The 54113-nt window shown below is 69.2% G+C and carries 55 protein-coding genes and 4 pseudogenes; 31 read left to right on the top strand and 28 right to left on the bottom strand.

Features of this window, described 5'->3' with window-relative positions:
* The 4 genes from QMK28_RS18615 to QMK28_RS18600 form a co-directional block, all read right to left on the bottom strand.
* Positions 1 to 1075: hypothetical protein (locus tag QMK28_RS18615; RefSeq protein ID WP_326439318.1), on the bottom strand; the 1075-nt coding region annotated here is incomplete at its 3' end.
* Positions 1076 to 1083: 8 nt separating this feature from the next.
* Entirely contained in the window at positions 1084 to 1716 is a 633-nt protein-coding gene (locus QMK28_RS18610) for a hypothetical protein (protein ID WP_326439316.1), read from the bottom strand.
* Positions 1717 to 1943: 227 nt separating this feature from the next.
* A complete protein-coding gene (locus QMK28_RS18605) occupies positions 1944 to 2312 on the bottom strand; it encodes a DUF4913 domain-containing protein (protein ID WP_326439314.1) in 369 nt (122 codons plus the stop codon).
* A 46-nt stretch (positions 2313 to 2358) separates the two neighbouring features.
* Positions 2359 to 2895 carry a hypothetical protein gene (locus QMK28_RS18600; RefSeq protein WP_326439312.1) on the bottom strand — a complete coding sequence of 179 codons (537 nt, stop codon included), beginning with the start codon at positions 2893 to 2895 and terminating at the stop codon, positions 2359 to 2361.
* Between the two features lie 280 nt (positions 2896 to 3175).
* On the opposite strand from QMK28_RS18600, the gene QMK28_RS18595 reads away from it, so the two are divergent.
* From QMK28_RS18595 to QMK28_RS18535, 13 genes are all read left to right on the top strand, one after another.
* Positions 3176 to 4963 carry a conjugal transfer protein gene (locus tag QMK28_RS18595; RefSeq protein ID WP_326439310.1) on the top strand — a complete coding sequence of 596 codons (1788 nt, stop codon included), beginning with the start codon at positions 3176 to 3178 and terminating at the stop codon, positions 4961 to 4963.
* A gap of 74 nt (positions 4964 to 5037) precedes the next feature.
* Positions 5038 to 5304 (top strand): TrbC/VirB2 family protein, encoded by a 267-nt coding sequence (locus QMK28_RS18590; protein ID WP_326439308.1) that lies wholly within the window; start codon positions 5038 to 5040, stop codon positions 5302 to 5304.
* A gap of 62 nt (positions 5305 to 5366) precedes the next feature.
* Positions 5367 to 5894, top strand: a complete 528-nt coding sequence (locus QMK28_RS18585) for a hypothetical protein (RefSeq protein ID WP_326439306.1) — start codon at positions 5367 to 5369, stop codon at positions 5892 to 5894.
* 7 nt (positions 5895 to 5901) lie between these two features.
* Positions 5902 to 8931 (top strand): ATP-binding protein, encoded by a 3030-nt coding sequence (locus QMK28_RS18580; RefSeq protein ID WP_326439305.1) that lies wholly within the window; start codon positions 5902 to 5904, stop codon positions 8929 to 8931.
* Between the two features lie 61 nt (positions 8932 to 8992).
* Entirely contained in the window at positions 8993 to 9514 is a 522-nt protein-coding gene (locus QMK28_RS18575; protein WP_326439303.1) for a hypothetical protein, read from the top strand.
* A gap of 139 nt (positions 9515 to 9653) precedes the next feature.
* Positions 9654 to 11804: a hypothetical protein gene (locus QMK28_RS18570; RefSeq protein WP_326439301.1), complete on the top strand. Its 2151-nt coding sequence runs from the start codon at positions 9654 to 9656 to the stop codon at positions 11802 to 11804.
* A gap of 56 nt (positions 11805 to 11860) precedes the next feature.
* Entirely contained in the window at positions 11861 to 12490 is a 630-nt protein-coding gene (locus QMK28_RS18565) for a hypothetical protein (protein ID WP_326439299.1), read from the top strand.
* A gap of 33 nt (positions 12491 to 12523) precedes the next feature.
* Positions 12524 to 13135: a hypothetical protein gene (locus QMK28_RS18560; protein ID WP_326439297.1), complete on the top strand. Its 612-nt coding sequence runs from the start codon at positions 12524 to 12526 to the stop codon at positions 13133 to 13135.
* Entirely contained in the window at positions 13132 to 14208 is a 1077-nt protein-coding gene (locus QMK28_RS18555; protein WP_326439295.1) for a hypothetical protein, read from the top strand. The genes QMK28_RS18560 and QMK28_RS18555 overlap by 4 nt, the downstream gene beginning before the upstream one ends.
* Entirely contained in the window at positions 14208 to 15017 is an 810-nt protein-coding gene (locus tag QMK28_RS18550) for a hypothetical protein (protein ID WP_326439293.1), read from the top strand. The genes QMK28_RS18555 and QMK28_RS18550 overlap by 1 nt, the downstream gene beginning before the upstream one ends.
* Positions 15018 to 15249: 232 nt before the next feature.
* Positions 15250 to 16692 carry a WhiB family transcriptional regulator gene (locus QMK28_RS18545; protein ID WP_326439291.1) on the top strand — a complete coding sequence of 481 codons (1443 nt, stop codon included), beginning with the start codon at positions 15250 to 15252 and terminating at the stop codon, positions 16690 to 16692.
* A gap of 101 nt (positions 16693 to 16793) precedes the next feature.
* Positions 16794 to 17060, top strand: coding sequence for a hypothetical protein (locus tag QMK28_RS18540; RefSeq protein ID WP_283520154.1), 267 nt, complete (start codon positions 16794 to 16796; stop codon positions 17058 to 17060).
* A 238-nt stretch (positions 17061 to 17298) separates the two neighbouring features.
* Entirely contained in the window at positions 17299 to 17949 is a 651-nt protein-coding gene (locus QMK28_RS18535; RefSeq protein ID WP_326439287.1) for a helix-turn-helix domain-containing protein, read from the top strand.
* 86 nt (positions 17950 to 18035) lie between these two features.
* On the opposite strand, the gene QMK28_RS18530 is transcribed toward QMK28_RS18535, so the two are convergent.
* The 5 genes from QMK28_RS18530 to QMK28_RS18510 form a co-directional block, all read right to left on the bottom strand.
* Positions 18036 to 18839, bottom strand: coding sequence for a hypothetical protein (locus QMK28_RS18530; RefSeq protein WP_326439285.1), 804 nt, complete (start codon positions 18837 to 18839; stop codon positions 18036 to 18038).
* A 10-nt stretch (positions 18840 to 18849) separates the two neighbouring features.
* A complete protein-coding gene (locus QMK28_RS18525) occupies positions 18850 to 19410 on the bottom strand; it encodes a hypothetical protein (RefSeq protein WP_326439283.1) in 561 nt (186 codons plus the stop codon).
* A gap of 346 nt (positions 19411 to 19756) precedes the next feature.
* Positions 19757 to 19957: a DUF397 domain-containing protein gene (locus tag QMK28_RS18520; RefSeq protein WP_326439281.1), complete on the bottom strand. Its 201-nt coding sequence runs from the start codon at positions 19955 to 19957 to the stop codon at positions 19757 to 19759.
* A 94-nt stretch (positions 19958 to 20051) separates the two neighbouring features.
* On the bottom strand, positions 20052 to 20246 hold the full coding sequence (locus tag QMK28_RS18515; protein WP_326439279.1) for a DUF397 domain-containing protein: 195 nt from the start codon (positions 20244 to 20246) through the stop codon (positions 20052 to 20054).
* A gap of 15 nt (positions 20247 to 20261) precedes the next feature.
* Positions 20262 to 21149 (bottom strand): helix-turn-helix domain-containing protein, encoded by an 888-nt coding sequence (locus tag QMK28_RS18510; RefSeq protein WP_326439277.1) that lies wholly within the window; start codon positions 21147 to 21149, stop codon positions 20262 to 20264.
* A 190-nt stretch (positions 21150 to 21339) separates the two neighbouring features.
* Between QMK28_RS18510 and QMK28_RS18505 the strand changes: the two genes are divergently transcribed.
* Both QMK28_RS18505 and QMK28_RS18500 read left to right on the top strand, forming a co-directional pair.
* The gene (locus tag QMK28_RS18505) at positions 21340 to 21789 is read left to right on the top strand and encodes an ATP-binding protein (protein ID WP_326439275.1); all 450 of its coding nucleotides are present in this window, start codon (positions 21340 to 21342) and stop codon (positions 21787 to 21789) included.
* A gap of 219 nt (positions 21790 to 22008) precedes the next feature.
* A complete protein-coding gene (locus QMK28_RS18500) occupies positions 22009 to 23262 on the top strand; it encodes a cytochrome P450 (protein ID WP_326439273.1) in 1254 nt (417 codons plus the stop codon).
* Positions 23263 to 23501: 239 nt separating this feature from the next.
* Here QMK28_RS18500 and QMK28_RS18495 read toward each other — a convergent pair whose 3' ends face one another.
* The 5 genes from QMK28_RS18495 to QMK28_RS18475 form a co-directional block, all read right to left on the bottom strand.
* Positions 23502 to 24782: a cytochrome P450 gene (locus QMK28_RS18495; protein WP_443050767.1), complete on the bottom strand. Its 1281-nt coding sequence runs from the start codon at positions 24780 to 24782 to the stop codon at positions 23502 to 23504.
* 47 nt (positions 24783 to 24829) lie between these two features.
* Positions 24830 to 25486: a GTP-binding protein gene (locus tag QMK28_RS18490; RefSeq protein ID WP_443050764.1), complete on the bottom strand. Its 657-nt coding sequence runs from the start codon at positions 25484 to 25486 to the stop codon at positions 24830 to 24832.
* Entirely contained in the window at positions 25467 to 25826 is a 360-nt protein-coding gene (locus tag QMK28_RS18485) for a DUF742 domain-containing protein (RefSeq protein WP_326439271.1), read from the bottom strand. Before QMK28_RS18485 ends, QMK28_RS18490 begins: the two co-directional genes overlap by 20 nt.
* The gene (locus tag QMK28_RS18480; RefSeq protein WP_326439269.1) at positions 25823 to 26245 is read right to left on the bottom strand and encodes a roadblock/LC7 domain-containing protein; all 423 of its coding nucleotides are present in this window, start codon (positions 26243 to 26245) and stop codon (positions 25823 to 25825) included. The genes QMK28_RS18485 and QMK28_RS18480 overlap by 4 nt, the downstream gene beginning before the upstream one ends.
* Before the next feature lie 142 nt (positions 26246 to 26387).
* Positions 26388 to 28202, bottom strand: coding sequence for an ATP-binding protein (locus tag QMK28_RS18475; protein WP_326439267.1), 1815 nt, complete (start codon positions 28200 to 28202; stop codon positions 26388 to 26390).
* A 552-nt stretch (positions 28203 to 28754) separates the two neighbouring features.
* Here QMK28_RS18475 and QMK28_RS18470 point away from each other — a divergent pair.
* Complete coding sequence (locus tag QMK28_RS18470; RefSeq protein WP_326439265.1) at positions 28755 to 29741, top strand: DUF1254 domain-containing protein; 987 nt, start codon at positions 28755 to 28757, stop codon at positions 29739 to 29741.
* A 155-nt stretch (positions 29742 to 29896) separates the two neighbouring features.
* Here the strand turns inward: QMK28_RS18470 and QMK28_RS18465 are convergent, their stop codons facing one another.
* On the bottom strand, positions 29897 to 31531 hold the full coding sequence (locus QMK28_RS18465; RefSeq protein ID WP_443050766.1) for a bifunctional 3'-5' exonuclease/DNA polymerase: 1635 nt from the start codon (positions 31529 to 31531) through the stop codon (positions 29897 to 29899).
* A gap of 450 nt (positions 31532 to 31981) precedes the next feature.
* On the opposite strand from QMK28_RS18465, the gene QMK28_RS18460 reads away from it, so the two are divergent.
* The gene (locus QMK28_RS18460) at positions 31982 to 34135 is read left to right on the top strand and encodes an FUSC family protein (RefSeq protein ID WP_326439263.1); all 2154 of its coding nucleotides are present in this window, start codon (positions 31982 to 31984) and stop codon (positions 34133 to 34135) included.
* Between the two features lie 83 nt (positions 34136 to 34218).
* On the opposite strand, the gene rpsN is transcribed toward QMK28_RS18460, so the two are convergent.
* Positions 34219 to 34524, bottom strand: coding sequence for a 30S ribosomal protein S14 (gene rpsN, locus QMK28_RS18455; protein WP_326439261.1), 306 nt, complete (start codon positions 34522 to 34524; stop codon positions 34219 to 34221).
* Positions 34524 to 34760 (bottom strand): 50S ribosomal protein L28, encoded by a 237-nt coding sequence (gene rpmB, locus QMK28_RS18450; RefSeq protein WP_326439259.1) that lies wholly within the window; start codon positions 34758 to 34760, stop codon positions 34524 to 34526. Before rpmB ends, rpsN begins: the two co-directional genes overlap by 1 nt.
* A gap of 51 nt (positions 34761 to 34811) precedes the next feature.
* Here rpmB and rpmG point away from each other — a divergent pair, with 51 nt between their 5' ends.
* The 5 genes from rpmG to QMK28_RS18425 all read left to right on the top strand — a co-directional run bounded on the left by rpmG (position 34812) and on the right by QMK28_RS18425 (position 37364).
* Positions 34812 to 34976, top strand: a complete 165-nt coding sequence (rpmG, locus tag QMK28_RS18445; protein WP_326439257.1) for a 50S ribosomal protein L33 — start codon at positions 34812 to 34814, stop codon at positions 34974 to 34976.
* A 133-nt stretch (positions 34977 to 35109) separates the two neighbouring features.
* Positions 35110 to 35364 carry a type B 50S ribosomal protein L31 gene (locus QMK28_RS18440; RefSeq protein ID WP_326439255.1) on the top strand — a complete coding sequence of 85 codons (255 nt, stop codon included), beginning with the start codon at positions 35110 to 35112 and terminating at the stop codon, positions 35362 to 35364.
* Position 35365: 1 nt separating this feature from the next.
* Positions 35366 to 36601, top strand: coding sequence for a CobW family GTP-binding protein (locus tag QMK28_RS18435; protein WP_326439253.1), 1236 nt, complete (start codon positions 35366 to 35368; stop codon positions 36599 to 36601).
* Between the two features lie 185 nt (positions 36602 to 36786).
* Positions 36787 to 37023 carry a 30S ribosomal protein S18 gene (gene rpsR / locus QMK28_RS18430; protein WP_326439251.1) on the top strand — a complete coding sequence of 79 codons (237 nt, stop codon included), beginning with the start codon at positions 36787 to 36789 and terminating at the stop codon, positions 37021 to 37023.
* Between the two features lie 101 nt (positions 37024 to 37124).
* Positions 37125 to 37364, top strand: a complete 240-nt coding sequence (locus QMK28_RS18425; protein WP_326439249.1) for a DUF397 domain-containing protein — start codon at positions 37125 to 37127, stop codon at positions 37362 to 37364.
* Between the two features lie 62 nt (positions 37365 to 37426).
* On the opposite strand, the gene QMK28_RS18420 is transcribed toward QMK28_RS18425, so the two are convergent.
* Positions 37427 to 38062 (bottom strand): ATP-binding protein, encoded by a 636-nt coding sequence (locus QMK28_RS18420; protein WP_443050763.1) that lies wholly within the window; start codon positions 38060 to 38062, stop codon positions 37427 to 37429.
* Positions 38063 to 38447: 385 nt separating this feature from the next.
* Here QMK28_RS18420 and QMK28_RS18415 point away from each other — a divergent pair, with 385 nt between their 5' ends.
* From QMK28_RS18415 to QMK28_RS18390, 6 genes are all read left to right on the top strand, one after another.
* The gene (locus tag QMK28_RS18415; RefSeq protein WP_326439245.1) at positions 38448 to 39311 is read left to right on the top strand and encodes a helix-turn-helix domain-containing protein; all 864 of its coding nucleotides are present in this window, start codon (positions 38448 to 38450) and stop codon (positions 39309 to 39311) included.
* Between the two features lie 83 nt (positions 39312 to 39394).
* Positions 39395 to 40852 carry an aldehyde dehydrogenase family protein gene (locus QMK28_RS18410; protein WP_326439243.1) on the top strand — a complete coding sequence of 486 codons (1458 nt, stop codon included), beginning with the start codon at positions 39395 to 39397 and terminating at the stop codon, positions 40850 to 40852.
* A 152-nt stretch (positions 40853 to 41004) separates the two neighbouring features.
* Positions 41005 to 41559 (top strand): DinB family protein, encoded by a 555-nt coding sequence (locus QMK28_RS18405; RefSeq protein ID WP_326439241.1) that lies wholly within the window; start codon positions 41005 to 41007, stop codon positions 41557 to 41559.
* Positions 41560 to 41669: 110 nt separating this feature from the next.
* Complete coding sequence (locus tag QMK28_RS18400; RefSeq protein WP_326439239.1) at positions 41670 to 42299, top strand: PadR family transcriptional regulator; 630 nt, start codon at positions 41670 to 41672, stop codon at positions 42297 to 42299.
* Positions 42300 to 42403: 104 nt separating this feature from the next.
* Positions 42404 to 43486, top strand: coding sequence for an ATP-binding cassette domain-containing protein (locus QMK28_RS18395; protein ID WP_326439237.1), 1083 nt, complete (start codon positions 42404 to 42406; stop codon positions 43484 to 43486).
* A 5-nt stretch (positions 43487 to 43491) separates the two neighbouring features.
* Positions 43492 to 44346, top strand: a complete 855-nt coding sequence (locus tag QMK28_RS18390; protein ID WP_443050765.1) for an ABC transporter permease — start codon at positions 43492 to 43494, stop codon at positions 44344 to 44346.
* 18 nt (positions 44347 to 44364) lie between these two features.
* On the opposite strand, the pseudogene QMK28_RS18385 reads toward QMK28_RS18390, so the two are convergent.
* The 7 genes and pseudogenes from QMK28_RS18385 to QMK28_RS18360 form a co-directional block, all read right to left on the bottom strand.
* Positions 44365 to 44475, bottom strand: a pseudogene (locus QMK28_RS18385) (DUF397 domain-containing protein); the annotation flags it as partial.
* A 396-nt stretch (positions 44476 to 44871) separates the two neighbouring features.
* Positions 44872 to 46509, bottom strand: coding sequence for a hypothetical protein (locus QMK28_RS18380; protein ID WP_326439235.1), 1638 nt, complete (start codon positions 46507 to 46509; stop codon positions 44872 to 44874).
* Positions 46510 to 46842: 333 nt separating this feature from the next.
* Positions 46843 to 47067, bottom strand: a complete 225-nt coding sequence (locus QMK28_RS18375) for a hypothetical protein (RefSeq protein ID WP_326439233.1) — start codon at positions 47065 to 47067, stop codon at positions 46843 to 46845.
* Positions 47068 to 47317: 250 nt separating this feature from the next.
* Positions 47318 to 47841, bottom strand: a pseudogene (locus tag QMK28_RS34330) (transposase); the annotation flags it as partial.
* A 37-nt stretch (positions 47842 to 47878) separates the two neighbouring features.
* Positions 47879 to 48031 (bottom strand): annotated as a pseudogene (locus QMK28_RS34325) (hypothetical protein); the annotation flags it as partial.
* Between the two features lie 795 nt (positions 48032 to 48826).
* Positions 48827 to 49099, bottom strand: a complete 273-nt coding sequence (locus QMK28_RS18365) for a hypothetical protein (protein ID WP_326439229.1) — start codon at positions 49097 to 49099, stop codon at positions 48827 to 48829.
* A gap of 332 nt (positions 49100 to 49431) precedes the next feature.
* The gene (locus QMK28_RS18360; protein WP_326439227.1) at positions 49432 to 50067 is read right to left on the bottom strand and encodes a hypothetical protein; all 636 of its coding nucleotides are present in this window, start codon (positions 50065 to 50067) and stop codon (positions 49432 to 49434) included.
* Between the two features lie 39 nt (positions 50068 to 50106).
* On the opposite strand from QMK28_RS18360, the gene QMK28_RS18355 reads away from it, so the two are divergent.
* Positions 50107 to 50346 (top strand): hypothetical protein, encoded by a 240-nt coding sequence (locus QMK28_RS18355; protein WP_326439225.1) that lies wholly within the window; start codon positions 50107 to 50109, stop codon positions 50344 to 50346.
* 191 nt (positions 50347 to 50537) lie between these two features.
* Here QMK28_RS18355 and QMK28_RS18350 read toward each other — a convergent pair whose 3' ends face one another.
* The 3 genes from QMK28_RS18350 to QMK28_RS18340 form a co-directional block, all read right to left on the bottom strand.
* Positions 50538 to 50885, bottom strand: a complete 348-nt coding sequence (locus tag QMK28_RS18350) for a DUF4277 domain-containing protein (RefSeq protein ID WP_326439223.1) — start codon at positions 50883 to 50885, stop codon at positions 50538 to 50540.
* Positions 50886 to 51441: 556 nt separating this feature from the next.
* Positions 51442 to 51651 carry a DUF397 domain-containing protein gene (locus QMK28_RS18345; protein WP_326439221.1) on the bottom strand — a complete coding sequence of 70 codons (210 nt, stop codon included), beginning with the start codon at positions 51649 to 51651 and terminating at the stop codon, positions 51442 to 51444.
* Positions 51633 to 52475, bottom strand: a complete 843-nt coding sequence (locus QMK28_RS18340) for a helix-turn-helix domain-containing protein (protein ID WP_326439219.1) — start codon at positions 52473 to 52475, stop codon at positions 51633 to 51635. The genes QMK28_RS18345 and QMK28_RS18340 overlap by 19 nt, the downstream gene beginning before the upstream one ends.
* Positions 52476 to 52691: 216 nt before the next feature.
* Between QMK28_RS18340 and QMK28_RS18335 the strand changes: the two genes are divergently transcribed.
* Together QMK28_RS18335 and QMK28_RS18330 are read left to right on the top strand one after the other, a co-directional pair.
* On the top strand, positions 52692 to 52976 hold the full coding sequence (locus QMK28_RS18335; RefSeq protein ID WP_326439217.1) for a DUF7848 domain-containing protein: 285 nt from the start codon (positions 52692 to 52694) through the stop codon (positions 52974 to 52976).
* A gap of 839 nt (positions 52977 to 53815) precedes the next feature.
* Positions 53816 to 54113 (top strand): annotated as a pseudogene (locus tag QMK28_RS18330) (hypothetical protein); the annotation flags it as partial.

Genomic DNA, 54113 nt, shown 5'->3' with positions numbered 1-54113 from the left:
GGGGGGGGGGGGTGGGGCCGGCGGGTGTGGTCACCTCGGCGGTGGGGCCGGTGGGGCCGGTGGGCGTGGTTGCCTCAGCGGTGGGGCCAGTGGGCATGCTCGCCTCGGCGGCGTTGCTCTTCGCCGCTGTGGCCTCCGCGACGCGCAGGGCTGCGACTTCTTCGGTGAGCTGCTTGACATCGGCGTCACGACCGTCCAGTGCGGCGACGCGTGCGCAGACTTCGAGGACGGCTGCGCGCTGGCCTTCCACAGAGGAGTTGGCCTTGAGTTTTTCGAGATCCAGATAGCCGGCTCTCCACTCGGGGCCGATCTTGGGGTCCGTCTCGTCGTACGGGAAATAGTGAGCCTGGGCGCGGACCCGGTCATCGGAGAGCAGGGCCTGGGTTTCCGGGGGAAGCCCTTCAAGCCGTTCCTGGGACGGATCGACCATGAAATGGATGTTGTCCAGTCCCACGTTGGGGTCATTGCGTAGACGGGACATTTCGGTCTTGTAGAGAATCGTCCACGGGGCGAGGTCCGAGGCGAAGACGGCCACCTTGGATGAGGCCGCCGCAGCGTACTGGGCGGAGGCTCCGTCCCAGACCGCACCCGATACCCGGGTACCTTCCCGGTCCGCGCTGCGGCCCCAGAGCGCAGTTCGCACGGGCTGCTCGAACAGATGGTACGAATCCAGCTCCGACCCGCCGGGAGTGCTCTCCAGAACCTGGGCGGAGCCCTCGTCGAGCTTGTTCTGCTCATTCGCCCACGCCTGGGCTACGTACCTGAAGGAGAGCAGGTCCGGTGCGGACGCGTGGTCGATTTCCGGGGGCAGATCGTCCCGCTGGACCCCATGAGACCAGAACGCGATCGTCGTATCCGGTCGCGGCGGAGAGAAGTCGGCCTCCGAGGCTCGCGCGATCAGGTAGTCCGAAGTGCTCAGCGGAGGTTCATTGTCCTTGTTCCGGGCGTCGTTGACGTTGGATACCGCGGCCTGAATCCGGTCCTTCACAGCTGCGGCTTGGTCGGTGTCGCGCGGGATGGAGTCGAGATGCGCATCGCGGAGCGCGATCGCGTCCTGGAGTAGCTTCGGTGTCACATGTCCGGTCATGAACCGTCGTTATTCTCGTGGCCCGCTGACGGGGAGAAGACGCTGAGCGTGAGCCCGGCGCCACCGGGTTCCTGGGGGCGGGAAGCGGTGAAGGCGACGTTCACGGTGAGGACGAGCGTGGGCAGCGTCGGGTCCGCCGGACGCCAGTAGGCCATCCGGTGCGGATCCTGCTCCCTCATGCGGAAGTCGGGAGTGGGCCAGTAGGCGTGGGCTGTATCGGGGAACCCGGGGAAGCCCGGCGAGTTCCAGGCACCGCTCCACGCGGGCTCGCCGAGCACACCCCGAGCGGCATTGAGGAAGTCGGGCCACACCTGCGCCGCGTGGGCGAGTACGGCGTTGTTCTCCGCAGGGGCGTCGGCCTCGATCTCCCAGGCGACGTGACTGATGAGCGTGACGGGTGCCCACGTGCCGCCGGGCGTCGCGTAGAAGGAGAAGCGAGCGCCGTCCGCGGCGGCGACGGCGAGTTCGCGATCCGACGGCTGTGGCGTCCAGCCGTACCGCGCGCACCAGGAAGTGAGCTGCTCACCCGGCCTCGGGGGGGACCACATGGTGGGCCAGTCGACAGCGATGAGTGTGCTCAGCACGGCTGCGAGGTCCTGCGGGGCACGGTTCGTGAGTGCGGTCGGCACGGGGGACCTTTCCGGTCGGGAGTCGTCGATCACCGGATCATGGTGTCGAGCTGACGGTACAGAACGGTCAGGTGACGTAGTCGCTCAGGATGCAACCGTCGACGAACGCTTTCTCGTTTTTCTGTCGCAGGCGCTGGTCGCGGTGAGAGCGAGGAGGGTGATAGTGGCGGCGGCCATGTGCTTGATGCGCACGGAAAGCTCCCTAAGGGAGTCGGGGCAGGGTCTCGTCAAGGCGTATGCGGATCCACCGGCAAGGGGTCGAAGGGGTAAGCCGTGTGGCCGTCCTTCGGGGAGCAGGCGGCGAAGGGGCCGAGGTCGGTGTCCATCAGGACGCGCAGGTGCGGGTCGGCGTGGTGGAGCCACCAGGTGGACATGCCGAGTGCCGGGTCATGGCGGAGGTGCTCGAAGGCGAGCCACAGGGCGGACAGCCGGGCGCCGGCTTCCGGGTGTTCCCACCAGCGCGGGCACCACGTGGCGATGGAGCCGTTGGTGCGCCTTCGTATGACCTGGGAGAGATAGTCCGAGACGAAGACGTAGACATCGGCGAAGAGGAACTCCGCCTCTTCTTCCTGGGCAGCGGGCTCTGCGGTGGTCATCGGGAGCGTCCGTTCTTCGGCGCGTGCGGGAGGTGAGTGCTGGGCGTCAGGCCAGGAAGACGCCCAGCAGCAGGAGACCGATCACCACGGCGCCCATGATGAGCCGAGCGGTGGGGTCCTCCCGCTCCCAGAGCTCGTGGACCACGGCCCAACCCGTCACGCGGGCCGCGCGACCGCTGTGCACGGGCGTTCCGGCGTCCTGTTGCCTGTCGGCCCCGTCCGCCCGGTCGGTCTCGGGCGCGGCGTCGCTTTCCTCGAATCCGACCGGTATCCCCTGCTGCTCCTGGGCCACGACGACCAGGCTTTCGAGCAGTTCGGGCATGGTGTTGGGGGTCAGCGGATAGACGACCGTGCCGTAAGGGGACTGCACACAGAGCCTGGCCTGCCAAGGATTGCCCGGCTCGTAGCCGTCGACCCACACGTGCTGCGCGGTGAGCACCGGGGGCGCGGGGGCAGGCGGGGCGGGGTGCGGCTCCATCGCCGCCGGCGGCGTGGTGGCGGCAGCGGGTGCTGGAGCGGGAGGCTGGGTTGAGCCCCAGGCACCCGAATCGGTCGGTTGCGGGTGCGCGTACTGGTCGCTCAACTCTTGTCCTTCGGAGGGGCCGTCAGATCGGTGGGGCGTGTCACGGGGGCGGGTGGCCGCGTGCAGTCTGGCCGAGGACTGTGTCAGCGGTGCCGTTTCGGGGCGGCTCGGTTCACCTCCCACATTCCTCGGACTTTCCTCGCGGCTGTCCTGCGAGGAAAGGGGAGACGGTCCTGCGACAGGTGTTTGCCAAACTGCCGACGCACCTGGCTGGACCGGGGCCCGCCCGCCACGAACCGTGAGGCGGCCGGCGACTGAATGCGTTGGAGAGACCGACTCGATGACAGACCACAACAGCCCTGCTGGCGCGGTCGGCGGAGGCCAGCCCGCTGGGCCCCCCGCATCCTTCGGTCATCCTCCGGAGCAGCCCGGACCCCAGCAGGCAGGTCCGCAGCAGCCCGGCCCGCAGGCCGCGCCTCCGGGACAGCAGTACGCCCAGCAGTCCCCCGCGTATCAACAGCAGCAGGCACAGCACCCGCAGCAGCAACAGCATCCGCAGCAACCACCGCAACAGATGCCCTCGGACGCCGCTCGCGCGCAAGTAGCCGCGGCCTGGGTCCGCAGTGCGCCGCAGGTCGGAATGCCTACAGGCCAAGCGGCCGTTCCGACGCTGCCGCCGCGCAACTCCCGCTCCGCGGGGGACTCCAAGAGGGAGAAGCGTGACCAGGCGAAGGCGGAGCGCAAGGCGGAGTACGAGCGCAAGAAGGCGGCTCGGGAGGCACGTAAGCAGGGCGGCGGCACCGCCGCAGGGGCATCCGGCAGCACCACGCCTCGTACGGCTCCCATCGGCCAGACGCCTCTCGCAGCCCCCGCGTCACAGCACCCCGCCACGCCCCCGCAGCAGCACCAGCAACACTCCGCAGCGAGCCCGACCACCCCGACCACCCCGGCCAACTCCGCCACCACCGCGCCGCCGTCGCGACCGACCAGCCGCGGCGCAGCCTTCGACGTGCCCCAGCCGGGCCGTCGTATCCCCGCCGGCGGTCGCCGTACCCACGTCGCCCTGCGCGCCACCCTGCTGATCACCACGTGCGTCTTCGCGCTCGGCTCCTGTGGCGTGATGGGACTGCTGGCCGGCAAGTCGTCCAGCCCGCAAGCAGCCGACCTGGACGCGAAGGAAGCCGCCAAGTACCGGCTGACCGACTTCCCCATGCAGGCGGCGGCCACCTTCGCGGAGCACTACGCCCTGCTCTGCATGACGTACGCGCCGAACACCATCGATGACCGGCAGAAGGACCTGGCACGATTCGCTTCCGCCGGCGTGGACGCCGACTGCGGCTGGGACGGCCAGGGCACACAGAAGGCGGTCTCCGCCAACTGGGACGGGACCGTCGAGAAGCTTCCGGAGTACGGGGCGCATGGCCGCTATCTCGGAATCCAGGTGCGGCTGGACAACGGCGCCCTGACCACGCTGACCGTGCCGGTGTACGTGCAGGGCCTGGCCGACGGTGAGGGGCTGCGGGTGGCCGGCGACGTCGGCGAGATGCCGCTGCCCTCACACGGAACCGTGCCCGGGCTCGACGAGGACGACCAGGTGACCGACGATGCGCTGTCCGCGCAGCTCCAGAAGAAGGTGCTGCCCGGCTACTTCGAGGCATGGGGACAGTCCGATGCCACGGCGATGACCCGGTTCACCACCCCGGACGCGACGCAGGCGGCGACCGCCGGTCTGCGGGCCTCGCTGTCGGACCCGACGATCAATGAGGTCGTGGCGCTGGCGCCGAAGGGGTTCGAGGACTCCGAGTCGTACACCTACAAGGCCGATCAGCCGGTACAGGCACTGGTGGCGTTGAGCTGGACCGGCCCCAACGGTACGGCCGTACGGCGCTCGTACCGGGTGACCGTGGTGAACACCGAACAGGGCTGGTTCATCAGGGACATCCACGGTGGCGTCCTGGACGCCGAGGGCGGCAGCGCCGACGAGGGCGAGGCCGCGCCGCCCACCGAAGAGGCCACCACCGGCTCCGACAGCGGGGCTGGTACCGGGGACGACGGCGGGGGCACCGGCGGCAAGAAGACCAAGCCGTCCGCCAAGCAGTCCCCCTCCGGCAAGCACCGAAAGTCTTGACCGTTGTCCGGCTCCCGCTGGCCGGCTGCGGCGCGCACCACTTTTCCGCACTCAATCCTTCGAAAGGAACAGTCATGTATTTGGCAGCGCAAGACCTCGATGGAATGTTCGACAACATCCAAAAGATCCTGACCAACGCGGGCACGATGGTCGCGGTCATCGCCCTGCTCATCCTCGGCATCCGGATGCTGATGTCGATGAAGCGCGGTGACGGCATGCGCGAGGCGTTCCAGGGATTCGGCATGATCGCGCTTGCCGCGCTGATCATCGGGGGCGCCACCGGCCTCGCGGCCGTGCTGATCGGCCTCGGTGAGCAGATCGGTGGAGGCAAGAAGGGCTGAGCCGGCGGACCACGTCTACCGTTTCCCGATTCCGAACCACCAGAAACTGAGGGGAGCGGCTGATGGCGCAGGAAGCACCCGAGCCGATGGTCGCCTACGACCACACGGATCTGCTCAACCGCCCGAAGCGCATCTGGAACTGGGGCAACATCCCGCTTCCCGGTCTGCTGCTGCCCGCGCTGGGCGCGGCCTTCGGATTCGGCCTGTTGTGGCTGGTCGCCCTGCTGTCACTGTCGGCCTTCCTCCCCTTCCTCGGGATGTCGATGTGGACGTCGATCTTCTACATCGGCCCGCCGTTCGCGGTCTACTTCGTCTGGGGAAGGCCGCTGCCCTCGGCGCTCACGCTGAGCCAACAGCTCGTCGTCTGGGCCGACTACTGGTTCCAGCCCAAACGCTTGCAGGGGCTCGCCGCCGACCGGGAGCCGGAGGAGCTGCACTGGCAGGTCATCCTCTGGCAGCCGGGCTCACCCCGGTGGCATTCGCGTTACGACGCGGCTCGCCGGGCCGCCGCCGAGCGCGGCACCTCGTTCTCCGCAGGGACCGCCCGCAGCACGCCGGGCGGAAGCCTGTCCGACACCACCGCGGGATGACTCCTCCATGTTCATGATGATCCTTCTGGGCGGGGCGGCCGCCTTCTTCGTGGTCGCCCTGGTCATGGCCGCAGGTTCCGGCTCCAAGGGCAAGGGCCAGGGCCAGGCCACACGGCAGAAATCCAACCGCCAGGGTGCGGCCGCCAAGGCCCCCCGCGAGGACCTGCGGCTCCCGTACCGGTACGCCGACGACACGATCTTCGTGCACGGCGATTCCGTATGGACCGGCCTGGTGCTGCCGACCGCCATCGACGAGTACCTCAACGCGTCCGAACTCCAGGCGATGGCGGAGGGCCCGGCGCGCGGGCTGCTGAACCTCGCGCGGGGCGACCGTAATGTCGAGTGCCACTACCGCAAGGTCTACCAGCCGATCACGGCCCTCAACTGGGCCGAGGAGCTCAACGCGGTGGCCTGGGATCCGACCGAGAACTACAAGGCGTACAACCTGCGCAAGGCCGAGTACCAGGAGCGCATCGGGGCGCTGCGCGAGCGCAACGTCCTGCTGGTCAAGATCGGTTCGCTCAAGCGGGGCGGCAACGGCGTCCTTCCCGAGGACGACGAGCCGCACGACGAGCCCGGCCTGCTGCGCGGGGTGCGGGGCGCCTCGGACAAGGCGACCTCGGCCGCGACGGGTGTCTCGGACGAGTACCTGTCCCCGAGCGTGCTCGCCGAGTGGACCCAGGTCGCCACGGAGGTGCACGAGAGCCTGGAGGGGCTGCACGGCGCGCCGCTGACCCGCGAGGAGCTGGTCTGGCTCATCCGCAAGCCGCTGCACGGCGACCTGCCGGTGCCGCCCGAGCCGGTGCTCGGCAGCCGTTCCTGGGGCCCCGACCAGTTCGATCTGGTCGTGGACTTCTCCGGGGAGAACCGCAAGACCCACATCGTGCTGCACCAGTTCGACGAGGTGACGGGCGAGCGGCAGACGAGCTACACCACCACGCTGGTCGCGGCCAGCTGGCCCGCCGAGACGCGTTTCCGGCAGAGCACCGCGTGGGCCCGTTACGCCGCTCAGCACGTGGACTTCCCGGTCGAGATCGACATGCGCTTCACCCTGATCCCGTATCTCAAGTTCAAGGGCCGGGCCGACAAGATCCGCGGGAACCTCGTGGACGAGATGAACGACATGGCCAACTCCGGCCGCCAGCCGGACACCAAGCTGGCGAGCCAGGTCACCCGCTCCCAGCACCTGTGCGAGGACATCGACGAGCACAAGATGCCGGGCATGGAGGCGCAGATCCGCTTCACCATCTCCGCGTCCGACCCCAAGGAGCTGGAACGGCGTCGGCGCGTCCTGGAGATGCAGTTCAAGCAGGACCTGAAGGTGACGCTGCTGCGGCCCACCCGCCAGCAGTGGCGGCTGCTCCAGTCGCAGCTCCCGGGCGACGCGCCGAAGCTGCCGATCGCGCCGTACCTGCGGCTTCAGGAGGTCGAGCAGCTGGGCGCCGGTCTGCCCACCGCCGGAACAGAGATCGGCGACAACCCGGAGCACCGCTCGGGCAAGAAGCTCGGCTGGGTCGGGAACCTCGTCGGCTGGGCCGGCAAGATGCCGGTGCACTACTCGCTGCACGTCGGCCCCGCCCGCAACGACGGCGGCGGACTGGCCATCGTCGGCGCGTCCGGCGGCGGCAAGTCCTCGCTCGCCCTGCAGAAGTTCTACGAGGAGTCAGAGTCGGGCGTCCGGTGCCTGGTCATTGACCCCAAGACCGACTTCGCGCAGCTGTGTTACTACCTGGGCTACGGCGCGCAGGTCAACGACCCGGACTTCGCCTCGGACGCCGAATCCGGCCTCCTCGACACCCCGGAGAGCCGCTTCCGGCCGATCAACCGGGAGTTCTGGGACGAGACCGAGGTCGTCGACCTGCTCAAGGGCCAGGCGGGCGTGCTCGACCCCTGGGTGATCGCGCGCGACGTCGCCTCCGGCCGGCTGCTCGCGGAGAGCATGCTGCGGGGCTTCCTCGGCGACGACGACTACCAGCGGGTGCGGCTGCCGATCATCGAGGGCATGGCCACCACCGTCGGCTGGTACAACTCCGCGGTCCGGCGGGCCGTGGAGCAGGGGCTGACGGCCCGCGAGGCCGAGCAGCAAGTGCCGCGGCCGACGCTGTGGCAGGTCGTCGACGAGGTCGTACGCGCCTACGACCAGGCCGTCGAGGCCGGAGACCGCGACGCGGTCAAGGAGCTCAAGCTCGCCCAGATGCTGCTGACCGAGCTGCGCACGCTGCCGTACGCCCGGCTGGCCTTCGCGGAACACCCGAAGACGCTGTCGAGCATGCGCAAGCGGCGCACGGTCATCACCCTGCGCGGCTTCCAGGCCCCGGCTGCCTCCGACCCGAAGAACTGGAATCCGGCGGAACGGCTCGCGGCCACCGCGCTGATGGCGGTCGTCGAGCTGGGCAGCCAGATGCTGGACGTCGGTTACGAGAAGAACCCCGTCACCGGTGAGATCGGCCTGCGCCCCAAGGCGCTGTTCGTCGACGAGGCGTACGTCGTCACCGCGACCGAGAGTGGTCGCGACCTGATGCGCCGGGCGCTCAAGCAGGGCCGTTCGTATCTCGCGGTGACGGTCCTGATCACCCAACAGGCGATCGACCTGGTCCAGATCGAGGACTCCGAGGCGCGCAGCGGCGGCGCCAACCAGATCCACACGGTCTTCGCCTTCAAGCAGAAGTCCGCACAGGAAGCATCCCTGGTCGCGCCGCTGCTCGGCCGCCCCGAGGACGACCCGAAGGTCATCGCGGCGATGCAGGAACTCCGTACGGGCGTCTGCCTGCAGCGTGACGTCGACAAGCGGGTGGGCACGGTCGCGGTGGACCTGGTCTTCAAGGAGATCCTCGCCGCGACGGACACCAACGGCACGACCCGCGCGGCCCGTCAGGCCGTCGACCCGCCGGTGGACGTGTGGGACTGGACGTTCATGCAGGAGGCCGCGGAGGACCCGGCGGTGCTGGCGAGCCGGGCGGCGGCGCAGGCGCAGGCGGGTGCTGCCGCAGGGGGCGCGGCGGGGGCCGGCGTCGCGGCGGGCACTGCCGTTCAGTAGCAATCAGCGGTGACCCATGACGTGGTCCCGCTGCCGAGCAGGAAACTTAAGGAAATCGCCCATGCGGGTCAGGAAGTTTTTCGTGTTCGCCGGAGCGCTCGCCGTTGTGGCCGGGGTCAGCGGTTGCGGCAGTGACGGGTCGGAGGACAACGGTTTGCCGATCGCGGGCGATATGGCAGGGATTGAGAAGTTCGCAAACAAATACACCACATGCAGTGGACTGGAGATGGATTCCGAGAGCGGATACATGAGCTCGGAGGCCGAGGATCCTTCCTGGGCGATCAAGGAGCGAGCGGTCTGTGACGACGGTCGTAGCGACAGCATCACGCTGCTCTCCATCGACAATATGAAGAAGTTCCAGAGCGCGAACAAGAGGGACGCGGCCAAAGGGGAAGGTGGCAAATTCTTGATCGGTCAGGACTTCGCGCTCATTCCGTCGAATGAGCAGACGGCCATGGAGCTGAAAGAATCCGGCACTCTTCTCTTCACCTGCGACTCTGATTTCAAGGTGCCGAGCGGTTACGTGAAGAAGAACGCGCTGGTCGACGGCTGTTTGCTGACCGACTACATGCCGACTGACTGAAGCTCCACAGGCTCAGGCATATTCTCTCCGCCCATTCTCATCCAGAGGAATCTCTATGCTCCCGCGTCGTGCGGCGCGCCACAGACTCATCAAGGCTGGCGTCGCAGCCCGAGCCGGCCTGTTCCTGATACTGGCTCTGATGGCCCTTTCGCTGGCCACTCCGGCACCGGCCTACGCGGGGTTCTCGTGCGACATCACCGGCGACGACAGCTACCAGATGGATACGCCGGGCACCAACGGCGAATCGATTATGCCCGCAGTCATGCAATGGGACAGGAACGCCAAGTCCGGGAAGTCTTTGCTGAAGAATCACAAGACTACGCTGACGGAGCAGGTGCGGGACGGTACCGTCAGTGGCGCGGTGAAGATGCCCGACCCGGCCGATCAGTACACGTTGTACGAGCTCAACGGCATGCGTGGTCTCAATTGGTCGATGACCTTCAAAGGAAGGGGCGACGCGAAAGAGGACAACGGCGAGTGGGGCAGTGGCGCGGATGAGTGCAGCGTCATGGACTACGTCAACAACGGCATCGCCGACAGTATCTTCAACGGGACCAAGATCCTGACCCGTTCGGCAATCTCCATCAAGGAGTCGGCGTCGAACCCGAGCCCGCTCAGCGGCCTGTACGAGGGCCGGGACAATGTCGTCAAGACGCTGAGGGAGAACGTCCTGCGCCCCGCTATCCCGGTCATGATCGCGCTGACCGGCCTCTGGGTGTTCACGAAGTGGCGCAAGGGTGACATGCGCGAGGTCTGGGCGGGTGTGGCATGGGCCAGTCTGACCATCGTCGCCGTGATGGCGTTTACCGTCGGTGGTAATTACGACAAGGTTGTGAGAACCGCCGACTCGGGTATCGCGGAGGCGAATTCACTGCTCGCCGAGGCCGTCCTCAGCGGCGTGTCAGGCAAAATGCAGCCACCGTGCGACCTTCCGGATAACGTCCTGGAGAGCGAGGATACGGACGCCAAGGACTCGAAAAAAAAGAAAGCGAAAAAAAAGGAAGCAGAAAGAAAGGAAACGTACAATCGGGGCCTGCGAGTGTCGAGTTGCGCCATGTACGACACGCTGGCTTTCCGGCCGTGGGCCCTCGGTCAATTCGGTGATGCGGGCAAGGACTGCATCATCGACGACACGACGGTTTGCGCAGCGCAGAACCCCGGTGAGGTATGCAAGTGGGGCAAGGGCGCCCGATGCGAAGACCTCCGGGTGCGGCAGGCCGTCGCGCAGTCGAAGACGAACAAGGACGCGTTCAGCGACGATGACCTGAACAACAAATTCAACGACTGGACGAAAATCCGCAAGGAAGTGGCGAACGACGACCACGGCGACTTCCTCAAGGAATGGTCGGGGCAGAGTGCTGGAAACCGGGTCGGCATCGCCTTCTACTCGATCGTCGCGGCCCTGATCGTGGGCCTGATGGTCATCGTGCTCAGCATAATGACCCTGCTCTGGCATGCCGTCACCCTGATCCTGGTCATTCTGTTGCCGCTTGTCGCCACTCTGGGAATTCACCCATCGCAGCAGAAGCTGTTGAAGGGCTGGCTGGAGACGTTCATCCACAGCTTTGTGCTGCGGGCGGGATTCGGTGTCATTCTCACCGTGCTGCTCGTGCTGTACCAAATGATTCTTCCCGCGCAAATAGCCCTCGGCATGCAGCTATTGCTGCTGCTGTTGGTGACCGTCGCGGTGGTGATGATGCTGAAGAAGCTGCTCTCCGGGAACTTCAGCGCGAAGATCGCGGGCGCGGAGGACTCGCTCGGCATCCGCGAGATGGGCGAGATGGGCAGTAACAAACTCATCGACAAGGCGCAGCGTGCGCCTGCCAGCGCGGCGCAGGCGGGGGGTCGTGTCGTAGGGACGGCCGCCTCCGTGACCGGCTCCGTGACCAAGCGAGTCGGCACCGGCACCACGCGCTTCGCGGACAGGAAGCTGCTCGGCGGCAAGCTGGCCAGGGGCGGCTGGATAGACCAGACCAATCGTCAGAAGCGCAAGGGTGCTTATGGGCTGACGCACCCGGAACAGCAGCCGCCGCCGGGACAAGGAGGACCGCCCGGTCAGCCGGACCCGCAGCAGCCGCAGCCCGAACCCGTGCCCGCATCGCGGCGCAGGGTGAGCGGTTCGAGCGGCCAGCAGCCGCCGCAGCCAGTGGTACCGACCCAGCCCCAGGGCCGGCCGCCGACCCCGCAGCCGGTGCCGGGGCAGCAGCCCGCGCTTGCGCCCCAGCCGCCGCCGCAGCAGCAACCGCCGCCGCCGGCTCCGCCCAGGCCGAACGGCCGGGTGTCCGAGTAAGGGGCTTGTTGCCGTCCGCTCCCCGACCAGCCCGTACGACCTGAGGAGCCGACCCCGTGGCAGCCCTGATCACAGACCGCAGCCCGCAGGAGCTCGGCGCGGAGCTGTGGACGCTCACCGGATTGCACTGGGACACCGTGTGGCGCGGTCTGCCGGTGAACGAGGAGGAGCGTGGGCCGTGGTGCGCCGCGTTCGGGTGGCAGCCGTTGTGGTTCGAGGCGGGGCAGCACGTACGCACGGAGCGGGGCGGTCGGCAGTACCTGGCTTCGGTCGCTCCGGGGCGGCCGGTGACACGGGTCGAGTACACGGCCTGGGGTGTGCGGGCCGAAGCGGTGGAGGAGAACGCCCGCGTGACGGAACGGGCCGCAGTGCGCTGGTCCGCGTATCTGGCAGCCGCGCGCGAGGTGCTGAGTGAGCCCACGTGGTGCGGCGACTGGGACGCGCCGGACTTCCCCGAGCTGCCGGGGCGCGGACCCTGGTACGGCCCGGACTGGCGTCTGGAGAACCAGGACCCGCACCGCGTCGCGACGTGGTCCTTCACCACGCCGGGAGCGCCGCTGTTCGAGCTGAAGATGCTGCTCGGCACCGGGAGCGCAGGGCGACCGGCGCGCGCCGATGCGAGTATTTCTCTCGCCTGCCACGGTCCGGCGGATCCTGAGGACCACGGACCGGTCTGGCTGCTGTGACGTACGCACGTACGAGGAGAAGGCGGGAACACGATGCCCACATTGAGGATTGAGCGGTCACCGCAGGAGCTGGCCGAGGAAGTGAAGGGGCTTGAGCACGTTGACTGGCCGGCCATCTGGGCCGGCCCGCCCAACCCGGGGCAGGCCCTCGACGACTGGTGCGCGATCTTCGGCTGGGTGCCCATCGACGGCGATCGGGTCCTGAGCGTGCGGTCGGCGACAGGCGGAAAGATGAGCCTGGATCCTGTCATCGGCGGCGGCTGGAGTCCGGTCAAGAGCCTGGGCTGGACGACGTGGAGCATGGGAGCCGACGCATCAGACGAGAACGATCTAGTCCTCGAAAGAGCCTGCGAGGCCTGGCCCGCATACGTGGCAGCAGTCCGGAGTGTCCTTGGCGAACCGGAGTTCTCGGGGGCGTGGGACGATCCCGCGTTTCCCGAACCGCCGAACGGTGCGCACTGGCTCCCGTCCCGTGACACACGACTGCGGAGCCGTAACCCTTGCCGGCTGGCCGTGTGGGGGGATGCGAGCGCCGAAGGCCGGGTGACCGCGCTGGAGCTTCGGAGCGGCGGCGTCACACGCGGTGGGGTGGGCAAGCGAGGCGTAGTGATCGACTTGGACTGCCATCCCCAGGACGCCGTATGAGCTCGGACCTGATACCCATGTTGATCGGGGAACGGGCTAAACAGCTGCGAGAGGCGGCTGGCGCCCCCTTGGCCGACGGGCAGGGGGAGCGAACGGCGGAGCGTCTCATCAAGACTGCCGACCGAGTGGGGATGGGCGTCGAAGAGTACGTCGTCGAGCGGGCTCGCCGAATGAAGGTCACCACAGCGAACCCTGATGTGAAATCGGCCTTCTGGTCCTTCAAAGTGCTACACCCGGACCTTCCGCCCGGACAGATGTTGTCCAACGAATACCTCGCCGCCGCCTGGGCCGAGTCCGAGAACGCGAAAGTCGAGGGCTCGGCACGTTATTTGGAAGGCACGCAAGGTGGCCAGGCGCTGAGCAACCTGCACTTGTGGGACAAGGACGTCCATACGGGCCTCGGCCTCGACAGGGAACAGGGCGAAGCTTTGGCCACCACCGCGTGGTCGGTCCTCTCTGAGAAGTACGCCGACACCGCGAAGGGCGAGGTCGCCGTGTTCGCCGAGAACGCCCACCCGTTCAGCGTGCTGTACAACACCGAACTGCCCGCCTTGCGGGCCAACCCGGACGTCGGCGTCGACAAGATTAAATATGTGTATCCGGCCCCGGCTCACTGGTCGGCCGTCGCGCGGGACGAACTCGGCCCCGATGCGGTCCGCGCCCAAGCGCAGTTCGCCATGGACAGTAAGCCTCTGCATGTCGACCCCACTGAGTACGCGGCCAAGCCGCCTGCCGAGCGGGCCGCTGTTCTGGACAAGCTGTCCGCGGACGTCGCCGAGGCGGACAAGAACCATGTGCGCGTCACGCCGATGAACGCGCCACCCGCCAAGGGCACCGGCACAGGCGCTGCCGCAACCGGCCCAGCCGCCACGGGACCCACCGCCTCTGTCCCCTCGGGGCCAGCCGTAACAGCCCCCACCGGCCCCACCGCCCCGACCCCCATCTGGCAGGCGGGATTCGATCCCAAGCCCACGCCCACGCCCGCCACGAAGGGACCCGTGACCCCCGCATCCAGCCCGCCGCTGCCTCCTGGGCCGGCCGTCGGCGCGTCCGTGACCGGGAAGGGCCTCTGATGAGTCAGCCGCCGAAGGCGCGCGCCGGGAGCAGCCGGCTGCGGGACACGAAGACCAAGGACAAGCCCGTGAAGCAGGCCGAACAAGAGAAGCAACAGCCCACGCCCGCGCCGGAGCGGCAGGGACCGGAGCGGCAAGGGCAGGGGCAGCAGCAGAGGAAAAGGCTGCAGTCAGTGAAGGGCAAAGTCCAGGCGGCCTCAAGCCTCTCCGCCCTCCCCTCGCTGCTGCGCCGCCTCGTCCGGCAGGACAGTTCCGATCAGCTCGCGGTCAAGCTGCTGCCCCGGATCGTCTTCGGGCTGGCCGCCGCGTACACCCTGTTCCACGTCGCGTCGTCGAGCGGCTCCGCCTTCGTCGGTCTGTGCCTGGTGTTCGGGCTGGCTCTGCTCGGCTGGCTGCTGCGCAAGCGGGGGCAGTTGCTGATTGCGCTCGTTTCGACGTTGGTCACCGCGGCCGTCACCGGCAACATGGCGGCGGTCGCTGATACCGCGCGCGGCGTTTCGGGCAGTGCGGTGAGCGGTCAGGCCGTATTCGGCTACTGGGCGCTCGCCGGAATGGCGTTGCTCGGGGCTTGGATGGTCAAGGATCACCCCGGCCGACGGGGTGTCACCGTGGTGATCGCCGGTGTGGTGTTGGTCATTGCGTCATTCGTCGGAGCTCTCGTACCGGCAGCTGCTGTGCCGATTGGTTTCCTGGGAATTGTGGCTGTTCTGATGATTCGCGGCCGTGGATTCGCCGCGGTGCGACGACGTATGGAGGCGACTCGGGCTCTTCTGGGCCGCGGCACAGCCCGTATGGGGAAAGGAAGTTGACCAACTCGTGAAGATAATGAGTCGGCTCTGTGTGTGCCATCGTGTGCGTTTACTTCCGCTTTGCAGGGTCGAACGTTCATACCATAGAGTCCCCCCGAGCGTAAGATCATCTCGGGGGATTTCATTCATGCGTACGGCCAGCCGTACGACGCTGTCTGCGTCGAGTTCTGCATCAGTTTCGCCAACGTCACTTCCATGCCAGCGCCGCGCGGACGTGTTCCAGCATCCGCTGTTGGAGAACCCACCGGTCCAGGGGGAGAGTTCACCCTCCCGGATGCGGGCGTTCGACACCCTCGCCGGCGCCGCGCGAGAGATGTGCGCGTCCTGCCCGCTGTGGGCGGAGTGCCTCAGGGACGCCGTGCTGCACACCGATCCGTACGGCTACGCGGCGGCCACCACGGCCGACGACCGCCGGTGGATCCGCCGTGAGCTCCGGATGGGCGACCAGTACGGCGACTTGGGCTCCGCCGACGGCGAAGAGGTCACCCTCGGCGATCTGATGGCCGAGCAGCGGCGGCACCCCGACGCGAGTCAGCAGGAGATGGCCGTCCGCCTCGGGTGCAGCCGCAGTACCGTCTCGCGTCGGCTGGCGCTGATGCGCTCCCGGATGGACGACGACGCGGAGCGTTCGCGCCACGCCGGGTCGACTCAGCCCGAACTGGGCGCGATTCTCGACGCGTTCGACGCGTTGCAGGAGTATCTGGCCGCGGACCACGGGGTATCGGTACGCATCGGGAGCGCGCCGGTGAAATCTGGTTCGCTCGGAATCGGCCCGCTGAGTCGCTCCGGCAAGTCGCCCTATAAGTCGTCCCATTCGCAATTGCAGAACCCGAACCGGGAATCCGCGGCAGTCGGGGCGGACGGGAAGATTTCGTTCTCCTTGGACGATCCCGCGATGGCCGTCAGGGAGGCCGTGCTGTGGCCGCTGCTGCGAGCCGCCGCCCCGGCCGCGCTCGGCGCCGAGCAGCTCGCCGCCATGCTCACCACTGTGCCGGGCAGCGGAATGACGGCCGAAGTGCTCGACGGCATCCGGCAGGCGCGCCGAGTGGTCGAGTCGCTGCTCCCTGACACCGGCGAACTGCCGCCCCGCGCCGACAACGGCCTGATGGGCTCGGTCTCCGTCGCGTTGGCCACGAGCGATCCGGTGACCGCCCTCCAACAGGCGTTCCTGGAGCCGCTGCTGCGCAGCCTCGTCGGTTCGCTCGCCAATACGGAGACGGTTGTGACCATGCTGGCGGCGGTGCCGGGCAGCGGGATATCCGGCGCGCAGCTGGAGGCGATACGCGGGGCACGACGGTCGCTGGCGGCGCAACTGGTGGACGGGCGCGGGAACGTGGCCGAGGGCGAGGAGCGGCATGACGGGGCGAGCGCGTCGGCCGGTGTCGCCCCCGCGACCGGAACGCCCGCCGGCAGCGCGCGCCCCCGCGTCCTCCTGAGCGGGATTCCCGCGCAGCAGCCTTCCCCGAGCATCCGCGCGGCCGTCGAGCGGACCGTCGCCACCATCGCCGAGCCGTTCACCGGCAAGGATGTGACGCACGAGGTCGGTGCGCGCCAGGAGTCCGCTCCGGGGCCGTACCGGGACCCGTCGAAGGCGGTCAGTAATGTGTTGTCCGCGATGGTCAAGGCGGGGCGGCTCAAGCGCCTCTCCCGAGGTACGTACGTACGCGTCGCCTGAGACGCGGGCCCTGATTCAGTCCGCTGCTTCAGCCCGCTGATTCAGTCCGCGACCCCTGATTCGGTCCGCAACCTGGCCCGCTCCGGAAGGACAACCGCACCATGAGCGAGACGACCCGGCCCGCAGCGGCCCCCGCCCCCCACGGTGGGGCCTCGGTGCGAGTGTTCTCCCCGAACGCCGCGCTGATCGACGGGGTGCCCGTCACCGCGCCGCCCTTCGGGGACATCCAGGACGTCGTCCTCTCGATCCTCCAGCAGCGCGCGCAGCAGCTGGGCGCGCCGACGCCGGCGCTGATCACGGACGACCGGTTCGGGAGCGAGATCCGGATTCTGGTTCATCTCGACGGGGCGACGGAGTCGCTGGGGTAACTGGGGTAGCTGGGGTAACTGGGCTAGCAGAGGGCTGACCGACTTCTCCCGCGCACGGAGCCCGGGAGCCCGCGCCGCCTCGTCCGCTGTGGCAACATCTCTTGCCAATACCGGAACCGGCTCCCACCGGGCAGGCTCGCACCGGAACAGGCTCGCACCGGAACAGCCCCGCTCCGAATCGAGGAGCCGCGAGGAGCCACGAGGAGGCGCGAGGAGCCACGAGGAGGCGCGAGCGGACATGGACCGCACACCCGAGATCGACGACGTCCTGAACGAGGTCGGCCCCCGACTCACGCGGCTCAGGACGGAGCGCGGGATCACCCTGGCCGTGCTGTCCGAGTCCACCGGCATCTCGAAGAGCACGCTGTCCCGGCTGGAGTCCGGCGGTCGCCGGCCGAACCTGGAACTGCTGCTGCCGATCGCCCGCGCGTACCAAGTGCCCCTCGACGAGTTGGTCGGTGCGCCCGAGGTCGGCGATCCCCGGGTGCGCCTCACCCCGCGCGAGCTGAGCAACGGCGCGACCGCACTGCCGCTCACCCGGCAGCCGGGCGCGTTGCAGGCGTTCAAGATGATCCTTCCGGGCGGGCCCGTGGGACCGGCCGGAAGGAGCCAGGCCCCCGAGCCGAAGACCCACGAGGGCTACGAGTGGCTCTACGTTCTGTCCGGCCGGCTGCGGCTGGTGCTGGCCGATCACGATCTGGTGCTCGTCGCGGGCGAGGCCGCCGAGTTCGACACCCGGCTGCCGCACGCGTTCAGCAGCGCGGACGACCATCCCGTGGAGATGCTGAGCCTCTTCGGCCGGCAGGGCGAACGGGTGCACCTGCGGGCCAAGCCCAGCGCGCGCGGGCGGCGCGATGACGACGACGGGTCGCGGCAAGCGGTGAGTTGAGGCAGCCGGGGGAGACCTACCGGTCGGCGGTGGCCCTGGGCGGGGCCGGTCAGTGCTCTACCTGTCACCAGTGGGTGAAGAGGGTGTCATCCTCCCTGAGGCTCCCCAGCGGGAACGGTGACGGTGATGAGGACGCGTTCGGCGGTCCTGGCGGCGCGCAAGGCGTCGACGAGGAGGTCGGTCGCCCACGCTGCGACGTTGAGGGACCACTCGGGGGCGCGGCAGCGGAGGGCGAGCGCGGGCCGCATCCCGCCGTACCGGATCTCCCCCTCCGCCGGCTCGGCGAGCCCATCCCGGGGACGTCCAGCAGGGGCCGTCTCGATCCCCGTACCCGCCCAGTTCCGTTCCCGGACCAGGTCCAGGATCTCGGGGGCACGGGCGGCGAGCCTGTCCGGGGCCCGCGCGGACACTTCGACAGTGAGGTCGACGCCATGGTGCGGGTCGGCCAGCCGGAACCAGGCCGCTGCACCCCGTAGTTCGGCCGAGCCGTCAGCAGCCAGGTGCACCGGGGCCAAGGTGTGCATCCCGGTGAGCCGGAATGTGCCGACTCGACGCAGTCCGTCCCCGAGGACGGTCGCCATCGGCAGCACCGGAAGCCGCTGCCCCCGCAGATCCTCGACCTCGACCTGGAGCCAGGCGAGCTCCCGCACGCTGCCGTCCTCGGTCCAGTCGCCGTCCGCGTCGTTGTGTCCCCACCGCTGTCCCCGCACCTCCTCCCGGTCCGAGCTGAGGGGGAAGCTCCACCCGTAGGCGGCGGCCCGGTTGATCGCGAGAGAGAATACGTCCTCGTCCAGGTCGCACCCGGCCGAGACCTGGTCGATCCAGGGATGCCGCACAAAGACCCCGTGCAGCCCGAGGATCATCGGGTCGTCCAGACCGATCGCTCTCACGTTTTCCTCGCTACAGTCCCGCACCGCACTTGAGCTTCCTGCCCGAGGTGGTGAGCCGCCTCGGCGAGTCGGCGCCCCCGAGAAAGTCCACATCGATGATGCTGCGCCAAGAGGTCTCACGCGGGCCCTGGCACGCTTTGCGGGCAGTCGCCCGGTGGCTCCTCCTGGTGCCGCCCCCGGACAGCACAGTCTTGGACCTCTTCGCCACTTCCTTCCACTTCCCGTGCGTGTCCTGCGCCTGTAGCCAGACAGTCACCTTTGCCTTCGCACCGGGCTTGAGAGCCGGGCCTGACTTGGCTTGCCACCACCCATGGGCGGAGGCGTCCTGCCCGTCGGTTGCCCTCGAGATATGCACGTAGTCACCTACGGTTGCGAACGTGCCGACGTCGGACGTCTGCTGTGTGGCTCCGGGGGCGGTGGGATCGGCAGCAGCCGTGGGTGAGGGGAAAACCATCATGAGCCCGGCGGCCACCGCAGACACGACAGTGAATCGGCGCACGCGAATCCTTTTGTGCGTTCGGAAAAACTGACAGTGCCGCATATCCAGCACGCCGCCAATGGACACCACCACGCGCCGCGTATAGCTCACTTATTCGAAGCATCACTCCCCTTCGCTCAGCTGCGCCTCAGGATCTTCAATGGGCGACGCTGGCCCAGGTCAACCCCAGTCGTGCCCCCCGCGACCAGCAGGAAGAAAGGGAAGACCTCGGGAAAATTCCGCCGCGACTTGGTGCAGAGGCGGGGTGAATCACACCGCAGTTGGATGCGGTCCTGTTGTGAATCGACCCGGAGCGGCGACGTACAGCGACGGTCGCGCTACACAGGGATTGGGCGCAACGGTGGGCGTCCCAAAATTGCACCGGCGTATGCCAAGTGCCCCCTACCTGCGGGGTTAGGGGGCGCTCGCTCGGCGATGGTCAGACCAAGTCGTCGAATTCGCCTGCCTTGACGCCCAGGATGAACGCCCGGAGCTTCTCGCGGCTCGTCGTGACGACCTGGGCTGGGTCGTCGCTCTCGCGCATCTTGATCTCGCCGTTGACGCCAGCGAGCTCGACACAGTTCTGGTTATTGTCGGCCCCAGAAAAAGAGGACTTGTGCCAATTGATTGGGTTGGTCATACCGATTGACTCGCATTTCCTTTGCGACGCATTGGGCCTCGGTCAAGAATTTCGGGCCTCGCCCCTCGCCGTGCGGACGAGGGGCGTCTTTGCGTCATTGGACCAAATGGTCGTACTCTCCAGCCTTGACTCCCACGATGAACGCGCGCATCCTCTCGGGGGTCGTGGTGATCGCCTCCTCTGGGTACTCACTTTCTCGCATGTGGAGCGCTCCGCCATCGCGGCGGACACCGACGCACGAGTTTCCCGATTGGCAGAACGACGACTCCTGCCAAGGATTGTCCGACATGTATTTCCTGGCCTCTCACAATTGTTGTGCGATGTTGTGGATGAAGTCTTTTGAGTCCGCTGCCGGGAGAGCTTTTGATTTCATGCGGTCCAGAAGGTTGCGATAGTTCCGCAGCTGGGTGGGTGAGTCGAGGAACGCGACTCCGTGTGTGGCATCGAGCTGGATGGTGTCAAGCTCGGCGACGTCGCCCTGTGCGTAAAAGATGGACTGCCCTGATCCGGCGAACCCTCCCGCACTGAATGGGATCACCTGTATTGTGATGTGCTCACGCTCGCTCACTCCGAGGAGGTGTTCAAGCTGCGCGCGGGCAACCTTCTTTCCGCCGAACTGCATGCGTAGCGCTGACTCGTGAATGACTGCCTCGTAATTCGGCGGCCACTCTCTCTCCAGAATTTCCTGTCGCCGAACTCGGTGATTTATGCGCCTTTCCAGATCGACGCCCAGCAGTGGAGGGTCGGTCTCGGAAAAGATGGCGTTAATATGTTCCTCGGTCTGAAGAAGGCCGGGGATGTGGGAAATTTGGTATGTGCGCAGACCTCGGCAATGGTGTTCGAGCTCGGCAATGTCGAGAAAATCGGCCGGCAGGGTTTCTCGATACTCGATCCACCAACCTTTCGTGCGGTCCTCGGCGATTTTTATCAGCGACTCTATGTATTCCTGATCATCGCAGCCGTACACGCAAGCCAAGGCGCGGATGCGTTCCCCGCTGACGCCGAAGCGCGCCGTTTCCATGTGGCTGATCTTGGTGTGATCAATGCCGAGCAGTACCGCTGCTTCGCGGGAGTTGTGGCCGGCCCCTTCCCTGAGTCTTCGCAGTTCTGCGCCAAGTCGCCGCTGCCGAGCTGTCGTGACTGTCCTGGGTGGCATGTCGCAAGTGTGCCCCTGCGGGTGGGTCGGGTCCACCCAGATCAACATAGCTACGGCTTGAGGTAGCTATGTTGATCCCGGATGCCCTATGGTCCTGGCAGCACCGCAACGCACGCCAGTAAGTCCGAAGTGCAGCCGCAAGCACGCCTGTTGGCGTGTCTTCAGGGGCGGCCATTGCCACGCATGGCGTGCGCCATGGACTCAGACCTCGTTGGGAGACGACGACATGACCACCGCTGTAGAACCCGCCACACCTGGCGCACCCCTGCCGAGCGCGAGCTACCGGTTCATCGCGCCGAACCTGCCGAACACGCCCCGTGTGGCGCGCGATTGGCTTGTCACTCTGGTCCGGGGGACCGGGCACCCGCAGTTCGCCGAGGCCGCGCGGTTGTGCATGTCCGAGGTGGCTACGAACGCGCACCTGCACACCCGTACCCCCGTGATCACGATCGAGGTCACGGTGAACGCTCGGCACGTCATGGTCTACGTGCGCGACGGCAGCCCGAATCCGTTGCCCGATCCGAGTGAGTGCTGTTCGAGCGGCGAGCACGGTCGTGGCCTGTTCCTCGTAGACCAGTACGCCGATGCGTGGGGCGAAACGTTCTACGGCGGTTGCGAACCCACGGAGAAGGCCGTGTGGTTCAAGCTGATCGAGCACGAACGGCAGGATGCGTGACGGCAGGCCCAGCCAGGCCCGGCGGCCGGTCGAGCCGCTCCCGGCGCCCGGCCGACGCCCGGCCGAGACCCGCCCCCGACCCGCCCCCGCCCTCCTTCACCGAAAGTTAATGATCAAGAGGTCTGGACCTCAGTGTCGGACGCTCCATAGCCTGCGCATAGGCCCCGCTCTTGCCCAATGCCTGCCAAGGGGTTGCCCAACGCCTGCCAAGGGAGCGTCATGACCACGACCCGTGAAGCACCGGACATCCTGTCCGCGGAGTTCGCGAGCGATCCGTATGCCGCCTACCGCGTCCTGCGCGAGGACTACCCGCTGCTGCGGCACGAGGCGACCCAGAGCTACATCATCTCGCGCTACGAGGACGTGCAACGCGCATTCCGCGACCCGGCGTTCAGCAATGACAACTACGACTGGCAGTTGGAGCCGGTGCACGGGCGGACGATTCTGCAGATGAGCGGGCGCGAGCACTCCGTGCACCGCGCGCTGGTGGCCCCCGCGTTCCGGGGGAATGAGTTGCGGGAGAAGTTCCTGCCGGTCATCGAGCGCAACGCGCGGGAGCTCATCGACGGCTTCCGGAGTTCCGGCAGCGCGGACCTGGTGGGGGACTTCGCTACGCGCTTCCCGGTCAACGTCATCGCCGACATGCTCGGCCTCGACAAGAGCGACCACAGCCGTTTCCACGGCTGGTACACGGCGATCATCGCCTTCCTCGGCAACCTGAGCCAGGACGAGGACGTCGCGGCGGCCGGGCTGCGGACCCGCGAGGAGTTCGCCGCGTACATGATCCCGATCATCCAGGACCGCCGCGCCAACCCCGGCGACGACCTGCTGTCCACGCTGTGCAGCGCGGAGATCGACGGCACCTGGATGACCGACGAGGACATCAAGGCGTTCTGCAGCCTTCTGCTCGCGGCGGGCGGCGAGACCACCGACAAGGCGATAGCCAGCCTGTTCCGGAATCTGCTGGAGCACCCCGAGCAACTGGCCGCCGTGCGGGACGACCGCAGCCTCATACCCCAGGCGTTCGCCGAGACGCTGCGGTTCTCGCCGCCGGTTCACATGATCATGCGTACCCCCACCGAGGACGTCACGCTCAGCGGCGGCGTGGTCCCGGCCGGCAGTGTGGTCACCGGTCTGATCGGCGCGGCGAACCGGGACGCCCGGCGCTATGCCGAGCCCGACTCGTTCGACATCTTCCGCGAGGACCTGGCGACGAAGACCGCCTTCTCGGCCGCCGCCGACCACCTCGCGTTCGCCCTCGGCCGGCACTTCTGCGTCGGCGCGTTACTGGCCAAGGCCGAAGTCGAGGTCGGCGCCAACCTGCTGCTGGACGCGCTGCCCGGACTCGAACTGCGGGGCGACGCGGCCCCGCCCGAGCTGGGAGTCTTCACCCGCGGCCCGGAGGCGCTGCCGGTGCGGTTCACGCCGTCGGCGTCATGGTCGGCGTCATCGTCGCCGTCGCCCGTGGCGTAACAGCGACAGCGACGACCGCGGCCGCAGCCGCAGCCGCAGCCGGCACCGGGCCGGGGCACCGGGCCGGGGCGACGGGGCGGGCGGAGCCGCGCTGGTCCGCGTCGCAGCCCCAGCCCCAGCCTCACGCCCTCGCCGCTGCCCTCACCGTCGCCCGTGGCGTCACCGCACGCCGCAGCCCGTCCCGCACGGCCCCCCCGCACGGGACGGGCCGTAGCAGGACGGCCGCAGCAGGACCCGCCTCAGCCGACCACATACGTCGGCGTGAACTCGACCGGCAGCGCGAACAGCCCGCGCATCCACACCGAAGGGCGCCAGGCGAGTTCGTCGGGCGCCACCGTGAGCACCACGTCGGGGAGCCGGTCGAGGAGCACCTCGACGGCGGCCTGCGCGATCACTTCCGCTATTTCCGGCGCGGGGTAGGGGCACGCGTGCTCGCCGTGGCTGAAGGACATGTGCGCCTGGTTGCCGGCCGAGCCGGCGTACGAGTCGGGGCGGACCTGGGGGTCGGTGTTCGCGGCGGCCAGGCCGAGGACGAGCAGGTCGCCGGTCCGGATGCGCTGGCCGGCCAGCTGGGTGTCCTGGGTGGCCCAGCGCCCGATGAAGTTCTGCGTCGGGGTGTCCTCCCACAGCACCTCGTTGAGCGCCTGGCCGACACTGCGGCGGCCACCGGCCAGCGTGACGGCGAACCGGTCGTCGGTCAGCATCAGCCGCAGCGTGTTGCCGATCCAGTTGCCGGTGGGCTGCTGCGCCGCGGCCATCACGATCAGCAGGTCGATGACGATCTCGGCCTCGGCCAGGGCGGCGGGGTGCGCCAGCAGCCGCGAGGGCACATCCGCGCCGGGCCGTTCGCGCTTGTCCTCCACCAGCTGCTGCATCCGGGCGGCGACCCGCTGGTGGGCCTCGATGGCCCCTTCGCCCTCGTCGAGCGAGGCGGCGATGTCCCGTACGAGGTCGGGGATGTCGGAGTCGGGCAGCCCGAACAGCTTCGCCACCACCAGCAACGGCATCTGGTGCGAGAAGTCCGCGATCAGGTCGGCCTCGCCGATGCCAGCGAAGGTGTCGATCAGCTGGTCGGCGATCTTGTCGCAGGCGGCCCGCAGTTCGAACTGGTCGACGGCGGCGAGCGCGTCGCCGATCGCCCCGGCGCGCCGCTGGTGCTCGGCGCCCTCGGTGAACATCACGGACTCGTTGAAGCCGACGAAGGGCAGCAGCGGCCAGTCGGCCGGGATGCCGTCCCACGCGTGCCAGCGGCGCGAGTCGCGGGCGAACAGCTCCGCGTTGCTGGTGACCTGGTGGATCTCGCGGTAGCCGAGCACGAACCACGCGGGGACGTCACCGTCGAGCAGGATCGGGGCGACCGTCCCGTGCTCCTGCCGCATCTGCCGGTACAGCTTCGCCGGGTCCTGTTGGAAGCGCGGCCCGTACAGCGGGATGGACCCCGGGTGGGCGGGGCACCCCGCGGGCGGGGTCGGCGGCTGCGCGGCGGGCCGGTCGGCCCGCGCCGGTACGCCGTCGGACAGCGCCGCCTCGGACAGCGGGCCGCCGTCGGGGAGGGGGTGGGGGTTCGTCACGGCGTGTTCTCCAGAGCGGAGGGGGACGAGGTGGACAGGGCGTACAGGTGATTGACGAGCGTGATCAATACGGCCTTACTGGAGTCGCGTTCCCGCGCGTCGCAGTCGATCAGCGGGATGTCGGGGGAGAGGTCGAGCGCCTTGCGGACGTCCTCCAGCGGGTATTCCGGCCCGCCGAAGTTGTTCCTGGCCACGATGAACGGCGTCCGGTGGTGTTCGAGGCGGTCTATGGCGTACCAGGAGTCGGCCAGCCGGCGGGTGTCCACCAGCACGACGGCGCCCAGGGTGCCGGAGAACAGCCGGTCCCAGAGGAACCAGAAACGTTCCTGCCCCGGAGCCCCGAAGAGGTACAGCACCATCTGCTCGGTCAGCGTGATCCGGCCGAAGTCGAAGGCGACCGTGGTCGTCTTCTTGGCCTCCACACCGCTCGCGTTGTCGATGCCGACGCTCGCCCGCGTCATGGTCTCCTCGGTGCTCAGCGGACGGATCTCGCTGACGGAGCGGACCATGGTCGTCTTGCCGACGCCGAACCCGCCGACCACCACGATCTTCAGTCCGTCTTCGGCGGTGCTGCGCAGCGGGGTTCGGGCTTCGGGACGGCCGTCGGGGTCGCCGCCCGCGGCGTCGGCCGGCTCAGAGATTGTGGAGTGCAACGAGCACCTGCTTCAGGATTTCGGGATCGGGCAAATGCGCCTGGGCCGAGGCCGACCGTGGGTGGCGTGCGGTGATCCGGCCGGTGTCCAGCAGGTCGCAGAGCAGGATCTTGACGACGCTCACCGGCAGCCGCAGCTCGGCGGAGATCTCCACCACCGCTGTCGGCTGCCGGCACAGGCGCAGGATCTTGGCGTGTTCCGACTGCATGCCGGGGGTCGGGTCGCACTCGCTCACGATCATCGTGACCACGTCGAAGGCGGTCTCGTTCGAGCTGCTGCGGCCACCGGTGACGGTGTAGAGGCGGTCCGGATCCCCGGTGTCGACCGGCCGCCTGGTCATGCGGGCCGGTTGCTGTCGGCAGCCTGGCGCGGCGGGGCGCTCAGATACTCGCCGATCTGTTCGACCAGTTCGTTCATGTTGTGCCCGATGATGCCGACGTCGGCCTCGTCGTCCGCGACCACCGCGAGGTGGGCGCCTTCGCCCGCCTCCACGATGAACAGCAGGCCGCCGTAGAACTCGGTCATGGACTGGCGTACGCCGCCGCTGCCATCGCCGAATTCGATGGACGCGCCGTGGGACAGGCTCTGGATGCCCGAGGAGATGGCGGCTAGTTGATCGGCTTTGTCCGCGCTCAGCCCGGCCGTACGGCAGAGCTTGAGGCCGTCCTTCGACAGCACCAGGGCGTGCCGGGTGCCCGGGGTGCGCTCCAGGAGCTTGTCGAGCAGCCAGGCGAGATCGCGTTCAGTTGTGGTGTTCATCGGGATGCCGGGGCGGGGGGCCGGGCCTGGTGCCGGGGAGGGGCACTGGGAGCCGGAGCCGACGACCCTGCCTCCAATCTGTTGGTCTGTGCGGTGGAGCGGCGACAAAGCGAGGGGAGCCCCGCACGCGGCGGGGAGCGGGTCAGCGGTTGTCGCCCTCCGGGGGAGTGCCCGGGTGGGGGTCTGCGGAGGCGTCCGGGAGGGATGCCCCGAAGGAGCCGGACGGGGTACCCGACGGGGAACCGGGGGCGGCGTCCGTCGGTGAATCAGCGGGCCGCGCGGCGGTGTCCGGCTCGCCGCCGGTCTCCTTGCCGCGGCTGGCCTGGCGGAACGCGCCGAACCTCGCTCCGGCGTCGGGGCGCGGGCGCGGCGGCTCGGCGGGGCCGGTGCTGCCGGGGGAGGCGGGCGGCCGGGCCGAGGACGCCAGGGTCTGGCCGCGCCGCCGCTGCGGCAGCCCGCCCGCCGTGGTGTCCGAGGCGGCGACGGCCGCGGCGGTGGCGGCGGTGACCGCGGCGTCGGTGGTCTCGTGCGGGGCGGTGGCCTCGTACGGGTCGGCGGGCGGCCGGGGCGCGGCGGCGCTGCGGCCGGAGCGGGCCGGCTGCGGGGTGCGGGCGGCCGGCAGAGACGTTTCGCCGGTGCGGGAGCCGACCGGCGCGAGCTCCTGGCGGGCCTGGGTGATCAGCAGTCGCGGAATCATCACCACGACGCCGGTGCCGCCGCGCGAGGACGGCCGGAAGGAGACGGTCAGACCGTGCTTACGGGCCAGGCAGCCCACCACGGCCAGGCCCAGCCGGGTGCCGGACAGCGTGGTCAGGTCCAGCGGCTCCGAGGAGACGGCCGCTTCGGCGCGGAGCAGCGCGGCGGTGCCCATCACGAGGCCGCCGTCCTCGACGGTGACGACGACGCCCGCGTGCACCTCCTCGACGTAGACGTGCACTTCGTCCGAAGGGGGCGAGAAGCTGGTCGCGTTGTCCATCAGCTCGGCGAACGCGTGCATGATGCCCTCGGCGGCGTACCCGGCGACGGCGGCGGTGCTGGTCGAGTGGATGCGTACGCGCTGGTAGGCGCTGATGCGGCCGACCGCTCCGCGCAGGATGCTCTCCATCACGATCGGCTTGTTCCAGCGGCGGCCTGAGCGCGCGCCGGTGAGCACGGCGATGCTGTCCGCGAGCCGGCCCGCCTGCGCGGTGCTGTGGTCCAGCTTCAGCAGGTCGCCGAGGACCGACTCGTCGTGCCGGTCCTCCATCTCGCGCAGGTCGGCGAGCATGCTGGTGGCGAGCGCCTGGACACGCCCTGCGGCGTTGGCGCAGGCCGACATCGCGGCCATCCGCATCCGTTCACCCGCGCCGACCTCCTGCGCCATGGTCGACAGGATGCGCTGGTGGGCGGCGTCCGCGGGCTGCGGCATCTCGGCGAGCGCGGTGCTCGCCGAAGCGCCGTCGCGCAGCCGGCGCACCACGGCGGGCAGCGTTTCGTCGGCCAGCAGGGCGGTCTCCGACTCCAGCAGCGCGATGCGCTCCTGGTACCGGAGCCCGGCCTGGGTGCCGAGGCCGACCTCGTGGGCGAGCGCCCACAGGACGCGCTGGTGGGCCGCGTCGGCGGGCTGCGGGGCCTCGGCGAGCACGGTGTTCACCGGCGCGCCGTCGCGCAGCCGCTGCACCACGACGGGCAGCGTGTGGTCCGCCAGCCGGGCGGCGTCCGAGTCCATCAGCGTGATGCGGTCCCGGAACCGGCGCGCGGCCTGGGTGCTGTACGTCGCGACCGCGACGGCGACGGACAGCAGCAGCGCCGCTGTTCCCGCGCTGTAGGCCACGAGCGCCCGTTCGTCACCGGGAGCCGCCGACACCGCCCACAGGCACGCGCCGCCGGTGACGAGCGCGGAGACCGCGAGGGTCAACAGCGCGCGGCTCACCGGAGGGAATTCCGCCTGCTGGCGAGTGGCTGTCTGAGCTGACATCAATCGGGTCCTCGAAGAGGTGGGAGGGGCCGCGGAGGCTGTCCCGCGCAGAGTTGTCCCCGTACGGTAGCGACGCCTCGTGATCTTCGCCATCGGGGTCCCCATCGGGTCCAGGAGTTTGACCGGCTGTCAGCCGCCTGCCGGTGACGCGGTGTTCGGGATTCTGGACGCTGAGCATTCGGCCCGTGCGGCAATTGGGGACAAAACGTCCATTGGTGGACCCGGTCGGCTATCGCGGTCGCCGCGGTCGCCGCGGTGGCGGCTGGCGGGTGGTCGTCGCGGCCGCTCGGGGACGGCCGGGGGCGGTCGGGGGCGCGGACCCGACCGCGGCCGGCGGGCGCGGTCGCCGCCGGGATCGGTCGCGGACGCCTGTCGCCGTCGCCCGCCGGAGCCGGTCCGGGCGGGCCGCCGTCGCCGGTCCGGGACATCCGTGCGGCGGCATCCGTGCGGTGCGGGGGTCGCGCCGCACGTACGCGCCCTCGGCTGGTTACCATCCCCCTAGCTCAAAAGGCGCAAAAAGCGCATCTCCGGCATCGGCGAGAGGACAGTGGCATGGGGAATCCGGCAACGGACGCGGCCCGCGCGATCGCAGCCGAGGGGTGGGTGTACGGCTACCCGCTGTTGGAGAACTACCGGACGATGTACCCGGAGGCGGTCGACGCCGACGACCCCCGCTCGGTGGGCGGCTTCGGCCGCTTCCGGCACGGCTCCGAGCCCGCCGCCCCGGCCGGCGCCGACGGGGTGCCGCCCGACGGCGACGCCCCGTACTCCCGGGCCTGGCTGGACCTGCGCGCCGAGCCCTGGGTGGTCTCGGTGCCGGCCGTCGACCGCTACTACGTCCTGCCCGTCCACGACCTCGACACCTCCTACGTCGGGTTCGTCGGCACCCGCACCACCGGCTCGCAGCCCGGCGACCACCTCATCGCCGGGCCCGGCTGGACCGGCGAGCCGCCGGAAGGGCTGGCCGGAGTGCTGCGCGCCGACAGCGACTTGGCCGGCATCATCGCCCGTACGCACCTGGTCGGCCCCGACGACGCGCCCACCCTGCGCGCCATCCAGGAGCAGTACCAGCTACGCCCGCTCAGCACCTTCCTCGGCGCCCCCGCCCCGGAACCCGCGCCCGAGCCGGTCTGGCCGGTGTGGCGGGAGGACGCCCTCGACTCCGCCGAGTTCTTCCGCTACCTCGACTTCCTGCTCGGCTTCTTCCCCGTACTGCCCGCCGAGGCCGCGCTGCGGGAGCGGCTGGACGACCTCGGGGTGGACGGCAGCGGCGGCTTCGAACCCGGCGACCTCATCCCCGAGGTGCGCGAGGCGATCGAACAGGGCATCGCCGACGCCCGGGACCGGCTGGACCGGGCCTCGGCCGAGGCCACCGACTCCTCCGGCTGGTTCGGCACTCGCGTCCAGCAGGGCGACGACTACCTGACCCGCGCGGTCGGCGTCTACAACGGGCCGTACGCGCTGCCCGTCGAGGAGGCCCGGTACGAGGCGGGGGCCGCCGCGAGCGAGGGGACCCGCCGGTCGGGGGCGCGCGGCTGACGGGCTGTGGGGCGGAGTGCCTGCGGCAGCGACCGGGGCCTTGGGGCGGGGTGCCGGCGGCAGCGGCCGGGCCGTGGGCCGGGGATGCCGGCGGCAGCGACCGGGGTTCGGCCATCAGGGCGAAGCCCATCGACTCGCTCCCCCCTCCGCATCACTCACCCCTTCGCATCCGCGTAGCACTCCACCACCGCCGTGGTGAACGGAAACCGCACGGGGGTGTCGCCGAAGGCGATGCGTCCCGCGAGGTCGCCCGCCGTCCGGATCGCCTCCGTCACTTCGGCGACCTCCGCCTGAGGGCAGTGCACGATCACCTCGTCGTGCTGGAAGAAGACCAGCTCGGCGCTGAGCGGGGCGAGCTCGCGGCGCAGCGCGGCGAGGACCAGCAGCGCCCAGTCGGCGGCGCTGCCCTGGACCACGAAGTTGCGGGTGAAGCGGCCTCGGGCGCGGGTCGTCGCGGTGTTGCCGTACGAGGGCTCGGCGGCCTCGTCCTGGGGCAGCCCGGCCTCGTCGTCGGCGATGGCGGAGACCGGCGGGCAGGTGCGGCCGAGCCAGGTGCGGACGAGGCGGCCTTCCTCGCCCGCGCGCGCCGCGTCGTCCACATAGGCGACGGCGGCGGGGAAGCGGCGGCGCAGGTCGGCCATGAACTTCAGCGCGTCGCCCGAGGTCTGGCCGTAGATGGAGCCGAGCAGCGCGAGCTTGGCCTGCGCGCGGTCGCCCGCGAAGGCTTTGTCGGAGAGGGCGGAGTAGAGGTCGCGCTCGCTGCCCGCGACCTCCATCAGGCCAGGGTCGCGGGAGACGGCGGCCAGCACCCGCGGCTCCATCTGGGCGGCGTCGGCCACCACGAGCCGCCAGCCCGGGTCGGCGATGACGGCCCGCCGGATCACCTTGGGGATCTGGAGCGCGCCGCCGCCGTTGGTGGTCCAGCGGCCGGAGACGGCGCCGCCGGGGAGATACTCGGCGTGGAACCGGCCCTCCCGCACCCAGGACTGCAACCAGGACCAGCCGTGCGCGGTGTGCACGCGGTACAGCTTCTTGTAGGCGAGCAGATGCGGCACGGCGGGGTGGTCGAGCTTCTCCAGCTCCCAACGGCGGGTCGAGGTCAGGGCGATGCCCTCGCGGGCGAACGCCCGGATGATGTCGGCGGGCAGATCGGGCCGCACCCGCACGCCGCCGAAGGCGCGCGAGACCTCGTCGGCCAGCTCGGCGAGCCGCTGCGGCTCCAGGCCGCCTGGATAGCGCTCGCCCAGCAGTTCGTCCAGCACCTGCCGGTGCACATCGGCGCGCCACGGCAGACCGGCCCGCCCCATCTCGGCGGCGACCAGCATGCCCGCCGACTCCGAGGCGGCGAGCAGCCGCATCCGCCCCGGCTGCTCGGTCGCTTCCGTACGGGCCAACTGGCCCGCGTACACCTCCAGCAGCGCGTCGAGCGGGTCGGTGCCCGGCGGCAGCGCGACCGGTCCCGGCTCGAAGAGCGACGGCTGCGTCTCGGCGGCCCGCGCGGGCGGGTCGGACGGGACGGCGAGGTGGTACAGCCGGGCCCAGGCGGCGGCGAGCGAACGCGGCGCGCCGGACCGGCCCTCGTAGCCGAGCAGCAGCGCCTCGGCCGCCTCCGTGTCGTAACACCGGTCGACCCGGACCCCGGCGGCGGTCAGCCGCGGCAGGATCTCGGCCGTCGACCGCCACACCCAGCGGGCCACGCCGGGGCGGGAACGGACCGCCTCGGCGAGGCTGTCCTCGGTACGCACCGGCCCGGCGGCCCGGCCCGCGCCGTCCAGCGGGCAGAGCCGCACCCGCCCGTCCGCCGTCTCCGCCACGGCCCAGCGGCCGGCGACCGGGTCACCGGCGGTCTCCCCGGCGCTCGGATCTGCCCGCACTGCGATGGCGGTGTCCACGCTGCCGAGTCTGGCACCGGGGTCTGACAGCGGGGGACCGGCGGGCGGGTTCGGCCGGCCGGGCAGGTCCGGGTGTCAGCGGCAACGGCGGGCAGCGCGGGCTGTCGTAGGTCGGACGCCGGAGCCGGAGCCGGAGCCGGAGCCGGAGCCGGAGCCGGAGCCGGAGCCGGAGCCGGAGCCGCATCCGGAGCCGCATCCGGAGCTACGGCCCCGACCTGTGGCCGGGCTCGCCCCAGCCCCGCCGTCGGCGCCGGCCGGAGCACCCGACCCCAGTCCCCCCACAGCCCATACGCGGCTCGTACGGCGGGCCGGGGCCCGTTGTCGGTCCCTGGGCCTATCCTCGTGATCATGAGTTGGCTGCGGGCGTTGAAGGGGACAGCCCGCTCCGGCCTGACGGTCGAACGCACCAGGCTCGAACCGCTGGTCGCGCTGCGCGGGGCGGCGGGGGTCGCGATCGTCATCGGGCTGTCGCTGTGGCTGGTGTCCCCGGCCGCTGCCGCGTCCTCGGCCTTCGGCGCGTTCTCCGCCGGGACCGCCACGTTCCAGCGGAGTTGGCGGCCCCGCCCGGTGGTCGCGCTCGCGGCCGGCGGCGGTCTCGCGGTGAGTACGTTCCTCGGCTATGTCGCCGGGGCGCACCCGGTGCTCTTCGTGCTGCTGCTCGCGGTGTGGACGTTCCTCGCCGGGATGGCCTGGGCCGTCGGGCCGACCTCCGGGTTCGTCGCGGCCTCGACGGTCGGCGTCATGCTGGTGACCGTCACCCTGCCGACCACCGTCATGGGAGCGGCCGGCCACGCGGCGGTGATCGCCTTCGGCGGGCTGGTGCAGGCGCTGCTGATCATCGTCTTCCCGGTGCGCCGCTGGGGCGCGCAACGGGACGCGCTGGCCGACGCCTTCGCCGCCGAGGCCGACTACGCCCGGCGGCTGCGGCACGACCCGATCGCCCCCTTCGACCCGGAACCGCTGATGACGGCCCGCAGCGCCGCCGCGGTGACGCCCTGGCAGGCCCGCCGCCGCCCGGCCGAGCTGCACGGCAGCCGCGGCCTGGCCGAACGCATCCGCCCGGTGCTCGCCTCGCTCGCCGACCCGGCGGTCGGCGCCGCCTCCGAGGGGCCCGAGCGGGACCGCGCCCGCGCGCTGTTGGGCGCCGCGGCCTCCGTACTGGACGCGGCGGCGCACGCGATCCGGCACGGCACGCCCGCCAAGCTGCCCAGCTCGGCGGTGGAAGTGCTGCGGATGCCCGACTCCGACCCCGACGCCGAGGGCGAGCTGACCGGCGCGGCCCGGCGCACCGCCGGACGGCTGCTCGCGCTGCTCGGCGAGGTCACGGAGACCGCCGACGGCACCAGGACCTCGAACGCGGCCAAGCCGACGGTGACCAAGCCGATGCTGCGGCCGACGATGCCCAGCATGGTCCCGGTGGCGATCCGGGCCGTCCGCCACGAACTGCGCTGGGAATCGCCCATCTTCCGGCACGCGCTGCGGCTGTGCGCGGTCGCCTCCGCGGGCTATCTGCTGGCTTCCGTGCTGCCGCTCGGGCATCCCTACTGGGCGCCGATGTGCTCGGTGATGGTGATGCGGCCGGACTTCTCCCAGACGTACGAGCGCGGAGTGGCCCGGCTCGCCGGGACGCTGGTCGGCGTGACGGTGGCCACCGGCGTGGTGCAGCTCGCCTCGCCAGGCGCGCAGTTGTCCGCGCTCTTCGCGGTCGCCTCGATCGCGCTGATGTACCTGCTGCTGCGCACCGGTTACGCGGTGGCGCAGGCATGCGTGGCCGCGTATGTCGTGTTCCTGCTCGGCATGGGCGGCACGGAGTGGACCCAGACGGTGCCCGACCGGGTGCTGCTGACGCTGCTCGGCGGACTGCTCGCGATGCTCTCCTACGCGCTCTTCCCGGCCTGGGAGACCCCCAAGCTGCACGACCGGCTCGCGGAGTGGCTGGAGGTCACCGGGCGGTACGCGGCCACGGTCGTCGAGAGCTTCGCCGACCCGGAGGGCTGGCGGCGCGGCGACGTCCGCAAGGCGCTGCTCGCCGCGCGCGAGGCGCACGCGGACTGGGACCAGGCGCTCGCCCGCGCCAAGGCCGAGCCGGTGCGCCACCAGGACCTGACGCGCACCGACGTGGACGACGCGCAGCAGGCCATGGAGGCGGCAGGGCGGGTCGCGATGCTCATGGAGGCGCATCTGCCCGAGCGCCTCGCGCAGCCCGTCCCGGCGGCCGAACAGCTGGCGAAGGTGCTGCGCGAGGCCACCGAGGAAGGCGCGCAGGCGGTGCGCGACCGCCGTGTGCCGAACTGGGACGCGCTCAGTGCGGCGATCGACGCGTGGGAGGGCGAGGGGGTGCCGTCCGCCGCTGTCATACGGCGCGGGGCGGGGCTGTTCCTGGACGCTCTGGAAGAACTGACGGAGGCGATCGGCGGGACACCCGAGCCGGGGGCGGGCACCGAGCCGGGCACCGGGGCCGAGCAGGGGCCCGAGCCCGGAGCCGAGCCGCCCAAGGCATGAGTGTGCGGGTCCCGATGGGATCGGGACCCGCACACTTCACACCTCGGGCGCTGCTCAACCGGCCCGCCGACCGGCCGTAACCGTCACCAGCTGGACTTACGCACCCCCGGCAGGAATCCCGCGTGCGCCTGCTCCCGCACCCGGATGCGGGAGAGGCCGAAGGCGCGGAGGTAGCCGCGCGGCCGGCCGTCGACGCTGTCCCGGTTGCGCACCCGCGTCGCACTGGCGTCGCGCGGCTGGCGGACCAACTCGCGCTGAGCGGCCGTCCGTTCCTGTTCCGGAGTCTGCGGGCTGCGGATGAGGGTCTTCAGCAAGGCCCTGCGTGCCGCGTACCGGGCGACCACGATCCGTCGGTGCTCGTTCTTGGCGATCTTGCTCTTCTTCGCCATCAGATCCGCCCTCCCAGCGCGCGGACCCGGGCCACGGCCTTCTCGATGCCGATCGTGTCCACGGTCTTCACGCCCTTGGCGCTGAGCGTCAGCCGTACGTTCCGTCCTTCGCTGGGCAGCCAGTAGCGCTTGCGCTGGATGTTGGGGTCGAACCGGCGTCGGGTGCGGCGGTGCGAGTGGGAGATGTTGTTGCCGAATCCGGGCTTGCGGCCGGTCAGCTGGCAGTGGGCCGACAAGGGTCAGCACCTCCTAATGAAAATGGAAACCATTTCTGTATAGTAGCCCGTATGGCCCGCAACGAAGTACGTCCGATCGTCAAGATCCGGTCCACCGCAGGCACCGGATACACCTACGTGACCCGCAAGAACCGCCGGAACGACCCCGACCGGCTACAGCTGCGCAAGTACGACCCGGTGGCCCGCCGGCACGTCGTCTTCCGCGAGGAGCGCTGACGCCGGCCGCGACGCCCCCCGGCCGTGACGCCCCCCGGCCGCGACGACCCCCGGCCGCGCCGGAGCGCCGTACGCCGGCCGCACCCCAGCCACCCCAGCCACCCCACTCACCTCAGCCAGTAGGAGCCCCGCCATGCAGCCCGGCATCCACCCCTCGTACGGACCCGTCGTCTTCCGCGACCGGGCCGCCGACTTCGCCTTCCTCACCCGGTCGACTGTCACCAGCGAGAAGACGGTCGAGTGGGAGGACGGCAACACCTATCCGGTGATCGACGTCGAGATCTCCTCGGCGAGCCACCCCTTCTATACGGGGACCGCCCGCGTCATGGACACCGCCGGTCGCGTCGAGCGCTTCGAGCGCCGGTACGGCCGCCGCCAGGAGCGCTGAGATGACCGACCGATCCGGCCGATCCGACGGACCTGGCCGCCCCGACCGATCCGATCAGCCCGATCAGCCCGATCAGCCTGACCGGGACGCCCTCCCGGTCGTGCTGGTGGGCGGGCTGCACGCCGAGGCCCGGAAGGCCGCCGTGGAGCGGCTGTTGCGGGCGGTGCCCGGCAGCGTCGCGCTCCACCACGATCTGGCGACGGCCGCCGACGGGACGGTCCTGCGCACCGTGCGCGACCGCGACGGGGTGACCGCCACCGGTGACGCGCCGCTGGTCAACGACTGCGCGTGCTGCGCGCTGCGCGAGGACCTGGTGCCCGAGCTGGAGCGGCTCGCGGACAGCGGGCTGTGCCGGCTGGCCGTCGTCGAGCTGTGGGACTCGGTCGAGCCGCAGGCGATGGCGGAGGTCGTGGCCAACTGCGGGAGCGACGCGCTGCGGGTGAGCAATGTGCTCACGGCGGTGGACCCCGCCCTGCTGGTGCCGTATCTGAGCTGCGGCGATGACCTGGCGGAGGTCGGGCTCGCCGCCGCGGCGACCGATCAGCGCACGGTGGCGGACACCTGGGCCCGGCAGCTGGAGTACGCGCCGGTGCTCGTCCTGGTGCCCGGCGAGGAGAGTGATCCGGCGGACCTGGAGCTGCTGGAGCAACTGCACCCCACCGCCCGCCGGGTCGCCGTGGACTCGGGCGAGCTGGCGGAGGCCGCCTTCGCCGGGTTCGCCGGCTTCGACGTCGAGGCAGCGGCGGCCCGGCAGCACCCGGCCTGCGCGCTGCTGCCGCAGGAGGCCGACGCGTACGGCGTCGCGACGCTGGTGTGGCACCGCACCCGGCCCTTCCACCCCGGCCGGCTCTACACCGCGCTGGAGGACGTGAGCTGCGCCGCCGCCCGCAGCCGGGGCCGGTTCTGGCTCGCCGACCGGCCGGACACGCTGCTCTCCTGGGACGCGGCGGGCGGCGCGCTGTGCGTGGAGAACTCCGGCCCGTGGCTGGCCTCGCTCCCGGAGGCGGCCTGGGAGTTGGAGCCGCCGACGCGCACGGTGGCTGCCGCGATGGACTGGGACCCCGAACACGGCGACCGGGCCCAGCATCTGACCTTCACATCGCCGGGTCTGGACCGGGAGGCGCTGGTCGCGCTGCTCGACTCCTGCCTGCTCACCGACGCCGAGTACGCGGCGGGCCGCGAGGAGTGGCGGCTGTTGTCGACCGCCTTCGACGAACTCCTCGACCCGGTTTCTTGAACCGGCCTCGCCCCCTGACCTGAACCGGCCTCGACCCCCGAACCGGTCCCGTCTCTCGAACCGACCCCGATCCAGAACCGGATTTCGCAGCGGATGCGTGACTTGCGTTCGGCTCGAATCCGGCTCGAATCCGGCCCAAATTTCCCCCGATTCCGCCCCCGCCCCGCCCGGAAAGGCCCCCATAGATGGCTCGCCGTGTCGATCTTCACAGCAAAAACAAGCCCCGCCCGAACCCCTTGGACGTAGCCGATATTTCGTATATCGACTACAAGGACACCGTCTTGCTACGGAAGTTCATTTCCGATCGTGGCAAGATTCGAAGCCGCCGAGTGACCCACGTATCGGCCCAACAGCAAAGGCAGTTGGCGCGCGCCATCAAAAACGCGCGGGAGATGGCGCTGCTTCCGTACGGCTCCAAGTAGCCGGAAGGACACTGCGCGTGCACGTGCAGCCGCTCATGCAGCTGCACGTGAACAGGGTTATGATCCGGGGAAGTTGACCTCTGCACTACCCAGGAGACCCCGTGCACCACGCGTACAACGGCATGGCAGCCACGGACCTCTGCGGGGTCGTCTGGCAGAAAAGCCGGCACAGCAATTCGCAGGGCTCGTGCGTCGAGTTCGCGAAGCTGCCCGACGGGGGTGTGGCGGTGCGCAACTCCCGTTTTCCCGAAGGGCCGGCGCTCGTCTACACCCCGGCCGAAATAGAGGCGATGGTGCTCGGCGTCAAGGACGGCGAGTTCGACCACTTGGCCCGCGACTGACCTGAGCCGGGTCTCAGGGCTGATGGGCCTCAGGGGCTGACGGGCCTCAGAGCCGACGGGCCTCAGAGCTGACGGGTCCCGGGCGGCAGCCGGAAAAGCGCCCAGACGACCTTCCCGCCGAGTGAGCCCGTGAGCGGCTGCCAGCCCCAGCTGTCGGCGAAGGAGTCGACGAGGAAGAGGCCGCGCCCGGACTCGGCCGAGTCGCCGCAGCTCTCGATGGCGTCGGCGTCCATGGCGACCGGGCTCTCCCGGCTGGGGTCGCGTACGGCGCACACCAGCCGCGACGACCAGCGCATCAGATGCAGCCGGACCCGCGGGTCGAACCCCCCGGCGTCGCCGGAGCCCGCAGGACCCGTTGGGCCCGCAGAGCCCGCCGCGCCCGTCGAGTTCCCGGCGTCGGCGAAGTCGACGGAGCCCGTACAGCCGTCCGGCCCCGAGGCCGGCCGTGCCGCGATGCCGTCCGGCAGCCCGTGCCGCATCGCGTTGGTGACGAGTTCGGAGACCACCAGCGCGACGCTGTCGAAGAGGTCGGCGAGTTCCCAGCCCTGCAGGGTCACCCGGGTGAAGCGCCGGGCGCCGCCCACGGATTCGTATTGCGGAGGAAGGGCCAGCGAGGCGGATCCGGAGACCGCTGAGGGGTCGATCGGCGGGAGCCCTTGCCATAACGGCTCTAGCACGGTCGATCCTTTTGTCCCCATGCGAGACACTCCTGGCATTGGCGGTCGTCACGATCCGGCGGTCGGTATTTACCGAGGGTGAACCCCGGCCCCCTTGCATACGAACGAACGTCTTGCCCGCCCCATGGTTCCCAATGCGTACGGCAGATGCAAGGGCAGATGCACGTGCACGTGCGGTTTTTACGTATGCACGTGCAGGTTCACGCGCATTTCTTCCCGCGACTACTTTCGCCGAGCTCTCATTTCTGTAACCGGATGTGCACTCAACGGAGCCTGGAGATGGCAGACTTCGGCGCTCGGCGGCGAGATCGAGACACGCTCGGCGGCGCGACGCGTTGGAACGGCGCAACCAGTGCACCCAGAACGGCGCACCCAGAACAGCGCAACCAGCAGGAGGAGCGAGGCAGTGACGACAAGTGAGTCCAGCGGCTCAGTCGTGCGGCGCATATTGCTGGGCTCTCAGCTCAGACGGCTGCGCGAAACACGAGGCATCACCCGCGAGGCCGCCGGTTACTCGATACGCGCCTCCGAGTCGAAGATCAGCCGTATGGAGCTGGGCCGGGTGAGTTTCAAGGCGCGTGACGTCGAGGACCTGCTGACGCTCTACGGCGTCTCCGACACCGGCGAGCGCGAGGCCCTGCTCGCCCTCGCCCGCGAGGCCAACGTCGCCGGCTGGTGGCACACCTACGGTGACGTGCTGCCGGGCTGGTTCCAGACGTACGTCGGGCTGGAGGGCGCCGCCTCGCACATCAGCGCCTACGAGGTCCAGTTCGTGCACGGCCTGTTGCAGACCGAGGAGTACGCCCACGCCGTCGTCACCCGGGGCCAGCCGGCCGCCGCCGCGGCCGAGGTCGACCGCCGGGTCGCGCTGCGCCTGGAGCGGCAGAAACTGCTGGTCTCCGAGCGCGGGACGCGGTTCCACGCGGTGCTCGACGAGGCCGCGCTGCACCGCCCGTACGGGGACGCCGCCGTGATGCGCGGCCAGTTCCAGCACCTCATCGACGTCTCCGAGCGGGCCGACGTCACGCTCCAGGTCATGCCGTTCGCCTTCGGCGGGCACGCGGGGGAGAGCGGGGCGTTCACGATGCTGCGCTTCCCCGAGTCCGACCTGTCCGACGTCGTCTACCTGGAGCAGCTGACCAGTTCGCTCTATGTGGACAAGCGCGAGGAAGTGGCGCAGTACGAACGGGCGATGGCCCGGCTGCACGAGGACAGCCTGAACCCCCACCGGACAAGGGACTTGCTGCACCGGCTTCTTCAACTGCTTTGACGCATCAGTACGATGACATGTCATCAGGAGTCTGCTTCAGAGCGCGGGCGTCACGAGCGCCCCGTCTTTCAGATAGGGATGGCATGTCCTACTTCTCCGAGTTGGCCTTTCAGTACATCGACGGTGAGTGGCGGGCCGGCTCCGGCTCCTGGGACATCGTCGACTTCAATCCGTACAACGACGAGAAGCTCGCCTCGATAACCGTGGCCACGGTCGCGGAAGTCGACCTGGCCTACCGCGCCGCCGAGCGGGCTCAGCCGCAGTGGGCCGCGACCAACCCGTACTCCCGGCGGCTGGTCTTCGAGCGGGCCCTGCGGATCGTCGAGGACCGCGAGGAGGAGCTGGCCGCCGCGATCATCACCGAGTGCGGCGGCACCCGCGTCAAGGCCGGCTTCGAGCTGCATCTCGCCAAGGAGTTCCTGCGGGAGTCCGTGCACCTCGCGCTGCGCGCCGAGGGCCGCATCCTGCCCTCGCCGGTGGACGGCAAGGAGAACCGGGTCTACCGGCTGCCGGTCGGCGTCGTCGGCGTCATCAGCCCGTTCAACTTCCCGTTCCTGCTGTCGCTCAAGTCGGTCGCGCCGGCCCTCGCGCTCGGCAACGCCGTGGTCCTCAAGCCGCACCAGAACACCCCGATCTGCGGCGGCGGCCTGGTCGGCAAGCTCTTCGAGGAAGCCGGGCTGCCCGCCGGCCTGCTCAACGTCGTGATCACCGACATCGCGGAGATCGGCGACGCGCTCATCGAGCACCCGGTGCCGAAGGTCATCTCCTTCACCGGCTCCGACAAGGTCGGACGGCATGTCGCCACCGTCGCCGCAGCCAACTTCAAGCGCGCCATCCTCGAACTCGGCGGCAACAGCGCGCTGATCGTCCTGGACGACGCCGACATCGACTATGCCGTGGACGCCGCCGTCTTCAGCCGCTTCATCCACCAGGGCCAGGTCTGCATGGCGGCCAACCGGATGCTGGTGGACCGGAGCATCGCGGCCGAGTTCACCGAGAAGTTCGTCGCCAAGGTCAAGACGCTGAAGGTGGGCGACCCGGCGGACCCGGCGACCCACATCGGCCCGCTGATCCACGCCGGCCAGGCGGAGAGCATCACCACCCTGGTCGACCAGACCATCGCCGACGGCGCGAGGGCCCTGCTGCACGGCGCCACCGACGGCAATCTGGTCGGCCCTTCCGTGCTCACCGACCTCCCCGTCGACTCCCCGGTGCTGACCCAGGAGATCTTCGGCCCGGTCGCCCTGGTGATCCCCTTCGACGACGAGGACGAGGCGGTACGGATCGCCAACGCGACCCCGTACGGGCTCAGCGGCGCCGTGCACACCGGTGACATCGAGCGCGGCGTACGGATCGCCCAGCGCATCGAGACCGGCATGGTGCACGTCAACGACGGCACGGTGCACGACGAGGCGATCGTGCCGTTCGGCGGCGAGAAGCAGTCCGGTGTGGGCCGGCTGAACGGCGACGCGCTGGTCGACGCCTTCACCACCGTCAAGTGGATCTCCATCCAGCACGGCCGCAGTCAGTTCCCGTTCTGACCGTTACGGACCTGATTACGGACCTGATTACGGACCTGATTGAGGACAGGAGCTGACCGCATGGACTCCTACTGTGGTGGTTGTCGGGAAGAAGCCCCGGCCGATCCACCGCAGGAACCACCGCCCGATCCACCGCACGGAAGAGGACTCCCATGCCGACTCTGGTGAACGCCGAAGCACACGGCGACGAGCGCGGCGCGCTGCTCGCCTACCTGGAAGCGCAGCGCGGCGCCATCCGCCGCTCGCTGCTCGGACTGACCGACGAGCAGGCGGCGCTGCGCCCCACGGCCGGCGAACTCACGCTCAGCGGACTGCTCAAGCACCTGACCGAGGTCGAGCAGAACTGGATCGTCGCGATCCTGGCCGGCCGCCCCGAGGGCGACATCAAGCGGGACGAGAGCAACTGGGGCGACTCGTTCCGGCTGGTCGATGACGAGACCGTGGCCGGCATGCTGGCGCGCAACGCCCAAGTGGCCCGGGAGACCGAGGAGTACATCAACTCCCTCCCCGACCTCGACGGGACGGTCCCGCTGCCGGTGGCCCCCTGGTTCCCGCAGGACGGCCGCCGCTCCGCCCGCTGGGTTCTGCTCACCCTGATCCAGGAGCTCGCGAGGCACGCGGGCCACGCGGACATCATCCGCGAGGCGATCGACGGCAAGACGGCCTTCGAGCTGGTCGACGAGGACCGGGCCGCGCAGGCCGGATAGGGCGGCCCGCACCGCCGGACGCACGGGGCCGGCTGATCAAGGCTGATCAGCCGGCCCCGTCTACTCTGGCGACAGTGCAGGTGTACGGAAATAGGGGATGAGCAGAGACGATGTCAGCGACCCGACTGTTGGTTCTGGGAGCGGTCCGGCAGCACGGGCGGGCGCACGGCTATCAGGTCCGCAGCGACCTGGAGATGTGGGGCGCCCACGAGTGGTCCAACGTCAAGCCCGGCTCGATCTACCACGCGCTCAAGCAGATGGCGAAGCAAGGTCTGATGAGCGCGCACGAGATCGCCGAGAGCCCGGCGGGCGGCCCGCCGCGCACCGAGTACGAGCTGACGCCCGGCGGCGAGGCCGAGTACCAGACCCTGCTGCGCCGCGCGTTGTCCAAGCACGACGTGAAGTTCGACGAGCTCACGGCCGGCGTCGGCTTCATCGTCGACCTGCCTCGCGCCGAGGCGGTCTCGCTGCTCAAGGAGCGGGCCGCGGCCCTGGAGGGCTGGCGCGCCGAGATCGCCAAGCACTGGACGCCGGAGTCGGGCGACCACTCGGAGTGGGGTCACATCGGCGAGATCATGGGCCTGGGGGTGCACACCGCCGAAGGCGACGCCGAGTGGACGCGCGGGCTGATCGCGCGGCTGGAGGGCGGGGCGTACGTCATGGCGGGCGAGGGCGACCCGTGGGCGGGGATGCGGACCGAGGCCGCCGGCGATCCCTACGCGAGCCCGAAGCGTAGCTAATCAAGTTTGACTAAGAGGGGGCCCGGGGTTACCCTTCCTCTTGTAGTCAAGTTTGACTAACAGAGGGAAAGCCAGCGGCACTGACGCAACCGGAGGAGAGCGCCTTGCGTGACAGCGATCCAGCGATCGTCGTCGAAGGACTGCACAAGAACTACCGGGACAAGCCGGCCCTCGCCGGGCTCGACCTGACCGTCCCGCAGGGGACCGTCCAGGGAATCCTCGGGCCCAACGGCGCGGGCAAGACCACACTCGTACGGATTCTGGCCACCCTGCTGCGGCACGACGGCGGCCGGGCCGAGGTGGCGGGCTTCGACGTCCTGCGGCGCCCCGACGAAGTGCGCTACCGCATCGGCCTGCTCGGCCAGCACGCGGCGGTCGACGAGGACCTCAGCGGGCGGCAGAACCTGGAGATGTTCGGACGGCTCTACCACCTGGGCGGCCGGCGCGCGGCCGTCCGCGCGGACGAGCTGCTGGAACGGTTCGGCCTGGCCGCCGCCGGCCGCAAGGCCGTCGGCCAGTACAGCGGGGGCATGCGGCGGCGGCTGGACCTCGCGGCCGGCCTGATCCTGTCGCCGCAGATCCTCTTCCTCGACGAGCCGACCACCGGGCTCGACCCGCGCGGTCGCACCGAGGTGTGGAACGCGGTCCGCTCGCTGGTCGGCGGCGGCACGACCGTCCTGCTGACCACCCAGTACCTGGAGGAGGCCGACCAGCTCGCCGACCGCATCTCGGTGATCGACGCCGGCCGGGTCATCGCGGACGGCACGTCCGACGAGCTCAAGGCCAAACTCGGCGGGGACCGCATCGACGTCGTGGTCCGCGACGCCGACCGGGTCGCCGCCGCGGCCTCGGCGATCGGCATGGCCACCCGCTCGGACGCGGCGGAGACCGTCGTGGACGACCGCCGGATCAGCGCGCCGGTCGCCGACCGGATGGCCGCGCTGGCCGAGACCGTACGGGCCCTCGACGCGGCCGGGATCGAGGCTGAGGACATCGCGCTGCGGCGACCGACGCTCGACGAGGTGTTCCTGCACCTGACGGGCGCGCAGCGGGAGCCGGGCCGGTCGGACCCGGCGGACCCGGCGGACCCGGCGGACCCGGCGGACCTGGCGGGCCGCTCGGACTCGTCGGACCAGCCGGACCACTCAGGCCGCTCGGACTCGTCGGACCAGGAGGCGACCGTATGAACCGTATGACCACCGCTACGCCTACGCCCACGCCCACCGTCACGACCCTCCCCGCCGTGCCCACGGGCGGCTCCCGGCTGCGCTGGGCGCTCGTGGACTCCTGGACGATGACCCGGCGCGGCCTCGCGCACTGGGTCCGGCAGCCGGTCCAGGTGATCGTCGGCCTCGTCTTCCCGGTGATGATGCTGCTGATGTTCGCGTACTTCCTCGGCGGCAGCATGGAGGTGCCCGGAGGCGGCAGCTACAAGGACCTGCTGGTCCCGGGCATGCTCGCGCTCACCATGGCCTTCGGCCTGGAAGGGACGATGGTCGCGATCACCCAGGACATGAACAAGGGCGTCATCGACCGCTTCCGGTCCATGCCGATGGCCCCCTCGGCGGTGCTCGTCGGCCGCAGCGTCCTCGACATGCTCCAGTCCGCGCTGAGCCTGCTCGTCCTGATCGGCGTCGGTCTGCTGATGGGCTGGCGCTGGCACGGCGGCTTCGGCGACGCGCTGTACGCGGTCGGGCTGCTGCTCCTGCTGCGGTTCGCGATGCTCTGGATCGGCATCTACCTCGGCATGCTCGCCGGCCGGCCGGAACTCGTCACGGCCGTACAAATCCTGATCTGGCCGGTCGGCTTCCTGTCCAACGTCTTCGCCGACCCCGAGTCGATGCCCGGCTGGCTCGGACCCATCGCCGAGTGGAACCCGATGTCCGCCACCGCCACCGCGATCCGCGAACTCTTCGCCAACCCGGCCTGGAGCGGCGACTCGTGGGCCGCGCAGCATGCGGTGGCGGTGGCGGTCGTCTGGCCGGCGGCGCTGCTGCTGATCTTCTTCCCGCTGGCGGTCAGCCGCTATCAGCGGCTGAGCCGGTGAGCGAACCGGCTGCGGCGCTCAGGCAGGGAACTCTCCGCCTCTGACGGCGGTGACGAACGACGACCACGCGGCAGACTCGAAGGTGAGCGCGGGTCCGTGCGGGTCCTTGCTGTCGCGTACGGGTACGACGCTCACCGCCTCGTTCCTTTACATCCACCGGCGAACCTTCGCCACCCGTACCGAGGCCCGGCTGAAGATCGCCACGTGGATCACCGGGTTCTACAACCCGCGACGAAGGCACAGTGCAGCCGGCGGCCTGCCACCCGAAGAGTTCGAACAGATCATCACCGAAGCACGCACCCGAAGCCGGCAAGAGGCCCGGGCCGCAAAACGAAGGACTCTACGAAACCGGGGGATTGACAGTGTCATCGTCCACTACGACGGCCGTCACGGTCACCGTCGAGAGATGGGAGAAGGCTGTCCGAAGCACGCTGCAGTCACACGAGCACCCATTCTGCCAGCTGCTTGTGACGCTCCGTCATCGCTCCACAGAGAGTGGATCAGAACCGTATGTCGTGGCCACGGTCAGTCGTCGCGAACCTTCCGCCAACCCGCTTCGACCAGGGCTTGGCCCGGTGGTGTTGTATCCATAGTGACCATCATTCCTGTCGTTACTCGTTCGATTGTCCCGTAGCGAGACAGGGTGCCCAGGAGAGCCGGGGCACCGTCGTAGGCTGGGAAGCAGGTGCGCCGGTGGAAGGCCGGCCTGACACCGGCGGCGGGACAGAGCGGGTCGCAGACGGCGAACCGGATCCGGCTGTGGCGCGCGGCGGCGGCGCACTTGCGGCATGCGCCCGCCGGTGTGCTGGAGTCGGTTCCCAGACCGGCGAGCGAGAAAATGAGCAGCGCTGAGCCGCCCCACATGCGGTAGGGCGTGCGGCGGCCCTGCTTGTGGTCGCCGACGGCGACCAGACGCCGGTGGAGGAAGCGGACAAACGCCCGAGCCAGTTGTACCAGGACAAGGATCGCTCCGGCCAACGGGAGAAGCAGCAACAGGATCTGGACGGCGGCGGAAAGGACTCCCACCACTGGATTGCCAGATGCGGTGGCGCTCTCGACCAGCGTCTCGGCCGTGCTCCATCCCGTCTCGACGAGTTCGGGGAGCCGGACGACCAGGATGCCCAGTTGGACTGCCAGGGCGGGGACGACCACCAGCACCCAGGCGGTGACAACGATTTGGGGCCAGCGCTTGAGAGCCTGAAGCAGTTCGTCGGCCGGCTGCCGCAGGAGAGCCCGTTTCAGGATCGGCCCGATGTACTTGAACAGGTCGGGGATGCCGACCAGGTCGGAAATGATGTAGTACCCGTCGAACCGGAGTGACGGGATGAGCTGCTGCACGATTTCCAGGTTGATGGCCAAAATCGCCACCAGCAGGACTTGCCATCCGGTCGCGAGGTACGTCAGGGCGAGACCGATGACGAACAACGTATTGAAGTAGACGCCTCCGAGGTCGACCCGCAGACGGCCTGTGCGCCCCAGCCGGTACGAGTCGGTGACGTCGGTGTAGAAAGCGGGCCAAACCAAGTAGATGCCGCACCCCATGGCACCGGGACGTGCCCCGCTGTAGCGGCACGCCGAGGCGTGACCGATCTCGTGAAAGGCCCCGGAGACCAGGGCCAGAAGGAAGACCAGCGGGATGCTGGTGGGGGTGACCAGAGCCTGTTGCACGGCGCCGGCCATGCGACTGCCGCTGAATAGCAGGAATTCGCAGAATACGAAAACGCTGACGGCCAGGAGCATCAGGAAGGGCCGGTACAGCCACATGAAGAAGCCGCTGATGCTCCAGGAGGATGCCTCGGAGAAAACGTCTACCCGGAACCGCAGCGACAGAAAGGGGTCGGCCTTCGGGATTTCCGGGGGTGAGCCGTCGCTGTAGGTGGTGACTCCCAACGGCGCCAGTTTGTTGTCGATGAGGAAGACAACATGGTCCGGCCCGAATTCGCGGCCGGTTTCGTGGCTCAACGCTTCCGACAGGCGGGAGAGGTACTGCTGGGCGTTCCGCGGACCCGAAGCCGACTGCTGCTGGATGTGGACGAGCTTGGCCAGCAGGTACAGCAATTCGGGCAGGCGCACTACCTGCCCGTCGATGCGGCGCACCAGATGGGGCTGCACGCGGTACCCGGAGCCTTCGAACTCGCCGACCAGCTCCGTCCCTTCGGTCAAAGTGGGGACCGCCAGGGCGGGTGGAGGGGGATCTTCTGTCACAAGTGACAACACTCGCGGGCTGATGGCGCTCTCCAGGAGGTGAGGGGAGTGATGCGGCCGGTGCTAGCACAGAGCCTTCATTCGGACGAACGAGTGTGGGCTCTCCTGGTTACACACAAGGTCCGGCCGAACCGGAGGAATGGCATACCCTGATCGGGCCGGGCCGCAAAGCCCGTTCACGGCGTATCGGAAACGCACCTCACCAAGCCCCCCACGAAAGTCGGGGAAGCGCCGACGAGATCGTCAGCCCTTCCCCGACCGATGGTGAACGTCTGTCACCAGGGTGTTACCTCAGTGGGTCACCGTCGACGGGGTGCAGATCTGGGTGATCTCCTGCGAGCCGAGCGGCAGGCCCAGGATGAGCGCCGGAGAGGTGCTCTGGGTCGCGCAGGTCGACACGACAGTGGCACCGTCGTGGCCGCCGCCGTAACCTCCGCCGAAGGCGGAGAGCACGGCCCGCTCGGGCAGGAGCTCGCCGGCGATCTTGTTGAGCTCCTCAAAGTTAACGGCAGACATTCGGTTTTCCTTTCATCGTGCACTGCAGGCTGACTGCCTCGCTTGGTCATTTCTAGTTGTATCAGCCGTCCAGCCCTGAAACCAATGCGGCAGTCAAATTCACTCATTCAGCTCCGCGATTATTCGCATCATCCATCCGTGGAGTATAGGCCGAATATGCTATTCATTGGATGAATTATTTATGGCTACTGTCGGGCCTTCCCCCAACGCCGGCTACTGAACTTGAACGCGTGATGTCGGCCTGATCTGGTCAGGATTCCATCGTCAGGCCGGTGCCTGTGAGACAGCCGTTGATCAGGTGTGGTCGGTACTGGACCTGCTTGAGGCTGCGTTTGACGGCGGTGGCCAGCTGGTCGATGTTCGCGGCAGCGAGGTTGCCGATGGTGCGTTTCACCAGTGACCAGATGCCTTCCTGCGGGTTGAGGTCGGGTGCGTACGTGGGGAAGTGGAACACCGTGAGGCGATGAAAGCCTTCATCTGTGGCATGAGATGAGTCCGCAGGTTGTCCCAGACCAGGAGGACCGGGCCGCCGAGCTGGTTGTGTGCCCGAACGATCAGGTCGCGGTAGTCCTGCCAGGTGAAGCCCTTGGGCTCGTTCTTGCGCCCACGATGCACGCGAAAGCTGTAGATCAGCCGTGACCGCTCTCCGTTCTTGAAGCAGGTCATTCCGGCCATAGAGACACGGCCGGAGCCCCGGCCCCGCACGTGGACCACCGGCGTGTGGCCGATGCGGCCCCAGGTCCGGGCGCGTGGCGGCCTCATCGAAGGCGTCGCCGTCGATCCGGGACAGCAGACGGCCCAGGGTGGTGGCCCGCGGCAGACGCGTCAGCCCGATCCGTTCCCGCACTTCGGGGGTGGCGTCGGCGGTGAACCGGACGATGCCGGCCAGGGTGGTCGCGCCGCCGAGCACCGCGAGCAGACACAGGGCGAGCAGGGCCCCCAGCCGGTAGCGGCGGCCCCGCACCCGCCGCGGATCGGGAATCCGGTCCAAGACCTCTCGCAGCGAGGCAAGTTCTTCAAGCGGGCAGGGCAGGTCGATGTCCTCGCGGTGGCGCTGCAGGACACCGATCAGAGAAGATGACACGCGAACGCGACCCCTGTTCGTGATCAAAGGCTTCGAGAACCTTGATCATCGGGGGTCACGTTCCTTGTCTCCAGCGCGGACGACCCGCCCACCCGGGCACACACCCACGCGATCAGCACGTCTCATCGAGTGAGAACGCATCAGCCCTGCCCGGGCGAGTGGGGAACGGCTGTCGCATGCTCAGCCGGACCGTTGTTGCTTTCGCTTGGGATTGACCGCTCGCCTCCCATAATTGCGTCGCTCCAGAATGTCCCGACTCGTCCAACGGTGCGATCCCGTGACGTGCCAGTATCGGCAGTGGGGGCATAGGTAGATGCGATCAGCTGGGGGCGTATTTTCGAGTAAGGGCTGTTTCGCCAGCCATTTGCGAGCTGCATCCTCGCTTGGGAACGGTACCTTCCCGCCGAACGGGCAACGTGGCAGGCTCACGTGGTCACACCTCGTCGGAATTCAGGAGCGGAGCCCTCGCCTCAGCCGCGCTCGCAAGACGGGACTGGCCTCCTGTTGTTCCAGGACGGAGACTCGTAACAACAGCAGTGGTCGCGCCCTCGGAACGATGTGCAAGGCTCGGCAGAAGCACACCTCACCAAGCCCCCCACGAAAGTCGGGGAAGCGCCGACGAGATCGTCAGCCCTTCCCCGACCGATGGTGAACGTCTGTCACCAGGGTGTTACCTCAGTGGGTCACCGTCGACGGGGTGCAGATCTGGGTGATCTGCTGCGAGCCGAGCGGCAGGCCCAGGACGAGCGTCGGAGAGGTGCTCTGGGTCGCGCAGGTCGACACGACAGTGGCGCCGCCGTGGCCGCCGCCGTGGCCGCCGCCGTGGCCGCCGTCGTGGCCGCCGCCGTGGCCGCCGTCGTAACCTCCGCCGAAGGCGGAGAGCACGGCCCGCTCGGGCAGGAGCTCGCCAGCGATCTTGTTGAGCTCCTCAAAGTTAACGGCAGACATTCGGTTTCCCTTTCATCGTGCACTGCAGGCTGACTGCCCCGCTTGGTCATTTCTAGTTGTATCAGCCGTCCAGCCCTGAAACCAATGCGGCAGTCAAATTCACTCATTCAGCTCCGCGATTATTCGCATCATCCATCCGTGGAGTATAGGCCGAATATTCTATTCATTGGATGAATTATTCATGGCTACTGTCGGGCCTTCCCCCAACGCCGGCTAGTACTCCAGCCGGACTTCTTCATTGGCGCTGGTCAACGGCTTGGGCGTGGGAAGTGTAGCGGCTTGGAGTGGTAGTAGGAGGGTGCGTTTCTCTTGAGGGACTTGCGGGTTGTTGATCATGCTGCTGTAGCGAATTCGTGCTGGTAGCGGTTGGCGTGGTCGCGTTGGTAGGTGCGGTCGGCATGGAAGCGCCAGTAGGCGTCGAAGTCGCCGTTGTCGAGGACCGCGCGCAGGAGGAGGACGGCTTCGGCCCCGGTCAGACTCCATCTCGCGCCGGTGATGTCGAGGCGGTCCTTGATCAGGTAGCGGCAGCAGCCCTCGATGACGCCGCTGGCGATGGGCCAGCCCAGGGCGAGGGCGATGTGGTAGGCCAGGTAGGGCTGCTTGGCTTCGAGGTAGGCGGCGGTGCGCTCCAGCCCCGGCAGGGCGACGGGGCTGTCCTGCTGGCGGGTGCGGGCCTGGGCGCGTAGGTCCGCGACGACGCGGGCGCTGTGTCCCTGAAGGACGGTGCGGGCCATCTCGGCGACGTGGGCCGCGCGGGCGGGGCCGGTGGGGTGGAGGTCCTCGGCCGCCCTCCACAAGTACTCAAGAACGTGAACAAAGTCGACGACGATGTCGACGACGATGTCGATGCGGATGCCTCGGGCGGCGGCTTCGCTTCGCAGGCAGTGGAGTTGGTGGTTGGCTCCGTCGACCAGCACGACCCAGCGGCGCCTGTGCTCGGGGTCGCGCGCGGTGGCACAGTCGAACATGGCGGTGACCATCTCGGCGGTGGAGTGCTGGAGCGAGGCATGGACCTCGCGGCCGGTGGCATGTGGGCCTGGCTGGCGGGCGAGACGTTCCCCGGCGGTGGCGGGGAGGATGCCGGCGGGGGTGCGGGGTGCGGGGTGCGGTGGCCGCGCTCGGCCCGGCGGCGCTCCACGCCGTCCGCGCCGGTCACCGACTCCAGTCGGACCTCGGCCACGGCCCGCGCGTCGAGCTGGTCCTGCACCATCCGCCGCAGCAACTCCCGCCCGGCGGTAGTGACGTAGTCCTCCAGCACCTCCGCGGTGCACGCCATCATCACCGGACCGGACAGGTGTCCGACCATCTCCTCCAAACGGGTGAAGGTGGCCGTGAAGGCGTCGGCCGGGGCGGCCGGGTGCGTATAGGGTTCCACCGGGTCTTCTTCCTTGCTGGTCAGGCGCTACAACCCGACCAACACGGAGAAGGCCCTTTACCGTTACGGCAGTTCACCCGCGCGAGGTCGTTGCCGCCCTCGCTTTGAGCGGCGCGAACAGGCCAGGCGCGGGGCGATCGCGTCCAGAGCGCGGGCGATACGGTCGTCGTTGAGCAGGTCCGGCTCGATGCCGAAGACCTCCTCGACAGCCCACTTCCGCGCCCAGTCCTCCACCCGCACCATCGAGGTCGGCGAGGACAGCCGGTTGGCGATCAGCGCCTCAACGACCTGCCGGTGCGTCAGATGAGCCACCTCACGGACAGGACACAGCTCGTCGATGATCCCGGCCACGTCCAGCCGGCGCAGAAACTCGGCAGAGGCAGGCAGAGCGCCCAGACGCCTCTCCACCACAGACGCCAACTCCACCGACATGCGGGGACGCTGGACCCGGGAACGACGCGAACGAGATATCGGCACGCCCAGAACAACGACCCACACCCACCGAAGTACCGGCCAACTCATCAGTTCATCCGATTCAGCTATGTGCGGAGGATCGGTCTAGCGGTAGACCGCTGTCTGTGCGGGTGCACGGAGCCACACTGGCCCGCGCCACCCGCGACGATCTCGGTGCCCGTGTAGCGGCGACGGCGGCCAGGTCAGCCAGCTCATCGGTAGGCGCGGGACCGGAGGCCAGCCCTTCATCGTCGGCAACCGGTTCACCATGTACGCCGGGCTGGAGATGGGGAACACACCATCTGGCTGAGGACGACGACGAACTCCACGGCAACGCTGGCTACCTGGACGTTGCTAACCCTTCTCGTCAACCCCTCGGCACTGGCGCGCCGTGTCGTGGCTCAGATGCACAAGTTACCCAAGATGTGACGTGTGGGTGCTGTTCCACGTTTCGTCACGACAACGGCCCCCGCTGCCAGGCGAGGGCCGCTCACTCGGGAACCCGCTGCGGCGCTCAGGCAGGGAACTCTCCGCCTCTGACGGCGGTGACGAACGACGACCACGCGGCAGACTCGAAGGTGAGCGCGGGTCCGTGCGGGTCCTTGCTGTCGCGTACGGGTACGACGGCGTGGAAGTTATCGGCAACCTCGACGCACTGGCCACCGTCCGTGTTGCTGTACGAGCTCTTGCGCCACGCGGCGGCACTCAGGTCGATGGGTCGCACTGCGCTTCCTCCAACATCTGGGTGATGAACTTCCGCGACTCTGCCGGGGACAACGCCAGGTCGCGCACCGCATCATACGCGCGTTGCAGGCGCTCGACTTGGCTTGTTTCCTCGAACAGTTCGCCGTGAATGTCGTTCTCGGTGTAGGCCACGGTACGGCCGTCCACTAGCCGCAGAAACATCACGTCGGTATTCATCAAGCCGTGGAGCCCGGCATCCTGCGGCAGCACGTGCAGCGTGAGGTTCGGGCGGCCAGCCGCCTCGGCTAGGTGTTTGAGCTGCGTTTGCCATGCCTGCTTATCGCGCAAGGATGCGCGCAAGACTGCGTCAGACAGGATGGTGCGGAAGTGAGGTGTGCTGTCGTTGTTGAGCAGCTCACGTCGCCCTATGCGTGCTTCGACTTGCTGGTTCAGTTCTTCACCTACGGCACCACCCGCCGTGAGGGCTTCGCGCGCGTACCCGTCCGTCTGAAGCAGGCCGGGCGGGGCGCTCACCGCGTAGTGCCACAAGCTGACCGCGTCGGCCTCCAACGCCATGTACCGGCGATATTGCTCTCGGAACTGGGTTGGGTCGCCGAGTGCGAGTTCCCACAGGGTGAGCAGGAGGCCGGGAGTTCCGTAATGCTGGTCGAGGGCTTGAACGACTTCCGGTCCGCCGAGGGTTTCGCCGCTCTCCATCTTTCCGAACAACGACCAATCCCAGCCCAGCACTTCGCCGAGCTTTCGCAGGCTGTCGCCGCTTTGTGAGCGGAGTAACCGCAGTTCCTCAACGAACCGTTGGCGCGGTTCCTGACTCCGGCCCGTGACTACCCGTCTCGGCGGCATGGCGCGCTCCTCCGTGGAAGGTGTGGAAGAACCGCCGCGCGGTCGGGGAAGTACGGCTCACGGACGGTGTTCGTTCCCTGCTCCGGGTCCATGCTCGTAGTGGCCGGAACACACAGAGTAGTCGAAGCCTTGCACCTCGGGCAGGCGTTGGGCAGACGGAGCGAACCCATGACGACGGAGTGGCAAGCAGCGGCAACGACAGTAGGAGCACCAGGCATGAGTCGGCGGATCTTTCGATACGTCGCCTTCTCGATCGTGCAGGACGCGACGGCGGAGCCGGAGTACGCGGCGCGTTGCGTCTCGGGGGACGAATCCGAGTGCGGTGCCGAGTCCGGTGTCGGACACCACCCTGCGGTGGTCGAGGAGTGGCAGCGCCGGCACGCCCAGGAGACGCGGCACGTGCGCTACCGCCGGAACTTCGCGGACTACGCGGTCATGGAGCCCCCGGACGGTCTTCCGGTCGAACTGCAACCGGCGCGCGTCGCGCGGGTCCGCGCGTGAGGCGCTTACGCAGCTGGAAGGTGACGGCTGACGGCGCTTTCTGGGGCGGGGTCCTCATGATGAGCAGCGTCGGCGGCCTCCTGGCCGTGATCGTCCTGGCCGTGGCCCGGCAGCCACGGCCGTGAGGCACCACCACCCGAAGACTCCCGCCCTGGCCGGACCATCCGCCCGCAATCCTGATAAGGAAGCATGCGGCCCGAAGCACTCACGAGCGAGGCGCTGATGGACTGGAAAACGCACGCCGCGCGGTTGGCGGCCGAGGTGACCGCGCCCGTCTCTCGTTGGCGGGAAGCGGTCGCCAGCACCCCCCGGCATGTCTTCGTGCCCCGTTGGTGGGAGCGGCGGGATGGCGGGACGTGGGGGTTGCGGGACACAGGCGGCGACAGAGCGGCTCGGCTCCCTCGGGATGACTCCGCAGGTGGTCACCTGCTACCCGGTACGCCGAACCACACCCGTCGGAGGCGTACGAGGGGTTGAGGGCCGAGGGCCGAGCCGGAGCGCACTCCCGAGTCTGTCCTGGTCTGACGAGCTGAGCTTCGGGCTTCGGGCGTCGAGGCTCGAACGTCGAGCTTCGCGCTTCGGGACCCGAGCTTTCTATGCGAGGAATGGGCGGAGAGATATACCCACCCACCCTCCCAACTCCCGCACGCACTCGTGCGGATGACAATTTGTGACCGAGTCGCCACGCTGCGCTGTTGCGGTGTAGCGTCCCCAGCAACGAAACGACCCCCGCCGAGTGCTTACGACACTCAGACAGGGGTCTGACCACCGAGATCGAGAGACCGATCCCCATGGCTGTTGCCAACTTTAGCGTTGCCCCGCGCCCGTACGCTCCCCCGATGGCCGCTCCCGGCTTCGGAAAACGCTCCGCGCCGGGCCAAACCCCCCGCCGCAGCGACACGTTCGCGCAACTGCCCGAGCGCGAGGCGTACATCGCCTCCCACATCGACCGGCTGCCGGACGGCGCGGCCATCGACACCAAGACCCTCGCCAAGGAGCAGCCGCTCTACGGCCAGGCGGCCACACGGTCCGCGCTCAGCGCGCTCTCGCGGGGCGGCCTCCTGCGACGGGTCCGCGAAACCGTCGACGCCGACCGCTCCCAGTGGGTCACCCGCTCGTACTTCACCCGCATCGCCC

The sequence above is a fragment of the Streptomyces sp. H27-D2 genome (assembly GCF_035828615.1).
In the GTDB taxonomy this organism is placed as follows: Bacteria; Actinomycetota; Actinomycetes; order Streptomycetales; family Streptomycetaceae; genus Streptomyces.
The sequence above is the reverse complement of the archived record's forward strand: the minus strand, read 5'-3'. Positions and strand labels throughout refer to the sequence as shown.

What these genes read in the sequence shown, in the direction of transcription:
- QMK28_RS18520 (WP_326439281.1), bottom strand. Translation starts at nt 19,957, where the DNA reads ATGACCAACCCAATCAATTGGCACAAGTCCTCTTTTTCTGGGGCCGAC.
- QMK28_RS18540 (WP_283520154.1), top strand. Translation starts at nt 16,794, where the DNA reads ATGAGCGAGACGACCCGGCCCGCAGCGGCCCCCGCCCCCCACGGTGGG.
- QMK28_RS18355 (WP_326439225.1), top strand. Translation starts at nt 50,107, where the DNA reads ATGGACCTCGCGGCCGGTGGCATGTGGGCCTGGCTGGCGGGCGAGACG.
- QMK28_RS18400 (WP_326439239.1), top strand. Translation starts at nt 41,670, where the DNA reads ATGTCAGCGACCCGACTGTTGGTTCTGGGAGCGGTCCGGCAGCACGGG.
- QMK28_RS18460 (WP_326439263.1), top strand. Translation starts at nt 31,982, where the DNA reads ATGAGTTGGCTGCGGGCGTTGAAGGGGACAGCCCGCTCCGGCCTGACG.
- QMK28_RS18590 (WP_326439308.1), top strand. Translation starts at nt 5,038, where the DNA reads ATGTATTTGGCAGCGCAAGACCTCGATGGAATGTTCGACAACATCCAA.
- rpmG (WP_326439257.1), top strand. Translation starts at nt 34,812, where the DNA reads ATGGCCCGCAACGAAGTACGTCCGATCGTCAAGATCCGGTCCACCGCA.
- QMK28_RS18410 (WP_326439243.1), top strand. Translation starts at nt 39,395, where the DNA reads ATGTCCTACTTCTCCGAGTTGGCCTTTCAGTACATCGACGGTGAGTGG.
- rpsR (WP_326439251.1), top strand. Translation starts at nt 36,787, where the DNA reads ATGGCTCGCCGTGTCGATCTTCACAGCAAAAACAAGCCCCGCCCGAAC.
- QMK28_RS18585 (WP_326439306.1), top strand. Translation starts at nt 5,367, where the DNA reads ATGGCGCAGGAAGCACCCGAGCCGATGGTCGCCTACGACCACACGGAT.
- QMK28_RS18470 (WP_326439265.1), top strand. Translation starts at nt 28,755, where the DNA reads ATGGGGAATCCGGCAACGGACGCGGCCCGCGCGATCGCAGCCGAGGGG.
- QMK28_RS18420 (WP_443050763.1), bottom strand. Translation starts at nt 38,062, where the DNA reads ATGGGGACAAAAGGATCGACCGTGCTAGAGCCGTTATGGCAAGGGCTC.
- QMK28_RS18515 (WP_326439279.1), bottom strand. Translation starts at nt 20,246, where the DNA reads ATGTCGGACAATCCTTGGCAGGAGTCGTCGTTCTGCCAATCGGGAAAC.
- QMK28_RS18555 (WP_326439295.1), top strand. Translation starts at nt 13,132, where the DNA reads ATGAGCTCGGACCTGATACCCATGTTGATCGGGGAACGGGCTAAACAG.
- QMK28_RS18440 (WP_326439255.1), top strand. Translation starts at nt 35,110, where the DNA reads ATGCAGCCCGGCATCCACCCCTCGTACGGACCCGTCGTCTTCCGCGAC.
- QMK28_RS18360 (WP_326439227.1), bottom strand. Translation starts at nt 50,067, where the DNA reads ATGTTCGACTGTGCCACCGCGCGCGACCCCGAGCACAGGCGCCGCTGG.
- QMK28_RS18435 (WP_326439253.1), top strand. Translation starts at nt 35,366, where the DNA reads ATGACCGACCGATCCGGCCGATCCGACGGACCTGGCCGCCCCGACCGA.
- QMK28_RS18570 (WP_326439301.1), top strand. Translation starts at nt 9,654, where the DNA reads ATGGCCCTTTCGCTGGCCACTCCGGCACCGGCCTACGCGGGGTTCTCG.
- QMK28_RS18480 (WP_326439269.1), bottom strand. Translation starts at nt 26,245, where the DNA reads ATGAACACCACAACTGAACGCGATCTCGCCTGGCTGCTCGACAAGCTC.
- QMK28_RS18560 (WP_326439297.1), top strand. Translation starts at nt 12,524, where the DNA reads ATGCCCACATTGAGGATTGAGCGGTCACCGCAGGAGCTGGCCGAGGAA.
- QMK28_RS18340 (WP_326439219.1), bottom strand. Translation starts at nt 52,475, where the DNA reads ATGCCGCCGAGACGGGTAGTCACGGGCCGGAGTCAGGAACCGCGCCAA.
- QMK28_RS18550 (WP_326439293.1), top strand. Translation starts at nt 14,208, where the DNA reads ATGAGTCAGCCGCCGAAGGCGCGCGCCGGGAGCAGCCGGCTGCGGGAC.
- QMK28_RS18365 (WP_326439229.1), bottom strand. Translation starts at nt 49,099, where the DNA reads ATGTCTGCCGTTAACTTTGAGGAGCTCAACAAGATCGCTGGCGAGCTC.
- QMK28_RS18485 (WP_326439271.1), bottom strand. Translation starts at nt 25,826, where the DNA reads ATGACCAGGCGGCCGGTCGACACCGGGGATCCGGACCGCCTCTACACC.
- QMK28_RS18505 (WP_326439275.1), top strand. Translation starts at nt 21,340, where the DNA reads ATGACCACCGCTGTAGAACCCGCCACACCTGGCGCACCCCTGCCGAGC.
- rpsN (WP_326439261.1), bottom strand. Translation starts at nt 34,524, where the DNA reads ATGGCGAAGAAGAGCAAGATCGCCAAGAACGAGCACCGACGGATCGTG.
- QMK28_RS18580 (WP_326439305.1), top strand. Translation starts at nt 5,902, where the DNA reads ATGTTCATGATGATCCTTCTGGGCGGGGCGGCCGCCTTCTTCGTGGTC.
- QMK28_RS18335 (WP_326439217.1), top strand. Translation starts at nt 52,692, where the DNA reads ATGAGTCGGCGGATCTTTCGATACGTCGCCTTCTCGATCGTGCAGGAC.
- QMK28_RS18605 (WP_326439314.1), bottom strand. Translation starts at nt 2,312, where the DNA reads ATGACCACCGCAGAGCCCGCTGCCCAGGAAGAAGAGGCGGAGTTCCTC.
- QMK28_RS18390 (WP_443050765.1), top strand. Translation starts at nt 43,492, where the DNA reads ATGACCACCGCTACGCCTACGCCCACGCCCACCGTCACGACCCTCCCC.
- QMK28_RS18475 (WP_326439267.1), bottom strand. Translation starts at nt 28,202, where the DNA reads ATGTCAGCTCAGACAGCCACTCGCCAGCAGGCGGAATTCCCTCCGGTG.
- QMK28_RS18575 (WP_326439303.1), top strand. Translation starts at nt 8,993, where the DNA reads ATGCGGGTCAGGAAGTTTTTCGTGTTCGCCGGAGCGCTCGCCGTTGTG.
- QMK28_RS18500 (WP_326439273.1), top strand. Translation starts at nt 22,009, where the DNA reads ATGACCACGACCCGTGAAGCACCGGACATCCTGTCCGCGGAGTTCGCG.
- QMK28_RS18535 (WP_326439287.1), top strand. Translation starts at nt 17,299, where the DNA reads ATGGACCGCACACCCGAGATCGACGACGTCCTGAACGAGGTCGGCCCC.
- QMK28_RS18375 (WP_326439233.1), bottom strand. Translation starts at nt 47,067, where the DNA reads ATGTCTGCCGTTAACTTTGAGGAGCTCAACAAGATCGCCGGCGAGCTC.
- QMK28_RS18595 (WP_326439310.1), top strand. Translation starts at nt 3,176, where the DNA reads ATGACAGACCACAACAGCCCTGCTGGCGCGGTCGGCGGAGGCCAGCCC.
- QMK28_RS18405 (WP_326439241.1), top strand. Translation starts at nt 41,005, where the DNA reads ATGCCGACTCTGGTGAACGCCGAAGCACACGGCGACGAGCGCGGCGCG.